The 49,834-nt window shown below is 73.2% G+C and carries 43 protein-coding genes and 1 pseudogene; 25 read left to right on the forward strand and 19 right to left on the reverse strand.

Annotated elements, in window-relative coordinates; translation table 11 throughout:
• From BAW75_RS20605 to eccE, 4 genes and pseudogenes are all read right to left on the reverse strand, one after another.
• Positions 1-283: pseudogene (locus BAW75_RS20605) on the reverse strand (EamA family transporter RarD); the annotation flags it as partial.
• The gene (locus tag BAW75_RS20610) at positions 280-768 is read right to left on the reverse strand and encodes a GNAT family N-acetyltransferase (protein ID WP_043327286.1); all 489 of its coding nucleotides are present in this window, start codon (positions 766-768) and stop codon (positions 280-282) included. The pseudogene BAW75_RS20605 and the gene BAW75_RS20610, both read right to left, overlap by 4 nt.
• Positions 769-865: 97 nt before the next feature.
• The gene (locus BAW75_RS20615; RefSeq protein WP_030503717.1) at positions 866-1,252 is read right to left on the reverse strand and encodes a phage holin family protein; all 387 of its coding nucleotides are present in this window, start codon (positions 1,250-1,252) and stop codon (positions 866-868) included.
• Between the two features lie 60 nt (positions 1,253-1,312).
• The gene (eccE, locus tag BAW75_RS20620) at positions 1,313-3,097 is read right to left on the reverse strand and encodes a type VII secretion protein EccE (protein WP_104114586.1); all 1,785 of its coding nucleotides are present in this window, start codon (positions 3,095-3,097) and stop codon (positions 1,313-1,315) included.
• 246 nt (positions 3,098-3,343) lie between these two features.
• Here eccE and BAW75_RS20625 point away from each other — a divergent pair, with 246 nt between their 5' ends.
• Both BAW75_RS20625 and BAW75_RS20630 read left to right on the forward strand, forming a co-directional pair.
• The gene (locus BAW75_RS20625) at positions 3,344-3,661 is read left to right on the forward strand and encodes a WXG100 family type VII secretion target (RefSeq protein ID WP_030503719.1); all 318 of its coding nucleotides are present in this window, start codon (positions 3,344-3,346) and stop codon (positions 3,659-3,661) included.
• A gap of 20 nt (positions 3,662-3,681) precedes the next feature.
• Positions 3,682-3,975 carry a WXG100 family type VII secretion target gene (locus BAW75_RS20630; protein ID WP_043327280.1) on the forward strand — a complete coding sequence of 98 codons (294 nt, stop codon included), beginning with the start codon at positions 3,682-3,684 and terminating at the stop codon, positions 3,973-3,975.
• Positions 3,976-4,021: 46 nt separating this feature from the next.
• Here the strand turns inward: BAW75_RS20630 and mycP are convergent, their stop codons facing one another.
• A complete protein-coding gene (gene mycP, locus BAW75_RS20635) occupies positions 4,022-5,227 on the reverse strand; it encodes a type VII secretion-associated serine protease mycosin (RefSeq protein WP_043327278.1) in 1,206 nt (401 codons plus the stop codon).
• A gap of 152 nt (positions 5,228-5,379) precedes the next feature.
• Between mycP and BAW75_RS20640 the strand changes: the two genes are divergently transcribed.
• Together BAW75_RS20640 and BAW75_RS20645 are read left to right on the forward strand one after the other, a co-directional pair.
• Positions 5,380-8,313, forward strand: coding sequence for an SseB family protein (locus BAW75_RS20640; protein WP_104114602.1), 2,934 nt, complete (start codon positions 5,380-5,382; stop codon positions 8,311-8,313).
• Positions 8,310-8,675: a hypothetical protein gene (locus BAW75_RS20645; RefSeq protein WP_043327276.1), complete on the forward strand. Its 366-nt coding sequence runs from the start codon at positions 8,310-8,312 to the stop codon at positions 8,673-8,675. The genes BAW75_RS20640 and BAW75_RS20645 overlap by 4 nt, the downstream gene beginning before the upstream one ends.
• Position 8,676: 1 nt before the next feature.
• Here the strand turns inward: BAW75_RS20645 and BAW75_RS20650 are convergent, their stop codons facing one another.
• The 5 genes from BAW75_RS20650 to acs form a co-directional block, all read right to left on the reverse strand.
• The gene (locus BAW75_RS20650; protein WP_104114587.1) at positions 8,677-9,609 is read right to left on the reverse strand and encodes an alpha/beta fold hydrolase; all 933 of its coding nucleotides are present in this window, start codon (positions 9,607-9,609) and stop codon (positions 8,677-8,679) included.
• Positions 9,610-9,713: 104 nt separating this feature from the next.
• Positions 9,714-10,052: a hypothetical protein gene (locus BAW75_RS20655; RefSeq protein WP_104114588.1), complete on the reverse strand. Its 339-nt coding sequence runs from the start codon at positions 10,050-10,052 to the stop codon at positions 9,714-9,716.
• Positions 10,053-10,221: 169 nt separating this feature from the next.
• Positions 10,222-12,624 carry an immune inhibitor A domain-containing protein gene (locus BAW75_RS20660; protein WP_043327268.1) on the reverse strand — a complete coding sequence of 801 codons (2,403 nt, stop codon included), beginning with the start codon at positions 12,622-12,624 and terminating at the stop codon, positions 10,222-10,224.
• A gap of 357 nt (positions 12,625-12,981) precedes the next feature.
• Positions 12,982-15,765 carry an immune inhibitor A domain-containing protein gene (locus tag BAW75_RS20665; RefSeq protein WP_231915639.1) on the reverse strand — a complete coding sequence of 928 codons (2,784 nt, stop codon included), beginning with the start codon at positions 15,763-15,765 and terminating at the stop codon, positions 12,982-12,984.
• A 231-nt stretch (positions 15,766-15,996) separates the two neighbouring features.
• Positions 15,997-17,985, reverse strand: coding sequence for an acetate--CoA ligase (gene acs, locus BAW75_RS20670; protein WP_043327265.1), 1,989 nt, complete (start codon positions 17,983-17,985; stop codon positions 15,997-15,999).
• 222 nt (positions 17,986-18,207) lie between these two features.
• On the opposite strand from acs, the gene BAW75_RS20675 reads away from it, so the two are divergent.
• Complete coding sequence (locus BAW75_RS20675) at positions 18,208-18,954, forward strand: Fic family protein (protein WP_104114589.1); 747 nt, start codon at positions 18,208-18,210, stop codon at positions 18,952-18,954.
• Positions 18,955-18,965: 11 nt separating this feature from the next.
• Here the strand turns inward: BAW75_RS20675 and BAW75_RS20680 are convergent, their stop codons facing one another.
• The 3 genes from BAW75_RS20680 to BAW75_RS20690 all read right to left on the reverse strand — a co-directional run bounded on the left by BAW75_RS20680 (position 18,966) and on the right by BAW75_RS20690 (position 21,945).
• Positions 18,966-19,772, reverse strand: coding sequence for an HAD family hydrolase (locus tag BAW75_RS20680; RefSeq protein WP_064448445.1), 807 nt, complete (start codon positions 19,770-19,772; stop codon positions 18,966-18,968).
• A gap of 400 nt (positions 19,773-20,172) precedes the next feature.
• The gene (locus tag BAW75_RS20685) at positions 20,173-21,177 is read right to left on the reverse strand and encodes a phosphotransferase enzyme family protein (protein WP_104114590.1); all 1,005 of its coding nucleotides are present in this window, start codon (positions 21,175-21,177) and stop codon (positions 20,173-20,175) included.
• 51 nt (positions 21,178-21,228) lie between these two features.
• Positions 21,229-21,945 (reverse strand): VHL beta domain-containing protein, encoded by a 717-nt coding sequence (locus tag BAW75_RS20690; protein WP_104114591.1) that lies wholly within the window; start codon positions 21,943-21,945, stop codon positions 21,229-21,231.
• A gap of 257 nt (positions 21,946-22,202) precedes the next feature.
• Here BAW75_RS20690 and ssd point away from each other — a divergent pair, with 257 nt between their 5' ends.
• From ssd to BAW75_RS20725, 7 genes are all read left to right on the forward strand, one after another.
• A complete protein-coding gene (gene ssd, locus BAW75_RS20695; protein ID WP_104114592.1) occupies positions 22,203-23,306 on the forward strand; it encodes a septum site-determining protein Ssd in 1,104 nt (367 codons plus the stop codon).
• The gene (locus BAW75_RS20700) at positions 23,303-24,505 is read left to right on the forward strand and encodes a TadA family conjugal transfer-associated ATPase (protein ID WP_104114593.1); all 1,203 of its coding nucleotides are present in this window, start codon (positions 23,303-23,305) and stop codon (positions 24,503-24,505) included. Before ssd ends, BAW75_RS20700 begins: the two co-directional genes overlap by 4 nt.
• The gene (locus BAW75_RS33010; protein WP_167435595.1) at positions 24,502-25,515 is read left to right on the forward strand and encodes a hypothetical protein; all 1,014 of its coding nucleotides are present in this window, start codon (positions 24,502-24,504) and stop codon (positions 25,513-25,515) included. The genes BAW75_RS20700 and BAW75_RS33010 overlap by 4 nt, the downstream gene beginning before the upstream one ends.
• A complete protein-coding gene (locus BAW75_RS20710) occupies positions 25,515-26,243 on the forward strand; it encodes a type II secretion system F family protein (protein WP_104114595.1) in 729 nt (242 codons plus the stop codon). The genes BAW75_RS33010 and BAW75_RS20710 overlap by 1 nt, the downstream gene beginning before the upstream one ends.
• Positions 26,244-26,266: 23 nt before the next feature.
• The gene (locus tag BAW75_RS20715; RefSeq protein ID WP_013283643.1) at positions 26,267-26,434 is read left to right on the forward strand and encodes a DUF4244 domain-containing protein; all 168 of its coding nucleotides are present in this window, start codon (positions 26,267-26,269) and stop codon (positions 26,432-26,434) included.
• Positions 26,435-26,526: 92 nt separating this feature from the next.
• Positions 26,527-26,937, forward strand: coding sequence for a TadE family type IV pilus minor pilin (locus BAW75_RS20720; RefSeq protein ID WP_369830107.1), 411 nt, complete (start codon positions 26,527-26,529; stop codon positions 26,935-26,937).
• Entirely contained in the window at positions 26,934-27,317 is a 384-nt protein-coding gene (locus BAW75_RS20725; protein WP_104114596.1) for an Rv3654c family TadE-like protein, read from the forward strand. The genes BAW75_RS20720 and BAW75_RS20725 overlap by 4 nt, the downstream gene beginning before the upstream one ends.
• A 71-nt stretch (positions 27,318-27,388) precedes the next feature.
• Here the strand turns inward: BAW75_RS20725 and BAW75_RS20730 are convergent, their stop codons facing one another.
• The 3 genes from BAW75_RS20730 to BAW75_RS20740 all read right to left on the reverse strand — a co-directional run bounded on the left by BAW75_RS20730 (position 27,389) and on the right by BAW75_RS20740 (position 31,151).
• Positions 27,389-27,967: an LURP-one-related family protein gene (locus BAW75_RS20730; protein WP_030503750.1), complete on the reverse strand. Its 579-nt coding sequence runs from the start codon at positions 27,965-27,967 to the stop codon at positions 27,389-27,391.
• A gap of 141 nt (positions 27,968-28,108) precedes the next feature.
• Positions 28,109-28,315, reverse strand: a complete 207-nt coding sequence (locus BAW75_RS20735) for a hypothetical protein (protein WP_043327245.1) — start codon at positions 28,313-28,315, stop codon at positions 28,109-28,111.
• 409 nt (positions 28,316-28,724) lie between these two features.
• On the reverse strand, positions 28,725-31,151 hold the full coding sequence (locus tag BAW75_RS20740) for a DEAD/DEAH box helicase (RefSeq protein ID WP_104114603.1): 2,427 nt from the start codon (positions 31,149-31,151) through the stop codon (positions 28,725-28,727).
• Positions 31,152-31,284: 133 nt separating this feature from the next.
• On the opposite strand from BAW75_RS20740, the gene BAW75_RS20745 reads away from it, so the two are divergent.
• The 6 genes from BAW75_RS20745 (at position 31,285) to topA (ending at position 39,066) form a co-directional block, all read left to right on the forward strand.
• Positions 31,285-31,635, forward strand: a complete 351-nt coding sequence (locus BAW75_RS20745) for an STAS domain-containing protein (protein WP_013283649.1) — start codon at positions 31,285-31,287, stop codon at positions 31,633-31,635.
• The gene (locus tag BAW75_RS20750; RefSeq protein ID WP_043327241.1) at positions 31,635-32,072 is read left to right on the forward strand and encodes an ATP-binding protein; all 438 of its coding nucleotides are present in this window, start codon (positions 31,635-31,637) and stop codon (positions 32,070-32,072) included. The genes BAW75_RS20745 and BAW75_RS20750 overlap by 1 nt, the downstream gene beginning before the upstream one ends.
• Positions 32,073-32,378: 306 nt before the next feature.
• Complete coding sequence (locus tag BAW75_RS20755) at positions 32,379-34,727, forward strand: sodium-translocating pyrophosphatase (protein WP_043327240.1); 2,349 nt, start codon at positions 32,379-32,381, stop codon at positions 34,725-34,727.
• A gap of 102 nt (positions 34,728-34,829) precedes the next feature.
• Positions 34,830-35,372, forward strand: coding sequence for a hypothetical protein (locus tag BAW75_RS20760; RefSeq protein WP_043327238.1), 543 nt, complete (start codon positions 34,830-34,832; stop codon positions 35,370-35,372).
• A complete protein-coding gene (locus BAW75_RS20765; protein ID WP_104114597.1) occupies positions 35,363-35,971 on the forward strand; it encodes a hypothetical protein in 609 nt (202 codons plus the stop codon). Before BAW75_RS20760 ends, BAW75_RS20765 begins: the two co-directional genes overlap by 10 nt.
• Positions 35,972-36,240: 269 nt before the next feature.
• The gene (topA, locus tag BAW75_RS20770; protein ID WP_104114598.1) at positions 36,241-39,066 is read left to right on the forward strand and encodes a type I DNA topoisomerase; all 2,826 of its coding nucleotides are present in this window, start codon (positions 36,241-36,243) and stop codon (positions 39,064-39,066) included.
• Positions 39,067-39,112: 46 nt separating this feature from the next.
• Here topA and BAW75_RS20775 read toward each other — a convergent pair whose 3' ends face one another.
• Together BAW75_RS20775 and BAW75_RS20780 are read right to left on the reverse strand one after the other, a co-directional pair.
• On the reverse strand, positions 39,113-40,033 hold the full coding sequence (locus BAW75_RS20775; protein ID WP_104114604.1) for a DUF559 domain-containing protein: 921 nt from the start codon (positions 40,031-40,033) through the stop codon (positions 39,113-39,115).
• A 111-nt stretch (positions 40,034-40,144) separates the two neighbouring features.
• A complete protein-coding gene (locus BAW75_RS20780; protein ID WP_208635283.1) occupies positions 40,145-41,461 on the reverse strand; it encodes a D-arabinono-1,4-lactone oxidase in 1,317 nt (438 codons plus the stop codon).
• A 219-nt stretch (positions 41,462-41,680) separates the two neighbouring features.
• Here BAW75_RS20780 and BAW75_RS20785 point away from each other — a divergent pair, with 219 nt between their 5' ends.
• Positions 41,681-42,256 carry a TetR/AcrR family transcriptional regulator gene (locus BAW75_RS20785; RefSeq protein WP_030503760.1) on the forward strand — a complete coding sequence of 192 codons (576 nt, stop codon included), beginning with the start codon at positions 41,681-41,683 and terminating at the stop codon, positions 42,254-42,256.
• Between the two features lie 64 nt (positions 42,257-42,320).
• Here the strand turns inward: BAW75_RS20785 and BAW75_RS20790 are convergent, their stop codons facing one another.
• Positions 42,321-43,529, reverse strand: coding sequence for an amino acid deaminase/aldolase (locus BAW75_RS20790; protein WP_104114599.1), 1,209 nt, complete (start codon positions 43,527-43,529; stop codon positions 42,321-42,323).
• A gap of 217 nt (positions 43,530-43,746) precedes the next feature.
• Here BAW75_RS20790 and tmk point away from each other — a divergent pair, with 217 nt between their 5' ends.
• From tmk to BAW75_RS20820, 6 genes are all read left to right on the forward strand, one after another.
• Positions 43,747-45,903 (forward strand): dTMP kinase, encoded by a 2,157-nt coding sequence (gene tmk, locus BAW75_RS20795; protein WP_244206191.1) that lies wholly within the window; start codon positions 43,747-43,749, stop codon positions 45,901-45,903.
• On the forward strand, positions 45,900-47,198 hold the full coding sequence (locus BAW75_RS20800) for a DNA polymerase III subunit delta' (protein WP_104114600.1): 1,299 nt from the start codon (positions 45,900-45,902) through the stop codon (positions 47,196-47,198). Before tmk ends, BAW75_RS20800 begins: the two co-directional genes overlap by 4 nt.
• A gap of 135 nt (positions 47,199-47,333) precedes the next feature.
• Positions 47,334-47,663, forward strand: a complete 330-nt coding sequence (locus BAW75_RS20805) for a YbaB/EbfC family nucleoid-associated protein (protein ID WP_104114601.1) — start codon at positions 47,334-47,336, stop codon at positions 47,661-47,663.
• A gap of 1 nt (position 47,664) precedes the next feature.
• Positions 47,665-47,970 (forward strand): hypothetical protein, encoded by a 306-nt coding sequence (locus BAW75_RS20810; protein ID WP_030503764.1) that lies wholly within the window; start codon positions 47,665-47,667, stop codon positions 47,968-47,970.
• Complete coding sequence (locus tag BAW75_RS20815; protein WP_064448457.1) at positions 47,970-48,638, forward strand: hypothetical protein; 669 nt, start codon at positions 47,970-47,972, stop codon at positions 48,636-48,638. The genes BAW75_RS20810 and BAW75_RS20815 overlap by 1 nt, the downstream gene beginning before the upstream one ends.
• Before the next feature lie 259 nt (positions 48,639-48,897).
• Positions 48,898-49,740 (forward strand): PSP1 domain-containing protein, encoded by an 843-nt coding sequence (locus BAW75_RS20820; RefSeq protein WP_043327224.1) that lies wholly within the window; start codon positions 48,898-48,900, stop codon positions 49,738-49,740.
• Positions 49,741-49,834: the final 94 nt, after the last annotated feature.

A 49,834-nucleotide genomic window follows, 5' to 3' on the forward strand; every position in this document is an offset into this window, starting at 1 on the left:
CGGAGTTCACGCCGTAGATGTACGTGCCCCAGTTGACGGCGATCAGCGCGGCGGCGAGCCCGATGCCGGCGAGCGCCCGCGGCCGCCCGGCCAGCCTGCGCAGAAAACCGGCGTGCCGCGTGGCGGCCAGCAGCAACGCCACGAACGCCACCGACCAGAGGATCCGGTGCGCGAGGATCTCCATCGGCCCGGCCGGGCGCAGCAGCTTCAGGTAGATCGGGAAGAAACCCCAGATCAGGTACGCGCCGACGCCGTACAGGTAGCCGAGCCGGAGCTGGTTCACCGCTCCACCGTAAGTGGTGGATCTGTCTGCTGATCCTTATCGGTGACCGGCGTCACCCGCTGATCCAGCTCCATCCACCGATCCGGCGCGACCGGGCGGAAGCCGAGCTTCGCGTAGACCCCGTGCGCGTCGAGCGTCGCCAGCAGGATCCGGCGTACGCCCAGCTCGGCCAGGTGGTCGCGGACCGCGCCGGCCAGCCAGGTGCCCAGCCCGCGACCGCGCTCGGCCGGGTCGACGTAGACGTCGCAGAGCCAGGCGAACGTGGCCCGGTCGGTGACCACCCGGGCGACAGCGACCTGCCGGCCGTCACCGGCCCGGTAGACGCCGAAGCCGATCGAGCCGGCGAACGAGCGCGCGACCGTCTCCCGCTCCCGCCCCCGCGCCCAGTAGGCGTCGCCGGCGAGCCAGGCGTGCACCCGGTCCAGGTCGATCCGGTCCGGGTCGGTGCTGATCTGGTAGCCGTCCGCGCGGGTCACAGTGAACACCCGCCGACGCTAGCGCCGACACCCGGGCCGCTCGCCAGCCAATTCCCTCCTGGTGGCCCCGGCCGGTCGCCGTCGCGCCCGGCCGGGGCCGGGGGTGTCAGTCGCGGTCGAGGACGGCGCCCAGGATCCAGGTGACGATGCCGACGAACAGCGCGCCCAGCACCGCCTCCGGCCAGAACCCGTCCACGTGGAAGGGCAACCCGGCCTCACCGGCGATCCAACTGGTGAGCAGGAAGAGCAGGCCGTTCACCACGAGCGCGATCAAACCGAGGGTGAGCAGGTAGAAGCCGCAACCCACGGTCTTGATGATCGGCTGGAGCACCGCGTTGACCACTCCGAAGATCACCGCGACGAGAACCAGCGTGATCACCGTCTCGGTGGCCGACCCGGAGTCCAGCGAGATGCCGGGGATGAGCAGCGTGGCGAGCCAGAACGCCACTGCCGTCGAGCCCACACGAATCAGAAGACCCTTCAGGAAATCCATGGCCGGGATCGTGCCACGGACGTACCACCAGGGAAAGCAGCGTGACGCCCCCCGCGCGCCTCAGCGTCGCGCCGGGCGACCGACCAGTTGCGACTCCACAGGCGTCGGTGAGAGCAGCGCCCACCGCAGGGCCCGCCGGTTGACCACCGCCACCATGTCGTCGCGGATGCGGGTCAACCAGTCGGCGGATCCGCCGAGCCCGAGCGCCGCCCCGGCCAGCGCCGCCTCGTCCGGGTCGAGTGGCTGAAGGATCGCCAGGTCGGTGCGGGCCAGCGTCGCCGTGTCGGCCGCGGTCAGCTCGTCGCGGACCACGAGCACGGACTGCCAGGCCGCGTCCGGCCCGGCCTCCGGCGGCACCGGGCCGACGTCGACCACCACCAGCAGCGGGCACAGCGGTGAGGCGGGCGCGCCGCCGGGCGGACGCCCCGGCGGAAGCAGCGGTACGCCGCCACCGAGCGTCCCGACGCCGCGGACGAACGGCTCCCAGGCCCGGGGACGGCCGGTCTGCACCGCCACCCGGGCGCCCAGCGCCAGCGCCCGCAGCACGAGCAGTTGAGCGGCCGGCACACCGCCGATCAGCAGCACCCGTGTCGGGGCGGGCCGGAACAGGCGCACGGTGAGCGCGGCGCCGTGGCGGTTGGCGCCCACCATCAGGCCGGCGGTGGCCGGGGGCAGTTCCAGCGCGGGCGGCGGCGACCCGGACCCACCGGTCACCCCGAGCGGCAGCGTGGCGGCGAGCCCGGCCAGGTGCTCCCCGTCGAGCCGGCGCAGCTCCCCGCCGACGTCACCGGCGACGCGCCGAAGCGTCCGATCCACCGCCGACAACTCGTCCGCGCTGCCGGCGGCGACCCGCACCGCCAGCTCGGCCGGGGCCGGATTCGTCCCGGTGCGGGGTCCGACCGTCAGCGCGACGGTGGTGGCGGTGGCGGGCACCGCGAGCAGCCGGGTGACCAGCCCCGGGGAGGCCTCGCCCCGCGGATCGGGCCACCGGCGCAGTCGCCAGGTGGCCTGCGCCAGCCCGCCCACGGTGAGCAGCGGCCACGTCTCCCGGACCGGGGCGCCGGGCTCGTGATGGGCCAGCTCGGCGATCACCCGCAGCGCCGCGTCGCCGCCGAGCGGCCGGGCGGTGAGCGGCCCGAGCCGGCGGACGATCCGCCGCAGCGTGCCGGAGAGCGCCCGCAGCAACTCCTCGTCCGGCCAGCCGTCCGCCCGCAACACCTGGACGGCCAGGACCGCGCGCGTCCGCCCCGGCACCCGGCCGTCGGTGAGCTGCCGGTAGGACGTCCCGGCGGGACCGCCCGCGACGGCCGGCACGGGCGCGGGGGAGGACGAGAAGACGAGCTGCAACCGGACCGCTGGGGCGTCCGGGCCGCTCGGCGGGAGCAGGTCGGACGGTACGGGCAGCCGGCGCGCGTGGTCACCGAGCAGGTCGTCCGGGTCGCCGAGTTCCAGCAGCGCGGTCAGGCCGGCGGCGTCGTGCAGCACCGCGGCCGGACCGCCGGCCAGCTCGGTGGAGCCGGCCACCGCCCCCGGCCGGACCAGTTCCAGCAGCGCCGCCGGATCGGCGGCCGACGGCAGGGCGCGGCGCCGGGTCAGGTACGCGACGGCGGTGACGAGCCATTCGTGCAGCCAGCGGCCGCGTACCCGGATCCACGCGGCCGGCAGCATCAGCGCGGCGGTGAGCAGCGCGGCGGCGGTCGCCACGAAGCCCCGCCCGGCGGCGGCCACCAGCACGGCCGCCGCGACCTGTGTCGCCACGACCTGACCGGCCCGCTGCCGCGCGCCCGGCCGCCGTGTCCACAGTGGGGCGGACGCGGCCGGCCGGGTCGTTGTCGTCGCGGCCACCGCACCTCCTCGCCCGGGCCCCGCTGTGACGTCACCGTGGCACATCGTAATGGCCGAGTTGTCCACAGGGGAGCCCGAGGGGGTAGCAGAACCGGAGTGGGGCGGCTACCGTCAGCGACGAAATCGTCGAGTCGCGTGTCCGCCGCCGCCTGGTCTTCCCCTCCACCGGCCCCGGGCGCCCCCGGCGAGTCCACGGTGGTCACCGGGGTGACCAGCCACGACCGAGGAGACGAGGTGACGTCCGGGATGTCCCAGACCCAGGCAGAAGCCGCGGTGATGCAGCAGACCGCCGCGAAGTTCGAGCAGGTCGACCAGTCGCTGCAGACGATGCTCAGCGGCCTGATGGCCGAGCTGGAGGTGCTGCAGCAGGCCTGGCGGGGCGCCGGAGGGCGCTCGTTCGCGCAGGTCAAGCAGCAGTGGGCGCAGGACCAGGCGGCCCTGCAGCGGGCGCTGCGGGAGACCGCCACCGCGATCCGCACCGCCGGCCGGCAGTACGACCTGTCCGACACCGAGGCCGCCGGCCGGGTGGCGGGCACCAACCGCGGCATCCAGCTGCCGCTCTGACAACCGGAAGGATCGAACTCATGGAGCACGGTGTGCTGGTCGTCAACTTCGCCGCCCTGCAACAGGCCGGCGCCGACATCCAACGGGCGCTGTCCACCCTGGAGAGCCAGCTCGGCCAGTTGGAACGCGACGCCGCCCCGCTGGTGGCGAGCTGGAACGGCGCCGCCCGCGAGGCGTACGAGGTGCGGCAGTCCCGGTGGCGGGCCGCCTCGCAGGACCTGCAGGCGATGCTGCGCGACATCAAGCTCGCGGTGGAGGATTCCGCGGCCGACTACCTCGACACCGAGAAGCGCAACACCAACCTGTTCCAGTGAAGCGTCCCGTGCGGCCCGGGTCTGCCGATCCGGGCCGCACGGCGGTTCAGGCCGGGTCGGCCGCCCGCCAGCGGCGCCGTGCTCCGCGCGGCAGCACCAGGGCGAGCGCCGCCACGAGTGCCACGGTCCCGCCCACGACGGCGGCGGTCAGCAGCGCCCGGTCCCGGGCCGTCCCGCGGCGAGCCTCGCGGGCCAGCGCGGCCGGATCCGGCCGGTCGGCGGGCAGCGCGGCGCCCGGCCGGGGCCGGGAGTCCACCACGCCCGCCGACTCGGTCACCGCCCGGTACGGGTTGAGCACCCCCGCTCCGTAGCCGGTCTCCCGTCCCGGGGCCGGGTCGGCGGCGGCCACGATCCGGGCGGCCACCTCGTCCGCGCTCAGCCGGGGCCGGTACTGACGCAGCAGCGCCGCGGTGCCGGCCACGAACGGAGTGGCGTAGCTGGTGCCCTCCGCCCGGTGGTGTCCCTGGCGGGGCGCCGCCATCAGCACCTCGCTGCCCGGGGCGACCACGTCGACGTACGGGCCGGTCTGGGAGAACGCCGAGCGGGTGCCGTCCGGGCCGATCGCGCCCACCCCCAGCACGCCGTCGTACGCGGCCGGGTAGGGCCGGGGATCGCCGTTGTCGTGCAGGTTCCCGGCGGCGGCCACCACCACCACGTCCTGTCGCAGCGCGTACGCGACGGCGGCGCGCACGTCGGGGTCGTCCGCGTACAGCACGACCGACAGGTTGAGCACGTCGGCGTCGTGGTCCACCGCCCACCGGATCGCCCGGGCGAACCCGGCCGCGTCGACGGTACGCCCCGACTCCCGCCCCTCGACCACCTGCTGCTCGCTCACCCGTACCGGGAGGATGCGCGCGTCCGGCGCGAGGCCGCGGAACGCGACGCCGGGCTGCGGGGCGGCGGCGACGATGCTCGCGACACCGGTGCCGTGCCCGGCGCAGTCCCGGGTGCCGTCCCCGCCCGGGTCGAGGAAGTCGGCGCCGGACAGGACGCGCCCGGCGAGCTGCGGATGGGACCGGTCCACGCCCGAGTCGATCACCGCGACCACGACTCCGGCGCCGGTGGCGAGCGGGGCGAGCCGGTCCGGGGCGTACCGTTGCTGCGGCCACGGCTGTTGCGCGACCGGCCGCGCCGGGGCGGGTGGCGAGGCGCAGCCGGCCGGCGCGCGAGCCGCCGCGGGGGCGACCGGAGACCCGACGGCGAGGAGCGTCGCCAGGGCGGCCACGGCCGGGTGCGCGACAGGCCGATACATCGACGACCTCCGTAACGTGTCGGCTCCGGGACGGGATGTTATCGCCTCGTGGACATCGGGGCGGACCGTCGATGGCCAGAAGTCCTGATCTTGCTGCCACCTTGTAGGTTGTAGGCGATGCCTGTGGCCTGTTCGCGGAAGGAGAGGTGGCCGTGACCGGATGGGAGCCGGCCACCGAGGCCGAGGTGGCGATGCGGGACGCGCTGCGCGCCCAGGACCAGCAGCAGTACTTTCGGGTGCTGACGCGCGTCGATCTGTTCCTGCCGGTCACGGGCGGCCCGGCCGGCGGATGGGGCACCTGGACCTCCGGCGGCCGCACGCACGTGCTCGCCTTCACCTCCGCCGCCGCGTTGCGGGCCAGCCTGGGGGAGAACGCCGGCACGGCCCGCCGTGTGCCCTACCCGGAACTGGCGGACGGCTGGCCCAACCCGGAGTGGTGGCTGGCGGTCAACCCCGGGCTGCCGATCGAGGGCTACCTGCCCGCCTGGTACGTCGCCCAGCTCTCCCGGGGCGACGTCCGGCTGCCGGGGCGGACCATGGGCGCTCGGGCCCGGCTGGAGCGGGTGGAGGGCGCGGCCCGGAGCGCGCGCAACGGCGTACCCGATTCCGCGCCCCGCCCGTCCGCCGTACCCGTCCCGCCGGCCGCCGTCCCGCCCCCTGTCGTTCCGGCTCCCGCGGTTCCGCCCGCAGCCGTTCCGCCTCCCGTGGTGCCGCCTCCGGCGGTGCCGCCTCCCGCGGTGCCGCCTCCGGCGGTGCCGGGCGACCGGGGCGGACGGCGGACTGCGGACGACGAGCCGCCGACGGTGCCGGTACGCGGCGGTTCGGTGCTGGGGCGGCGGCTGCCGACCGTGCCGCCCCGCCGCCGGGAGCCGGAGCGGGACAGCCCGGGCCGCGCCGACCCGGGCGACGAACCGGGTACGGACGCCCTGGACGGCTGGCTCACCGACCTGCGCCGCCGCCCCGACGAGCCGGACCCCTTCGCCGCCGAGCCCGCGTCGACCGACGAGCCGCCGCCGACCCCCACGCCACCGCCACCGTCGCGGTCCTTCTTCGAGCCCGCCTCCGGTCGCTCGGCCCGGCGCCCGTCACCGCTGGACGCGCCACGGCGGGCCGCCGACCGGGCCACCCCGCCGACCCGGTTCGCCGGTGGCCAGCCGTTTCCGCGTCGCCGTCCGCTGAACGAGCCGGTACGGGAGGACCCCACCCAGGCGTTCGCGGCGCAGGCGGACGAGCCGCCTCCGGCGCTCCGGACCGACGAGGCGACCCAGGCGTTCCGGCCGAGCCGCCCACCCGAGGACGCCATCGGGACGCTGCCCCGGCGTCACTCCGGCCCTGCCACCCCCGCGACGGACACGTGGGCCGACCCGGTCGGCCCCGACCGGGAGGCCCCGCCCTGGAACGCTGCCGAGGACCCGACGGAGGCGCTGTCGCCCTCGATCGCCGAGCCGGTGTCGAGCCCGCCCGCGCCGCGCCGGGACTTCACCCCCGTCGTCATCGAAGGCACGGTCATCGAGGCCCGCGACCTGACCGAGCCCGATCAGCCCTGGTCCGCGCAGTACGCCGACCCGGTGCGTGCCGCGCCGGCCGATCACGCGGCGGCACCCTGGGCCGGTGACCCGACCGCGCCGCTCCCGGCCGACCCGCTGCTGACGACCGGCGACGAGACGATGAACCTCACCGAGGCCGCCCACACCGTTGCGCCGGCCGAGACGGCGCCGTTCGACCGGGCCGGGAGGCTCGACGATCCGACGGTGTCGTTCACCTCGACGGCCGAACCCACGGTTTCCCTGTTCGAGGCGCACACGCCGGCTGCCGAGCCGACCACCTCGCTGTTCGCGCCGACGCCGCCCGAGCAGACGGCGGCCCTGTTCGCGCCGGCCACCGCCGGGGAACAGGCCACCGTGTCGCTCTTCGAGCCGGCCGCCGACGCCGAGCCGGCCACGCAGCCGGCCACCGAGGCCGAACCGGCGGCCTTCGACGACTCCGTCACCACGTCGCTGTTCGCGCCGGGTGAGCCGACCGTCGCGCTGTCCACCCCGCACGAGACGCCGGACACCTCGGCGCCGCCCGCGCCCCTGGCGGAGCCGGCGCCGACCGACGGCGACCCGGTGAGCGCCGCCGCTCCGGCCGACTTCGTGCCGGCGAACAACGTGGAGGAGGAGTTGCTGGCCGCCGCGGGCAGCGGGAGCACCGACGGCTTCCTCACCACCCTGCTGCTGGCCCGGGTGCTGCTGCCGGCCGCGCCCGACTCGGCCGCGGGCAGCCGGCCGGGTGAGCCGGGGTTCGTCTGGCACACCGAGCCGGTGGACGGCGAGACGTCCGTCTCGGTCTACACCTCCCCGGAACGCCTCGCCGAGCACGCCGGAGACGCGGTCGAGACGGTACGGGTCAAGTTCGTCCAGCTCATTCGCAAGTGGCCGGACGTGTCCTGGTCGTTCCGGGTGAACCCGGGCAGCCCGGTCGGCGCGACGTACCCGGGGGAGCAGGTTCTCGCGCTCGCCAACTGGGCGGCCGAGGTGGGCCTCGGCGACGACCCGGAGCCGGCCGCGGCGCCGCAGCCGGCGGAACGACAGCGCCCGGAGGCGCCGACGATCGCCGCGAACCAGCCGGTGACCATGCAGAAGGCGATCGCGGCGAGCCAGCTCGCGTACTACCTGGAGCGTGGCTACGACCGGGTCTCCGGCTTCGTGCACCGGGCCGGGGAACTGGCGCACCTGAACAGCCCGGCGGAGCTGTACCGGGCGCTCGGGCTCGGCCACCCGGGTTCGCCGTTCTCCCCGGACGACGAGGAGATCTACCTGCTGCGCTGGCCGGCCTACCGGCCGAGCCTCTACCGGATCCCCTACGGCGGGCCGAACGAGGCCGCGATGCGGGCGATGGAGGGCTGGGTGATCGAGCGACCGCCGTTCCGCGGCAACGGCTTCGCCCCCGGGGAGAGCAGCGACGTGATCGCCGAGTTCAAGGTGGACAGCGCCCGCCTGCCGCACGGCGCCGAGCTGTGGCGGCTCGGCGCGGACGGCGCCACGCGGCTGGTCGCGGTCCTGGACACCGATGCGCTGGTCTGGCGGAAGGCGGACGAGGCGTGACCCGCGACGGCTACGTGGCCCGCTGGCGGGGGCGGGAGTACCAGGCCAGCCCCGCCGGGGACGAGGTCCGCCTCTACCAGCCCGGCCCGGAGGAGGGGTTCACCGAGGTACGCCCCGGCCGGTACGTCCGGGTGGTGCCGGCGGCCGAGGTCGACGATCTCGCGTACGTGCGGACCACCTGCACCTGGCAGGGACAGCCGTTCATCGTGCTGGCCGAGCACGAGGGCTGGCTGCGGCTGGAGTACACGGGTGGGCGCTGGCCGGTGGCCGAGGCGATGGGGCTGGAGGCGTTCGACTTCGGTGTCTACCAGGGCTGGGCGCCCGCGACCGAGGTGGCCGACCTGGGCGAGCAGCGGGTCTGAGTCAGGACTTCGCCCAGCGCAGGACCTCGCCGAGCACCAGGTCGCGGGCCTCCACGTGGGGGAAGTGCCCCACGTCGTCGAGCAGCCGCCACTCGTACGGCGCGCTGACGTAGCGGCCGGAGCCCTGGGCGGTACGGGGAAGCGACGCGCGGTCCAGCGCGCCGTGCAGTTGCAGGGTCGGCGTGACGAGCGGCTTCTGCATCAGCTTCACGAAGCGGTAGCCGTGCAGCCGCAGCACCGAGCGGAACGCCCAGCGGTAGCCCTCCATCGCGCAGAACGCGGCCTGCGGGATCTGCATCGCGACCCGGCAGCAGTGGGCGTAGGCGGCGAAGTCGGGGCTGTCCGCCCAACGTGGGCCGCCCCACCGGCGCAGGATCTCCTCCACCTCGGCGGCGTCGTCCCGGGTCAGGACGTGCTCGTAGCGGGGGAGCTGGAACTTGAGCGTCGCGGTGGCCGAGGCGAACTGGCCGCGCGGGTCGGCGAAGATGGCGGCCCGCAGCCGCAGCGGGTGCGGCGCGCCGAGCACCACGAGCCGCCGGACCAGGGTCGGGTGGAAGGAGGCGGCGGTCCAGCCGATGAGCCCGCCCGCGCCGGTGCCGACCACCGTGGCCGATCGCTCGCCGAGTGCGCGGATCAGGCCGGCGACGTCGGCGGCGAGCGTGTAGCCGTCGTACCCCCGGGGTGGTTTGTCGCTCGCGCCGTAGCCGCGCAGGTCGACGGCGACCGCCCGGAAGCCCGCGTCCGCGACCGCCGGCAGCATCTCGTGCCAGGCGTACCAGTACTCGGGGAAGCCGTGGAGGAAGAGCACCATCGGACCGGCGCCCGCCTCGACGACGTGGAACCGGCTGCCGTTGGCGCCGACGAACCGGTGCGTCCACGGCCCCTCGGGCAGGACGCAGGACTCGTCGACGGGTCCGCCGCGCTGGTCGGTCATGGGGCACAGCCTAGGGCCGCCGAGCGCGCATCGGGCTCGCAGGTGACCAGGATCAGGGATTTCTCCGGGAGGTGACCCATGTGGCCCGGCGACCGCTTGCGGGGTCAGGATTCGGCGACGCGCATGGGGATGCCGGGCCCGCAGTCCACCGAGCGGTCCCGCGCGGTGAGCCGCAGTGAGACGAAGTCGCCCTTGCGCAACTCCCCGGCGTTCGGGCCGTACACGGCGTACTCCGTGCCGTTCTCGTCCATCAGGCCGTAGCAGGGTCCGGCGCCGCCCCGGGTGATCCATCCGGCGACGACGCCGGCCGGGCGGTTGTCGGTCGGCTTCCTCGGCGGGCCGGCGGGACGCCGCAGCGTCGGCAGTTCGGTGGCGGACAGTGGCGTGGGCCGGTCGGCGGGCGTGCCGGCGCCGCTCGCGGCCGGCTGGTGGTCGTCGGACACGGATCCTCCGTCTCGGCCGCGCCGTCGATCAGCGCCGTCGTGGGGCGGCCGGCAGCGTGGGGCGGGTGTCGAACGGATGGGACGCGGGCGGGGTACGCCGGGTTCCCGGAAAGGGCGATGCCCGGGCGGTGAGCCCGCCCGGGCATCGCGTGGCGCGTCGATCAGTGGATCAGGAGAAGCGGACCTTCAGCGAGGTGCCGTTCTGCTCCAGGACCTTGATCTTGGTGCCGGTGGCCGGGAGCTTGACGCCGTGGTTCGGCAGCTCCGGGTACCAGTACTGCTTGGTGTCGTCGAACAGCGGCTGCGCGTCCTGACCGCGGATGTACTGCGGCTGGCTGTTGATGTGCAGCGTGAACGAGTCGGCCTTCTTCAGGCTGAACGGCGCGTCGTAGACCTGGACACGGGCCCGCCAGGGCTGGCCGGTCAGGTTGTAGATCGGCCGCGGGTGCGCGTCGATGATCATGTTCCGACCCTCACCCGGGTGCGCGAACGTGTCGTTGTCCGCGAACCGCAGGTTCCAGTAGGAGATCAGCAGACCCTCCTGGTACGCGTAGTGGTCCACGTAGTCCGGGCGGGTGTTCGCGTAGCCGAAGAAGTACGGGCCGGTCTTGAGGTACTTGTCGTACGAGACGTACGACCGGTGACCGGCGATGTAGTAGTTGTCGAACTTACGGGTGTAGGTCTCCTCGACGATGCTGAAGCCGCTGAGGGTCCAGCCGTTGGCACCGGCCTCGGCGCCGTCGGTGAGGAGGGTCTGACCGTCGGCGGTCACGGTGATCGCGTCACCGTAGAAGCCGCCCTCGGACACGCCGCCGTCCGTCTGGTAGCGGAGCCGGAACTGCACGACCTTGCCGGCGACCGCGTCCATCGGGATGTTGACGTCGACCCACTGGTCGTTGCTGGAGCCGTCCAGGGCGTAGCGCCCGGGGGAGATCTCCTTCAGCGGGGTGCCGTTGGCCGTACCGGGCAGCGAGGTCCAGGTCTGGCCACCGTCGGTGGACGCCTCGAAGAACAGGTAGTCGTAGTCCGCCTCGATGCTGTAGCGACCCTTCATCGACAGCGCGGCGCTGGTCTTCCCGGTGAGGTCGACAGTGCGCGTCATCGTGTTGTTCAGGTCGTCGTCGTTGCCCGAGAAGAACTGCTTCGTACCCTCGAACGGCTTGCCGTTCTGGAACGTGTACTCCCGCTGCGGCAGCACCACCACGGCGCCCTGGGCCTTGTTGGAGTTGTACTCCTGCGGCCCGAGTTCCAGGGTGCGCTTCTGGCCGGCCACGATCACCTCGTAGTCGAGCCAGCCGAGCTGGAGCTTGTTCCAGGCGCCGAGGTCGCCACCGCGCTCGCCGATGCCGCCGTCGTTCTTGGCGCCGAGCCGGCTCTGGGCCATCAGGGTCCAGTGCTCGTTGTTGTTGTCCCCACCGCTGACCACGTTGTAGTCGTCCGGCAGACCGAGGTCGTGGCCGTACTCGTGGTAGAAGACGCTCCGGCCACCGTTCTCCGGCTGGATCGTGTAGTCACCGATCCAGACGCCGGTGTTGCCGATCTGGGTGCCGCCGGCCGGGAAGTTCTCCGGGCCGGTGTTGCCCTGGTCGCTGGCGAAGGCGTACCACCGGTGGCTCCAGATGGCGTCCTCACCCTGGTACGGGTCACCGTCGGCCTCGTCGCCGCCGGCGTGGACGATCTGGAAGTGGTCGATGTAGCCGTCCGGCTCGTTGAAGTCGCCGTCGCCGTCGAAGTCGTACCGGTCCCACTGGTCCATCGCCTTGACGTCCGCGGCGATCTCCGCGTCGGAGCGGCCCTGCGCCTTCTGGTCGGCGACCCACTGGTTGGCGGCGTCGCGGACCAGGGCCCAGGTGTTGGTGCAGACGTTCGAGGCACACGGGTAGCCGCCGGAGCGGCCGTAGCGAGCCTCGTTGTACCGCACCTTCACCCAGTTGGTGACCTCGCCGTCGACGCTGTACCGACCCGAGGACTGGGCCTCGTAGTACTGCTTCAGCGACTCGTCGCCCGGGTTGGTGCCGAAGTACAGCTGCCGGTAGTAGTCGGCGCTGTAGTCCGCCTGCCAGACCGTGGAGTTGTCCACCGCGCGGTTGGGCTGGGGGATCTGGTTGCGGAGCGGACCGTCGAACCGGGTCGGGCCCGGGGTGTCCGGGTCGGTGTCCTGGTCCGGGTAGTTCGGGTGCCGCTCGTCGCCGAACTCCGCGAGGATGACGAAGATCCTGTCGGTCCGCTCGCGGGAGAGTTCGACGTACTGGTCCTTGGTCGGACCCTTGCCGGCCTTGGTGCTCTTGGCTGCCTTGCCCGCCGCGGGACCGGCGGCGGCCCGCTCGCCGACCTTGACGACCGTGCTGCCGTTGATCTTCTGGGCCTTCGCCCTGCCGGACAGGACCTCGCTGAGGCCTTCCTGGCGCAGCGCGCGCCGCTTCTCCTCGAGCGGGTTGGGCAGGTCGTGCTCAGCCTGCGCAGGCTCGGCCACCGACGGAGCGGCGGCCGGCAGCTTCGGCGTCGGCGCGGCGCTGGCGGCCGTGCCTGCCACCAGCCCCGTCGCGGTCAGCGAAAGCCCGAGCAGACCCACTGCGACTTTGCGCACGTGGTACCTCCGGTGTGAGGGAACCGGCCCAACTGGGGGTACGGGCCGGTGGAACGGTCCACTGGTGGGACCAAGGGTGAACATAGACACTGCTGCGACTGGTGGGAAGACGCGTGCGTCGATTTGTTGCAACTTTTTGTTGAGAACGCTTTTCACCGTCACACACCTGCCCGTCACCGAGCCGTTGACCAGCGACGATGCGCGGAGCGGCGATTGCAGAGACATGCATGGATTAATGGGTTACGCGGAAGGGCCGGGAGCGCTCACGCTCCCGGCCCTTCCCCATCGAGCTAGATCAGATCATTTTTCGGTCATTCCGGTTCCGCTTTGACCGCGCCCGTTTCAGGGACGCGGCGGGACCACGTACACCTGGGCGTACGAGTTGTCCTTGGCGGCCCGCTTGATGATGATCGAGACGCCGTACTGGACGCCCGCGTCACCCGGGTTGCCGGTGCCGAGCACGATCGCCCCGCCACCCAGCGTCGAACCGTAGTAGTCGGTCGCCGGAGTGCCGTCCGGGTTCACCACCCGGGTCGTGTACTGCTGGTTGCCCCGCGACGGGACGACCACCGAGGCGTCGTTGTCCCGCGCGTACGCGGCGCCGTCACGGATCTCGATGCCCGGGTACCAGCCCTTGGCGTCGGTGAAGCCCTTCACCGGCGCCTGCGGGCCGAACTTCGTGCAGTACTCGCTGTACGGCTCGTCCGCCGCCTCCAGGCACTCCTTGAACGGGTACGTGGGCTTGAGGCCGAACGCGGCGTTGGAGGACTGCGGCCGGCTGGGCAGGTTCTTCAGCACCGACGGGTCCTTCTCGGCCGCGGTGCCCTTGCGGCGCAGCGGGTCGTTGTGCGAGTCGACGATCAGCAGACCGCCCTTGGCGCCGTAGCTGGGCAGCGCGGTCATCTGCGCGGTGACGTGGTTGACGTCGCCGAGCTGGGTGTCCCGGTACCAGACCAGCATGCCCGGCGCGTTGTACGCGATCCGGTCGACCTTCCACGCCTCGTGCGAGTAGACGGTGTCGTAGGTGTACTTCAGGCCGTTGTCGAAGCCGTCGAAGTTGCGCCACTCGGCCAGGTAGTAGTGCGACTTGACCTGGGTGCCCGAGTCGATGTACCAACCCGCGCCGCTGGTGTCGGTGAAGGTGCCGCCGGTCTGGGTCCAGCCCGCCGCGCCGCTCTCCACGTCGTCGCTCCAGGTGGTGGCGCCGCCGCCGGTCACCGAGAAGTCGTCGGCGAACCAGCCGCGCTCGACGAACGCCTCGTCGGTGGCGTACCGCAGCCGCACCTGCACGGTCTGCCCGGCGAACGACGACAGGTCGACGTAGTCGTGCCGCCAGCCGCCGGTGCTGCCGCTCAGGCCGTACTTCTTGTTGCCGAAGTCGACCATCCGGCCGTTCGGGTCGGCGTAGCCGTCGTTTGTGGAGACGAGCGCGCCGCCCTCGGCGTACACCTTCTGCTCGTTCCAGGTGGCGCCGCCGTCGGTGGAGACCTCGACGAAGCCGAAGTCCCAGTCCGCCTCGATGACGTAGTTGTTCCACATCCAGAACTTCGCGTCGGCGGCGTTCGGGACGGTCACCGTGCGGCTGAGCTTGACGTCGGCCCAGTTCTGGTCCGCGCCGGAGTACCACATGTTGCCGCCGCTGTGCGGCGTCGCCAGTGAGATCACCTTGTCCGGCAGGTCGATCTTGATGCCGTCCTCGGTGCCGACCGGCGTACGCGACGTCTGCCCGAGCTTGACCAGTTTGGACCGGTCACCCGGCCCGAACGTCTTCGGCTCGGCCCAGCCCAGCACCCACTTGTCCCACAGACCCATGTGGGTGGGCAGCGCCTGGAAGATCTCGCCGGAGTGCGAGCCGGACGCCATCAGGTCCCAGAAGTCCACGTCCGAGTCGGCGTTGCCGGAGGTGTCGTAGAGGTCCGGCAGGCCCAGGTCGTGGCCGAACTCGTGGGCGAAGACGCCGACGCCGGCGTCCTCCGGCTGCACGATGTAGTTCGACACCTTCAGGTTGGTGCCGGGGATCGTGTAGCCGCCGGCCACCGTCGAGGAGTGCGCCCAGACCGAGTAGATGCCGATGTCGCCGCCGCCACGGGACTTGCCCTGGTTGGCGTGCACCAGCACCAGGTGGTCGATCACGCCGTCCGGCTCGTGGTAGTTGCCGTCGCCGTCGCGGTCGCTCTGGTCCTCGATGTCGTAGTCGGCCCACGGGAAGTTCGGGTCGGCCGCGGCCAGCGCGTCGATCGCGTCGGTGGCGAGGCGGCCGGCGCCCTGCGGGTTGTCCGGGTGGCCGTTCATCGACTGCTCACGCCCGGCGACCCAGTTGCCGTTCTCGTCCTGGAAACAGCGCGACGCGGCGTACCAGCCCTCCGAGTGCGGCACCGTGATCCACGGGGTGGCCTGCCCGTCCACCGTGTACGCGCCCTTGGACATCTCCAGGTACATGTTGTGCATGGTCCGCCCGGCGAGGCTGATGCCCGGCTTGCCGTCCGGCCCCTTGAGGTCCTTGCGGACCCGCTCGGTGATGCCCTTCTTGCTGTAGAGCATCTTGTCGTAGTGGGCCGGCGAGAAGTCCGGCACCCACATCGAGTTGTTGTCCTTGTGCGGCAGCGTGGCCGGGTTCGGGATGGTGTTGTGCCGCGGCCCGTTCTGCACCGTGCCGGGAACGCAGGTGCGGTCCTCGAACACCGTCTTCGGGACCATCACGCCTGTGAAGTCGTCGTTGGCGTTGTCGTTGAACTCGACGAGCAGCGTCAGCAGCTTGGCGGTCTGCGTACTCTTGGCCTGCTTGATCTTGCGAGGGCTCTTGCCGGTCCGGATGGACTTGGCCTCCAGCTTGGCCAGCTCACGGGCCGCGATCGGGTTGCCCCCGGCGTACTTGCGGTCGTAGGCGCGGGCCTCGTCCGCGGGCGAGGTGAAGACGCCGTCACGGCCCTTGATCTCCTTGCCGCCGGTGTCCGGCTGCACCTCGGGCTCGGCGTAGTTGATGTAGTGCTCGTCCGCCCCGATCGTGACCGGTGCGGACCGGGACGGCTGGGCCGCCGCGCTGCCCGTCACGGTCAGCGACGTGGCCGCGAGCGCGATGACGGGCAGCGCGACGAGTAAGCGTCGCCGTGCCCTGTGCTGCGACATGGGGAGCATGCCACTCCGTTCGTAGGGAATGGTGGGGAACCGGCCGTCTCACTGACGCTCGTCGAAATCCGCCGGTGCGGCTGAACGTAACCGACAACAAGCGACATCGACAGTGGTGGAAAAGTGCTCTGGCCGATCAGGTCAGATCGGGTCCCCCGATCGACCGGCGCGGATCCCGGATACGACGAAGGGGGCGGACCGCGCCGCGGTCCGCCCCCTGGTCGGCTGTCGTCAGTCCTCGTCGGACTTGCCGCCACTCATCCCCGACGAGATCAACTCCATCACCGAGGAGTCCTGGAGCGTGGTCACGTCGCCGAGCGACCGGTTCTCCGCCACGTCCCGCAGCAACCGGCGCATGATCTTGCCGGAGCGGGTCTTCGGCAGCTCCGGCACCAGCATGATCTGCCGCGGCTTCGCGATCGGGCCGAGCGTCTTCGCCACGTGGTTGCGCAGCTCGGCGATGAGCTGCTCGCCCGCGTCGCCGGCGGTCTCCGCGGTGCCGCGCGGGATGGCGAACGCGACGATCGCCTGCCCGGTGGTCGGGTCGGTCGCGCCGACCACCGCCGCCTCCGCCACCGACGGGTGGCTGACCAGCGCCGACTCCACCTCCGTGGTGGAGATGTTGTGGCCGGACACCAGCATCACGTCGTCCACCCGGCCGAGCAGCCAGATGTGCCCGTCGTCGTCCTTCTTCGCGCCGTCACCGGCGAAGTAGACCCACTCGTCGCCGATGTTGGCGCCCGCGCCGAACCGCGACCAGTACGTCTCCAGGAAGCGGTTGTCGTCGCCCCACACCGTCCGCAGCATCGACGGCCACGGCTCCTTCAGCACCAGGTAACCGCCGCCGCCGTTCGGCACCGACTCACCCTGGTCGTCCACCACGTCGGCGACGATGCCGGGCAGCGGGCCCATCGCCGAGCCGGGCTTCGCCTCGGTCACACCGGGCAGCGGCGAGATCATGATGGCGCCGGTCTCGGTCTGCCACCAGGTGTCCACCACCGGCAGCTCACCGCGGCCGACGTGCTGCCGGTACCAGATCCACGCCTCCGGGTTGATCGGCTCACCGACGCTGCCGAGCAGACGCAGCGACGACAGGTCGTAGCCGGCCGGGATGTCCTCGCCCCACTTCATCATGGTGCGGATCAGCGTCGGCGCCGTGTACAGGATGGTCACCTTGTACTTGTCGACGATCTCCCAGAACCGGCCCTTGTGCGGGGTGTCCGGCGTGCCCTCGTACATGACCTGGGTGGCGCCGTTGGAGAGCGGGCCGTACACGATGTAGGAGTGCCCGGTCACCCAGCCGATGTCGGCCGTGCACCAGTAGACGTCCGACTCCGGCTTCAGGTCGAACACCGCGTGCGTGGTGTACGACGCCTGGGTCAGGTAGCCGCCGGTGGTGTGCAGGATGCCCTTCGGCCGGGCCGTCGTGCCGCTGGTGTAGAGGATGAACAGCGGGTGCTCGGCGTCGAACGGCTGCGCCTCGTGCTCCGGCGCCGCCGTCTCCACCGTCTCGTGCCACCAGTGGTCCCTGCCCGACCAGGCGACCTCCTCACCGGTACGCCGCACCACCAGCACGTGCTCCACCGACGGGCACTTCGCCACCGCCTCGTCCACGGTCGGCTTGAGCGCCGACGGCTTGCCCCGCCGGTACCCGCCGTCCGCGGTGATCACCACCTTGGCGCTGGCGTCCTGAATCCGGTTGGTGAGCGCGTCGGCGGAGAAGCCGCCGAACACCACGCTGTGCGTGGCGCCGATCCGGGCGCAGGCGAGCATCGCCACCGCGGCCTCCGGGATCATCGGCATGTAGATCGCCACCCGGTCACCGGCGGTCACGCCCAGCTCGGTCAGCGCGTTCGCCGCCTGGCAGGTGAGCCGGTGCAGGTCGGCGTAGGTGACGGTGCGGGTGTCGCCCGGCTCGCCCTCCCAGTGGATCGCCACCTTGTCGCCGAGGCCCGCCTCGACGTGCCGGTCCAGGCAGTTGTACGCCACGTTCAGCGTGCCCCCGGTGAACCACTTCGCGAACGGGGCGTTCGACCAGTCGAGCACCTGCTCCCACGGCTGGGCCCAGGCCAGCCGGCCGGCCTGACGCGCCCAGAAGGCCAGCCGGTCACCGGCCGCCTCCTCGTACGCCTCGGCGGTCACGTTGGCGTTCGCGGCGAGTTCAGCCGGCGGCGGGAACTGGCGCGTCTCGTTCAGCAAGTTGGCCAATGCCTCGCTCATGCGGTGACTCCTTCGTCGCGTGACCTGCGTCTCCTACTCCGGGGAAGGTTAGTCCCGCCGTACCCCGGTCGCGACCGCCCGGCCCCGCACCGCGCGCCCAGCGGCCCTCCCCTCGCGCCGAGGTGTAAGGAAGGGCCCCTTGTTAACGCCTCCGGTAGAGGAAGGGACCCTTATTAACAACCCCGGGCATGGGGGGAGCCCGGCGGTCGCTAGCGTGACGGGGTGACCACCGATCCGCTCGCCCCGCTGCTCGCGCTCGCCGACGTCGCCCCCGCCGTCGAGCAGGCCCGCGAGCGGGTCGACCTGGCCCACCGGCACCGCGCGCTGCGCCGCCAGGGCGGCCAGGTCGCCGCCGAGGTCAGCCTCCGCTCCGCCGTGGCCAGCGCCGCGCTGGAGGGCCGCGTCCACGACCGCGAGGAGGTACGCGCCGGCACCGTCACCGACCCGGTGATGCAGGGCGCGCTACGGGTGGCCGGAGCGCTGCCCGGGCTCAGCGACCTCTGGCCCAAGGCGCCCCGGCAGGTGCTGGCCCGGCTGCACGTGCTCGCCGCCCGCGACGTGGTGACCGAGGAGGAGTTGGGCCGGCCGGTCGCCGACCCGGTGGTCGCGGCCCGCCTCGACGGCCTGGCCGCCCTGGTCGCCGGCGGCACCAAGGTGCCACCGCTGGTGGTGGCCGCCGTCGTACACGGCGAGCTGCTGAACCTGCGCCCCTTCCCGGGCCCGTCCGGGGTGGTGGCCCGCGCCGCCGCCCGGCTGGTGCTGATCTCCACCGGGTTCGACCCCCGCGGGCTGGTCGCTGTCGACGTCGGTCACCGCGAGCGCGAACCGGAGTACGTGGGCGCGGCCGGCGCGTTCGCCACCGGCACGCCCGACGGCCTGCGCTCCTGGCTGCGGCACTACATGTCGGCTGTCGAGGTCGGCGCCGACCAGATCACGGTGATCGGCGACGAGATCCTCGCCGCGTCCTGAGGTCGCGGGTGTCAGGCGGTCGGCGCGGCGGTGCGGGTGCGGCGGTGCCGGCCGTACCAGGCGATGCCGATGGCCACGCCGACTCCGACACCGAGCGCCGCGGCCGCGACCGGCACGGCCGGCCGCTCACGCAGGCGGCGGCCCAGCGGAATCGGGTGCCGGAACTCCAGCACCGGCCACGAGTTCTCCACCGCCAGCTTGCGCAGCGCCCGGTCCGGGTTGACCACCGTCGGGTGCCCCACGCACTCCAGCAGCGGCCGATCCGAGTACGAGTCTGAGTACGCGTACGAGTCGCTGAGGTCGTAGTCGCGTTCCAGGGCCAGCTCGCTGACCGCCTCGACCTTGCTCGGACCGGCGGCGTAGAACTCGACCTCACCGCTGTAGCGGCCGTCCACCACACCCATCCGGGTGGCGATCACGTCGGTGATCCCGAGCAGCTCACCGATCGGCCGGACCATCTCGTCACCCGACGCGGAAACCAGCACCACGTCCCGGCCGGCGGCCTGGTGCTCCTCGATGAGGGCGGCCGCCTCGGCGTACACATAGGGGTTGATCAGTTCGTGCAGCGTCTCCGCGACGATCTGGCGGACCTGTTCCACCGGCCAGCCCTTGCAGAGGGTGGCCAGGTAGTCCCGCGTGCGGGCCATGGTCTGCTCGTCGGTGCCGCCCAGCCGGAACATCAACTGCGCGTACGCCGACTTGACCACGTCACGCCGAGTGATCAGCCCGTCCCGGTAGAACGGCCGACCGAATGCCAGTGCGCTTGACTTGGCGATGACGGTCTTGTCGAGATCGAAGAAAGCGGCGCTGCGGCCCACGGCGCGAAAGTCTAGCCCGACAGCGGCGCGGAGGCGTCCGCCCAGGGTCATGGAAGTGGATGAGCACCCGCAGGAGTGACGGCGGTCACATCTGATGTGCAAGAAATTAGCTTTGCGTGGACTGAACACCACTCGACGTATAAGGGTCGGCTGCGGCATGCTTGTCCTCGCGACGGGAGTTCACATTCCCGACGCCGCAGGCCTCGGCGGTTGCACCCCCCGTAACCGCTGAGTCGGTTCGGCTCGACCCCCCCGGAGCCGAACCACAAGACGACCCCCGTCTCCCCCCGACGGGGGTCGTCCCTTTGCGCTGCGAGCGCTCCGCCGCAGGTCACAGCCCCTCCTGGCGTCATCGAGCGCGCTTTCTCCCGGGTATGCCGTAGCCGAAGTCAGCAGATCGTCAGCAGGCACCACGAAGGCAGCCAGGACGCGGGCTGCGTAGTCGTCCTGAGGCGGGTTCGGCGACGGCCTCGGCGATGCGGGTGAGCCAATGCAGGTCGTTGGCCCGGGACTCCGGACTGGCCCCGGGCCTCAGGATGCTGCGAAGGAACTCGGCGGCATCGTCGAGGTGCCGCTCGCCGCGGTAGTAACTCAGCAACCTTTGATCCGGCTCGACCGGGCCGTAGCCCCGCCGGAAGAGCTCGGCCCGGCGCGCGTCGGCCGGGTGGTCGCCGAAGTCCCGGCTGTAGACGAACATCAGGTCCCGCTCGCGCGGCGCGAACATCGGCGCGTCCCAGTCCACGACGTGTAGCGGACCGTCGCCGTCGGCGATCAGGTTGCCCGGGTGGATGTCGGCGTGGGCGATGACGTGCCGAGCGCGCGTGACACCGGACGCAAGCTCATCCACCGTGTCCGCCAATCGGTGCAGCGCGGTGCCGTACCGTTTCCAGAACGCGCCGAGGGCGTCGCTCGCCGCGGCCTGATCGCCGAGCGTTCGCAGCCGCTCGCCCGCGGTCGACCGGTAGGTCTCCACCGGCAGGACGGCGGCGAGTTCGGCGCTCGGCGTGACCTGGTGCAGCCGGCCCAGGAACTCGCCGTACCCGATCCACTGGCGGTCGGTGAGACCGCGAGCCCACAGACTGCCGCCCTCATGGAACGGGTAGAGCAGCAGCCGGTAGCCCTCGAAGCCGTGTACGGCGCCGCCGTCCGGCAGGTCGATCGGCGCGACGACCTGCCGGAGGCCCTGCGCGCGAAGGAAACCGGGAAGCGCGACAGCAGCCCGGGTGAACTCGCCGCGGCGCAACTTCAGGAAGTACCGCGCACCGCCGGTCGTGTCCACCCGGTACGCCCAGGCGTTCCCGTCGAGCCCCACCGGCAGGAACACGAGGTCGGCGACGCTCAGGGCCCAGGCGGCGGCCACCTCGGCGGCCAGCAGCGGCTCGTCGACGCCAGGTCTGTCGATCACGGCCGGAGCGTCGCAGCCGGGGTCCCGGCCGGCAAGCGAGTTGTGGTCGGGTCAGCGAATCACCGCGCGCGAGGTGTGCCTGGCCGGCTCGAAACACACCAGCGCTCCGCCGCGCTCGTCGGTGACCACCCAGGGATGACCGACGTACGTCTGCTGCCGGTAGGACTGCCCAGGCTCGAGCAGCGCGTACCGCTGGCGCCGGCCCTCGTAGTTGAGCCAGTAGACGGCGACGCGCTCCCGCCGGGTGTTGACGAAGTCGATGAACGTCTCCGGCCCGCCGCCGTGTGAACGCAGCCTCCGTTCGTGTGTCGGCGACAGCGGTCTGAGCTCGTCGGGCCCGGCGACAGGCGGTTTCGAAGACCTGGAACGGGAGGGCTTCGGCGACGCCGGCTGACTGGTCGGAGCGGCGGCCCGGCTCGGAGCGGCCGCCCGGCTCGGCTCGGCCGTCCGGGTGGGCAGGACGGAGCGGCTGGAGAGCGACACCGGCGGCGGCGACCAGGACGCCTCCGGTGGTTCCGCGGCCCCCTTGGACAGCGCCGGGGATGCCAGGATCGCCTGCCCCTCGATCGGCGGTGGAAGGTCGGGGCGGCGGGGCGTCGCGAAGGCGCTGACGATGCTGGCGAGCACCACTACCACGAGTCCGACCGCGATCGCGGCGAGCGCTGCCGGTGACGGATCGCGCAGCCAGGCCTCGCCGCCGGTCGGTCCGTCGGGCAGCGCGTGGCGCGGAGGTGGGGGAATCGCGAGGGGGTGCGATGAATCGGTCATGGCCTCGAATCCGCAAAGCCGGTGCCGTCCATGGAGCGGCGAGGGGTCCCCGATTATCCGTTACTGATCATCCCCGTAGTCAATGGCTGACCGTGCGTTCGCTGCTCAACCCTCGCGCCACATAGCAGATCCACTCCTCCGCCGAGGTCTGTCCACATCGCGTTCCGCCGTCCACAGGGGAGTCCACATCTCCCATATTCGGCTCATCGGCCGGGCAGGCTGCCGGGCACGTCCGAGTCCGACCGAGGGAGACAGCCATGCCGCCCCGCACTCCGCTCCCGCCGTACCGTCGCCTGCCTCTGCTCGTCACCTCCGACGGCGACCTTCTCGACGAGCTGTTGCGACTCGCGGCCGCCGGTGGCACCGAGGTCGAACTGGCCGCCGACCCGGCGGCCGCCCGGGCCCGCTGGGCGCCGGCGCCGCTGGTCCTCATCGGCGCCGACCAGGCGGCGGCCTGCCTGCGGGCACGCCTTCCCCGCCGCGCCCGCACGGTCCTGGTCGGTCGCTCCGGAGAACTCGATCCGGGTACGGAGTTGGCCGAGCTGATCGGCGCGGAGCACGTCGCGACACTGCCGGCGGCCGAGCCCTGGCTGATCGACCGGTTCGCCGAATGCGGGGCCGGCCCGGCGGGTCCGCCGTCGGGGCGGGTGGTGGCGGTGCTCGGCGGGCGGGGCGGCGCCGGGGCCAGCGTGCTCGCCGGCGGGCTCGCCGTCACCGCGGCCCGGTCACGCCTGCGCACGCTGCTTGTGGACGCCGACCCGCTCGGCGGAGGCCTCGATCTCGTACTCGGGTGGGAGCAGCTCGACGGGTTGCGCTGGCCCGAGTTGGCCGGTACGGACGGGCGCGTCGACCCGCCGTCGCTGGTCCGCGCGCTGCCCAGCCGAGGCGACCTGGTGGTGCTCTCCTGGGATCGCGGGGACCTGCGGCACCTGCCGGCCGAGGCGATGGCCGCCACTGTCGACGCCGGCCGTCGCGGGCGGGACCTGGGGGTGCTCGACCTGCCCCGGCACCTCGACGACGCGGCGGTGATCGCGCTCCAGGCCGCCGACCGCGCGCTGCTCGTCGTACCGGCCGAGCTGCGGGCGGCAGCCGCGGCGGCCCGGGTCGCCGCCCTCGCCGCGCCACACTGCGTCGACCTGTCGGTGATCGTGCGCGGCCCAGCGCCCGGCCGGCTCCGCGCGGCCGAGGTGTCCCGGGCGCTGGGCCTGCCGCTCGCCGGCACGCTGCGGCCCGAGCCGGGGCTGTGCCGAGGACTGGAGCGGGGCGAGGCGCCGGGCGCGAGCGGCAAGGGCCCACTCGCCGTACTGTGCCAGCGGCTCGTGGACGAGCTGGTCGGGTCGTCGGCGGCGGGTGCGGCATGACCGGGCCGGCCGACCCCGGGGAACTGGCCGTCCGGGTCCGGCACCGGTTCGCCGCCGAGGCGACGCCGGTCACCCCGGCGGCGATCGTCTCGGCCGTACGCGCCGAACCGGCGACCGCGGTGCTCGGCGACACCACGTTGCTGCGGATCGCCGACCGGGTCCACGACGACCTGATCGGCGCCGGTCCGCTCGCGCCGCTGCTCGCCGACCCGCAGGTCACCGACGTGCTGGTGAACGGGGTACGGGTCTGGGTCGACAGGGGGCAGGGGCTGCGTCAGGTGGCGGTGCCGCTGGGCACGCTCGACGACGTACGCCGGTTGGCGCAGCGCCTCACCGCCGCTGCCGGACGCAGGCTGGACGACGCCGCGCCGTACGCCGACGCGCGGCTGCCCGACGGCACCCGGTTGCACGCCGTGCTGCCGCCGGTGGCGACCGACGGGCCGTACCTGTCGCTGCGTACCTTCCGGCAGCGGCCGTTCACCCTCGACGAGCTGGTGGATCGGGGCACGGTTGCCCGGCCGGTCGCGCCGCTGCTCGCCGCAGTGGTGGCCGGCCGCCTCGCGTACCTGGTCAGCGGCGGCACCGGCTCCGGCAAGACGACGCTGCTCAACACGCTGCTCGGGCTGGTGCCCGGCACCGAGCGGATCGTGCTGGTGGAGGACGCCGCCGAGCTGCGGCCGGTGCACCCGCACGTGATCGGGTTGCAGGCGCGTACCGCGAACGTCGAGGGCGCCGGTGCCGTCGGGCTCGGTGACCTGGTCCGGCAGGCACTGCGGATGCGGCCGGACCGGCTGGTCGTGGGCGAGTGCCGGGGCGCCGAGGTGGTGGACCTGCTCGCCGCGTTGAACACCGGCCACGACGGCGGGGCGGGGACGCTGCACGCGAACGCTCCGGCCGACGTCCCGGCCCGGCTGGAAGCGCTCGGGATGCTCGGCGGTCTGCCGCGCCTCGCACTGCACGCGCAGGTCGCCGCCGCGCTGCAGGTCGTCCTCCAGCTCCGCCGGACCGGCGAGGGGCGGGTGCTGGACTCCATCGGCCTGCTGCTGCCCGACGGCCCCGACCGCGTGGTGACAGTGGTTCCGGCCTGGGTACGAGGACGGGGTCCCGGTCCGGCGGCCCGTGCGCTCGGCGCCCTGCTGCGGCAGCGGGGTGTGCCGGTGCCGCCGATCCTCCAGGTGCCCGGGGCGGAACCGTCGTGACCGCGCAGCTCGGGCTGGTGGCGCTGCTTCTCGCGGTCGCGGCAGCGGCCGTCGCCTGGCCGGTACGCGCGGGTCGCGCCCGGCGACTGGCGGTCCTGGGCGGCGGTCCGGCCCAGCGGGCAGGCGGTTCGCGCCGTCCGCTCGACGCCGGGCCGCAGTCGTCCGGCCAGCCACCGGGCCGCGCTCGGGAACCACGTCGGCCCGGAGCCGGGCACCCGGCACATCAGTGGATCAGCCCCGGCCCTGCCGCCGACCGGGCAGGGCAGTGGACCGGCGTCGGGCCTGCTCCCGAGCCGGCGCAACGGGCAGGGAAGCGGGCCGGCCTCGGGCCTGCGTCCGCGCTGGCGCATCGGGCACGGCGGTGGGTCGGCCTCGGCCCGGGGACGCTCGCGGCGGACGGCGACCGGGCCGCCGGTCCGCCGGTCCTGTTCACGCCTCGACGCGCGCTACCCGTGGCGGCGCTGCTCGGCGCCGTGTCCGGGGCGCTGCTCGGCGGTCCGGTGGCGGCCCTGGCGCTGGCCACCTACGGCGTCCTCGCGGCCCGGGCGGTGCTGCGTCGGCGTACCCGAAGGGCGGCCGCGCTCGCGCACCGCCGCGACCTCGACCGGCTGGCCGCCGTCGCCGCCGACCTGCGGGCCGGGCTGCCGGCCGACCTGGACGACGGGCCGGGCCGGGTCGCGCGCCTGGCCCGGGCCGCCGGGAAGCTGGCCGACCGCACCGGAGCGCCCCTGGCCGACCTGCTGGAACGGATCGAGGCCGACGCCCGTGCCGCCGACCGGGGGCTCGCCGCTGCCGCCGCCCAGGCCGCCGGGGCCCGGGCGACCGCCTGGCTGCTCGCCGCGCTGCCCCTGGGCGGGATCGGCCTGGGCTACGGCATCGGGGTGGACCCGGTGGCGGTGCTTCTGCACACGCCGGTAGGTGGCGGCAGCGCGCTGGCGGCCGTCGCGTTGCAGGTCGGCGGGCTGCTCTGGGCGGAGCGGCTCGGCGTCACACCCGGGCGGGCCGTCTGATGTCCCGCCAGGTGCTGGCCGCCGTGTGCCTCGGTGGCGCCGCGTCGCTCCTGCTCGTCGCCGTTCCGGCGGCCCGCCCGGCCCGGCGGTTGCGCCGGCTCGCCCCGGCGCCCCGGCGGCCCCGCCCGGCGTGGTGGCCGGATCGGGTACGGCTGGGCGCGGCGCTGGCCGGGCTGGCCGTGCCGGTGGTGGTCGGCGGCTGGACCGGTCTGTTCCTCGGGCTGCTGGCCGGTGTCGCCGCCGATCGCCTGCTCCGGCGGATCGAGCCGCGCGCCGTCCGGGACCGACGGCTGCGGGAGACGGCCGATCTGCCGCTGGCCGCGGACCTGCTGGCCGCCGCGCTGCGGGCGGGCGCCCCGGTCGACCGTTCGGCGCTGGCGGTCGCCGAGGCGCTCGGCGGCCCGCTCGCTGACCGGCTCGGCCGGGTGGGCCGCACGCTGGGCCTGGGCGGTACGGCAACCGAGGCATGGGCGCACCTGAGCTGCGTGGCCGGGGCCGAACCCGTGGTCACGGCGGCGGTCCGGTCGTCGAACAGTGGTGCCGCGTTGGCTCGCGCGTTGACCCGGCTCGCCGACGATCTCCGTGCCGAGCGGTCAATCGCCGCCGAGGCGGCCGCCCGGCGCGCGGGCGTGCTCATCGTGCTGCCGCTCGGGCTCTGTTTCCTGCCCGCCTTCATTCTCGCCGGTCTGGTGCCGGTGATCGTCGCTGTTCTCGGCGACGTGCTGTGAACCATCGAGAAGGGACGAACGACATGCGCAAACTCCTCACCCGCCTGCGGGGTGACGCCGGCATGAACACCGCCGAGTACGCCGTGGGCACGCTCGCCGCGGTCGCCTTCGCCGGGATCCTGTTGAAGGTGCTGACCTCCGGCAACGTGCAGTCCGCGCTGACCGCCGTCATCGACCGGGCCCTGAAGTGATCCGGCGCCGGTGGGCCGACCGCTGGTTTCCCGCTCCGGCGCACCCGCTGGGCGTCCCGGCCGAGGCGGGCCCGATCCGCGGCGCTGCCGGCATCCGGGCCGGGGCGGTCGGGCGTGCCCTCGTCCGCCTGCTCCGCCGGGGACGTTCGTGGGCAGCGTGCGAGCGGGGCTCCTTCACCGCCGAACTGGCGGCCGGCCTGCCGGCGCTCATGCTGCTGCTCGTCGCGGGGCTGACGGCGGTGAACGCGGTCGGTACCCGGGTCGGCTGCGTCGACGCAGCCCGGGAGGCGGCGCTCGCTGCGGCCCGGGGCGAGTCCGGCGAGGTCGCCGGCCAGCGGTACGCCCCCGACGGTGCCGAGGTGTCGGTGACTGTGGCAGGCGACCGGGTCACGGCGACGGTTCGGGCGCCGGTCCGGACGTTCGGCGCGCTGCTGCCGCGACTGAGCGTGTCGGGGCAGGCGGCAGCGGCTGTGGAACCCGGCGCGCCGGGGCCGGTGCCGTGACGGCCGTCCGGGCGTCGTGCCGAACCGCCGCCGAGCGGGGCGGAGCCACTGTGTGCCTGCTCGCGATCGGGCTGGTGTTCGTGCTGGTCGGGATGTTCGGCGCGGCGCTCGGGGCCGCCCGCTGTGCTCGGCACCAGGCCCGCAACGCGGCGGACTTCGGGGCGCTCGCCGGTGCCGGGCGGGTGCTCGACGGCGTCGAGGGCGCGTGCGCTCGCGCGGCCGAGCTGGTGGCGGCCAACGGCGGCCGGATGACCGGCTGCCGGATCGACGGGCTCGATCTGATCGTCACGGCGCGGGTACGTGTCGAGCCGCTGCCCGGGCTGACCCGGGACGCCACCGCGACGTCCCGGGCCGGGCGGGCCCGGGACACCGACGGTTGAGGCGGCCGAGCCGGGGGCGTCGATCGCTGGCGCTCCGGGCTCGGCCGGCGGGTGGAAAAGGTGGCGCGGGGTCAGCGGGACTGGAGCGCGTCCAACCCGACGGCCATCGCGATGACCAGGCGACGGTCGATCTGCGGGTGGTGGATGTCGACGACGTACCGGTCGCGCAGGCCCCACTTCTTGTCGACCGAGAACACCGGCTGGCCACCGGCCACGAAGTCGAAGTGGTACGGCAGCCAGGAGAGCGAGTCGACGAACCGGCGCAGCAGCGCGACCGGCAGGCTGCGCTCCTGCCCGGTGGCCGGCGGCAGCCCGGGCTGCTCGACGTGCCACGTCGAGCGCAGCAGCGACTGCGCGAAGTCCTTGCGGAACAGCCCGATCGGGTTGCCGGCGTGGTCGGTCACGTCGTATGTGGCGCCGAGGTCGAGCCGCTGCCGGGCCTTGAACCCGAGAAGGGGGTACTGCTTGGAGTCGTCGGTGTAGATGGTCACCTGCTCCTTGAAGGCGAGCCGCTTCTGCTGCGCGAACGCGAGCAGCCCGGCCTCGGAGCCGTCGGGTGCCGCGGCGTGCACCTCGTACTGGTTGACCATCATCCGGATCCGCTGTCGGACGATGAACCGGTTATGGGCCTGCAGGTTGTCGAGCGACATCAGATCTCCTTCGAGGGGTCGCCGGAGTCTCGCACAGCAGGCCCGCCGCCGCTTGCCCCCGCTCGCGCCAGGATCACCGCTCGCGAGGGCCTCCGGCTTCCGGGCACCCACCCACCCCACAAGGCGAACGACGACGAAAGGTCAACGACCGCCGTCGACCGTGGCCTTCATCGCCCAACTGTTCAGCACCTGGTGAATGCCGCGCAGGCGCTCGTTGATCTGCTCCAGCCGCTCCGCCTGGGCGAGCGTGGCCAGCGCGGTGCCCAGCGCGATCTGCTGGTCGGGGGTTAGGTTTTCCTGGTCGATGGTGTAGAGCAATTCGACGGTCTCGGCGATCGTGTCGGCCACGGCGGCACCTCCGGCGGGACGGGTCTGGGGTCACCTGCGCTACCGGAAATGATGCATGGAAGCGCTCCCATACATCAATGCCCCGAGGGCCCTACCCTCATGCACCCGTCCCACCAACCAGACCCCCGGGGCACGGCTCACCTTGATCGACACCAGTTCGGCGAAGTGGCGGGGTCTGCCACCTGTGGATGCCGCAACCTCCCCGAGCTGGCGGCCGGGCACGAGCCTGAGCGCCCGCCCGATGCGGTCCGGCCGGTCTGACACTCGGGCCCGTGAAGTGGCCGGAACCTGCTTGATCGACACCAGTTCGGGGAGGTGGTGGGGTCCGGCACCTGTCGATGCCGCAACCTCCCCGGAGTGGCGCGCGGGCAGCAGTCCGAGCGCCGCCCGCCCGGCCCGGACTGGCCGGTCAGGCGGGTGGGCCGCCGGCCGTCTGAGCTGGGCGGGCCACCCGGTCGCCCTGCCGGGGCAACGCCTCGCCGCGCCCCGGGCCGGCCACCGCGTCCGGGCCGCCGACCGTGGCGAGATTCGCCAGCACCACGTCGAGGACCTTCACCGCCTCTGCCTTCGCCAGCGGGTTGTTGCCGTTTCCGCACTTCGGGGACTGGACGCAGGACGGGCACCCGGTCTCGCACCCGCACTCGGCGATCGCGTCCCGGGTGGCGCGCAGCCAGGCGGCGGCGGTGCCGTACGCCCGCTCGGCGAAACCCGCCCCGCCGGGATGCCCGTCGTAGACGAAGACCGTGGGCGCCTCGGTGTCCGGGTGCAGGGCGGTGGACAGCCCACCGATGTCCCAGCGATCGCAGGTCGCCATCAGCGGCAGCAGGCCGATGGCGGCGTGCTCGGCGGCGTGCAGCGCGCCCGGCACGTCGGCCGCCTCGACACCGGCGGCGGTCAGCGACTCGGGGGAGAGCGTGAACCACACCGCGACGGTGCGCAGCTCCCGGGCCGGCAGGTCGAGCGGGCGGGTGTCGATCACCTCGCCGGTGGCGATGCGCCGCCGCTGGTACGACACCACCTGGCTGGTCACGTCCACCTCGCCGAGGAAGAGACCGACCGGGCCGGCGTCCACGTACGAGCGGACCGACACCACCGACAGTGAGGTGACGTCGCGGGCGTGGGTGGACCAGTCCGGCTCCTCGGCGTGCACGAGCGCGCACCCGTCGGCCAGGTCGAGTGAGTCGACCACGTACGAGACGCCCTGGTGCAGGTAGACCGCGCCGGTGTGCAGCAGGAAGTGCGACGATCCGCCGTCGACGGTGCCGAGCAGCCGGCCGGTGGACTCCTCCACCACGCAGACCGGGGCGCCGCCCTCGCCGCGCAGGTCGACCTCGGGGCGTTCCCGGTGCCGCCAGTACCAGCCGGTGGGCCGCTGCCGCAGCGCCCCCGCCTCGACCAGAGAGTCCACCGCCTCCTTCGCGCCCTCACCGAACAGGTCAAGGTCGGCGGGGGTGAGCGGGGACTCGTGGGCGGCGCAGGCGAGCTGCGGCGCGAGGACGTACGGGTTGGCGGGGTCGAGCACCGTCGCCTCGACCGGCCGCCCGAACAGCGCCTCCGGGTGGTGCACCAGGTAGGTGTCGAGCGGGTCGTCCCGGGCCACCAGCACGGCGAGCGCCTCGTCGCCGGAGCGCCCGGCCCGCCCGGCCTGCTGCCACAGCGACGCGCGGGTGCCGGGCCAGCCGCAGATCAGCACCGCGTCCAGCCCGACCAGGTCGACGCCGAGTTCGAGCGCGTTCGTGGAGGCGAGCCCGAGCAGGTCGCCGTGCAGCAGCGCCCGTTCCAGCTCGCGGCGTTCCTCGCGCAGGTAGCCGGCCCGGTAGGCGGCCACCCGCTCGCCGAGGCCGGGCACCGCCTCGTCCAGCGACCGCCGGGCGTTCGCGGCGACCACCTCGGCGCCCCGGCGGGACCGCACGAACGCGAGCGTGCGTGCCCCCTCGACCACGCTGTCGGCGAGCAGGTCGGCGGTCTCCCGCAGCGCCGAGCGCCGGACCTGGACGAGGTCGGCGTCGACGGACGAGTCGGTGGGCGGCAGCAGCGGCGGCTCCCAGAGCGCGAACGTCACGCCGCCGCGCGGCGACGTGTCCTCGGTGACGGCGGTGACTGTTAGGCCGGTGAGCCGCCCGGCCGCCGTCGCCGGGTCACCCGACGTGGCCGAGGCCAGCAGAAACACGGGGGTACGCCCGAAGCGGGCGCACTGCCGCCGCAACCGCCGCAGGACGTGCGCGACGTGTGAGCCGAAGACGCCCCGGTAGGTGTGGCACTCGTCGACCACCACGTACGCGAGGCGGCGCAGGAACCCGGACCAGTGGGCGTGGCCGGGCAGGATGCCGTGGTGCAGCATGTCCGGGTTGGTCAGCACGAACCGGGAGTGCCGGCGGATCCACTCCCGTTCGGCGCGTGGCGTGTCCCCGTCGTAGGTGGCGGGGCGTACCCCGTCGAGGTCGAGACCGGCGACGGCGCGGAGCTGGTCGGCGGCGAGCGCCTTGGTCGGTGCCAGGTAGAGCACAGTGGCGCGCGGGTCGACGAGCAGCGTGCTCAGCGCGGGCAGCTGGTACGCCAGGGACTTGCCGGACGCCGTGCCGGTGGCCACCACGACGTGATTGCCGGCGTACGCCAGCTCGGCGGCCTCGGCCTGGTGCCGCCACGGGGCGGTGACGCCGCGCCGCGCGAACGCCGCCCGCAGTTCCTCCGGCGCCCAGCCGGGCCACCCGACCGGCTCGCCGGTTCGGGCCGGGACGCGCTCGACGTGGGTGACCGGGTCGGTGGGGTGCCGCAGCCGCAGCCGGCGCAGCAGCTCACCCGGAGCACGCCGCGGGCCTGGGCTGTGGTCGGTCACGTCCTGCACTCTCGCACTGGTGTTCGGAATTGGGAACCGCAGGGTGGGGGTAAGGGAGGGGCGTGGCCGGTGATCCGAGAGGGCCGCACGGGGGATGGTTAGATGCCCTGGAGAGTTTACCGAGGAGGGGCCGATGGAGCTGTCGCTGGCGACCCGCGCCGTGGGGGAGCACACGGTGCTCGAGGTCGGTGGTGAGGTGGACGTCTACACCGCCCCCCGCCTGCGGGAACGGCTTCTTGAGCTGATCGACGGCGGGGCCCGCCACGTGGTGGTCGACCTGGGCCGGGTGGACTTCCTCGACTCGACCGGACTGGGCGTGCTGGTCGGCGCGCTCAAGCGGCTGCGCTCGGCCGGCGGCTCGTTCGCCCTGGTCTGCGACAAGGAGCCGCTGCTCAAGATTTTCCGGATCACCGCCCTGGACCAGGTCTTCCCGCTGCATCCGACGGTCGACGCGGCCATCGCCGCCGACTCCACCGGCGCGTGATGGCCACCGTCAAGCTTTCCTTCTCTCCGGCCCCGGTGCACGTGCGCACCGCACGCCTGGTCGGCGTCGCGGTGGCCCGGCGGGCCGGCGTACGCGAGGACCTGCTGGACGAGGTGCGCCTGGCCATCGGTGAGGCGTGCACGCGGGCGGTCGCGCTGCACCGGCAGTACGGCCTGGCGGATCCGGTGTACGTGGAGATGTCCGACACCGGTGGCTACACGGTCCGGGTGGTGGACCGGGCGCCGATCGAGGCGGGCCTCGGCCTGGCCGCGCTCGGGCCGGACGAGCTGGCCAAGGAGTCGCTGAGCGAGGACGCGCTCACCACCGGGGTGGGCTTCGCGCTGCTCGCCGGTTTCGTGGAGGACCTCCAGGTCCGCCCGGTCGACGAGGGCGTCGGCACCGAGGTCCGGATGACCTGGCCGGCCGGACGCGCCTGACCTTCCCGTTCACGTAGGCCGCGTTCCCCGCACGGGGAGCGCGGCCTCGTCGTGTTGACCGGGCCATATATCAGATTTCTTCGTATAACACAGTTACGAAGATCATCGAGACACGGTGCCCCCTGCCTGTGACCCTCGCCACGCCGGAGGGCTACAGTACCCGGGTTGTCAGCAAGTGATCCCGTCCCGTAGCCAGCGGGAACGGTCCGCCGGAGTGGGTTGGCGCGCGCTTGCGAGTCCGCATCCAGGCGTCGGCCCGTGCGTCTCCACCGGCCGGCGCGAGTTGTTCGGTACAGGAGGACATAGATGTCCGGGACCTTGGCCGCTGACGGCGGCGCACTGTCCCTTACCGGAGCCAACGTGACGTACGTCGTCATCGCCGCGGTCATCGCGCTGGTGGCGCTCGTCTTCGCGGCCGCCCTCACCAGGGCGGTCCTGGCGGCCGGTAAGGGAACCACAAACATGCAGGAGATCTCCGGCGCGGTGCAGGAGGGCGCGTCGGCGTACCTGCTGCGGCAGTTCCGCACGCTGGCGATCTTCGTCGTGATCGCCGTCGTGCTGCTGTTCCTGCTGCCGGTGCACGACACCGACGGCAACGAAACGCTGGTGAAGCTCGGCCGCTCGGCGTTCTTCGTGGTGGGTGCGCTGTTCAGCGCGTTCATCGGCGGCGCCGGCATGTGGCTGGCCACCCGCGCCAACCTGCGGGTGGCAGCGGCCGCGCGGGAGCGCGAAGGCGGACGCGAAGGCGCCATGAAGATCGCCTTCCGCACCGGCGGCGTGGTCGGCTTCCTCACCGTCGGCCTCGGTCTGTTCGGCGCGGCGCTCGTCGTGCTGATCTACCGGGGTGACGCCCCGACCGTGCTGGAGGGCTTCGGTTTCGGCGCCGCGCTGCTCGCCATGTTCATGCGGGTCGGCGGCGGCATCTTCACCAAGGCCGCCGACGTCGGCGCCGACCTGGTCGGCAAGGTCGAGCAGGGCATCCCGGAGGACGACCCGCGCAACGCCGCCACCATCGCCGACAACGTGGGCGACAACGTCGGCGACTGCGCCGGCATGGCCGCCGACCTGTTCGAGTCGTACGCGGTCACGCTCGTCGCGGCGCTGATCCTGGGCCGGGCCGCGTTCGGTGAGACCGGCCTGGTCTTCCCGCTGATCATCTCCACCATCGGCGTGCTCGTCGCGATCGTCGGTGTCTTCATCACCCGGCTGCGCGCCAGCGACCGCAACGGCCTGACCGCCATCAACCGGGCCTTCTACCTCTCCGCGCTCATCGCCGCGGTGCTCGTCGCGATCGCCGCGTTCGCGTACCTGCCGGCCACGTTCGCCGAGCTGGAGGGCGGGCTGACCGACGTCGACCGCAACCCGCGGCTGGTGGCCATCGGCGCGGTCGTGATCGGTATCGTGCTGGCCGCCGCGATCCAGGCGCTGACCGGCTACTTCACCGAGACCAACAGGCGCCCGGTGCAGGACATCGGCAAGAGCTCGCAGACCGGCCCGGCCACCGTCATCCTCGCCGGCATCAGCGTCGGCCTGGAGTCGGCCGTCTACTCGGCGCTGCTGATCGGCGCCGGCGTGTTCGGCGCGTTCCTGCTCGGCGGCAGCTCGATCACGCTGTCCCTGTTCGCCGTCGCGCTGGCCGGCACCGGCCTGCTCACCACCGTCGGCGTCATCGTCGCCATGGACACGTTCGGCCCGATCTCCGACAACGCGCAGGGCGTGGCCGAGATGTCCGGCGACATCGACGAGCACGGCGCGCGGACGCTCACCGAGCTGGACGCCGTCGGCAACACCACCAAGGCGATCACCAAGGGCATCGCGATCGCCACCGCCGTGCTGGCCGCGACCGCGCTGTTCGGCTCGTACACCGACACGCTGCGCTCCTCGTACGAGGACGCGGGCGTGAACGACGTCGGCAACGAGATCCTCAACTCGCTCAACGTCGCCAACCCCCGCAACCTGGTCGGCCTCATCATCGGCGCCGCGGTGGTCTTCCTCTTCTCCGGCCTGGCCATCAACGCGGTGTCCCGCTCGGCCGGCGCCGTGGTGATGGAGGTACGCCGCCAGTTCCGTGAGCTGCCCGGCATCATGGACCGCACCCAGCGGCCCGAGTACGGCAAGGTCGTGGACATCTGCACCCGGGACGCCCAGCGCGAGCTGCTGACCCCCGGCCTGCTGGCCATCCTGGCCCCGATCGCTGTCGGCTTCGGCCTCGGCCCGGGCGCGCTGGCCGCGTACCTGGCCGGCGCGATCGGCGCGGGCACGCTGATGGCGGTGTTCCTGGCCAACTCCGGTGGCGCCTGGGACAACGCCAAGAAGCTGGTGGAGGACGGCGCGTACGGCGGCAAGGGCTCCGACGCGCACGCCGCCACCGTCATCGGCGACACCGTCGGCGACCCGTTCAAGGACACCGCCGGCCCGGCGATCAACCCGCTGATCAAGGTGATGAACCTGGTCTCGCTGCTGATCGCGCCGGCCGTGGTGGCCTGGAGCGTGGGCAACGACCAGAACAACCCGCTGCGCATCACGATCGCCGTGGTCGCCGCGCTGATCATCGCGGGGGCCGTGGTGTTCAGCAAGCGCAAGGGCGTGGCGATGACCGACTCGGACAGCGACGCCGGCAAGCCGGACCAGCGCCCGGAGACGGTCAACGCCTGAGGTCCACGCGACGGCTCCCGGCCGGTCCCGGCCGGCCGGGAGCCTCGTACCCGGCAAACCTGAGCGGTGGCGGTTCCGCCCGGAGGTCGTACGCTGCAACGCATGCGTACGCGCCGGGCGGCAACCGCCGGAAAGCTCACGGTGGTCCTGGCCACGCTGGTCCTCGTCGTCGCCGGGTGCGGCGGCGGCCCGAGCCCCCGGGTCTGGGCCGCGTCGGTGTGCCAGGCGCTCACCCCGTGGCGCGCGGAGATCTCCAAGCTGACCAGCAGCACCCAGCAGCAGATGACCGCGCAGACCACTCCGGCGCAGGCCAAGGAGAACCTGGTCCGGCTCTTCGCCGGCGCCGAGCAGGCCAGCGAGACGGCCCGGCGCAAGGTCGAGGAGGCGGGCGTGCCCGAGGCCGAGCGCGGCGCCGAGGTGTCCGCCGGGTTCCTGGGGTCGCTGAGCAAGATGCGCGACGCGTACGGCCGGGCCCGGTCCGCCATCGACGGGCTCGACACCGCCCAGGCCGGTCCGTTCTACGACGGCGTGCGCGCCGCCGTGGACACGCTCAACAAGGAGTACGACGCGAGCGCGCTGGACACCAGCAAGCTCAACTCGACCGAGCTGAAAGAGGCCTTCGACGAGGTCCCGGAGTGTCGCTGACCCCTCCCACCCCGAACCCGGCCCGCCAGCCCTCGCTGTTCTCCACCGAGGCGGCCGATCCCGTGCTGGCGGATCTCGCCGGCCTGCTCGCCGGGCCGGGTGAGGTGGGGCGGATGGGCGGCACGGCCCGGATCTCCGTGGTGGTGGACGCCGCCTGGCGGGTGCACGTGCTGGTGGCGGAGCTGGGTGCCCGGGGCGTGCCGGCGAGCTGGGAGCCGACCGAGGACGGGCGGCACCGGGTGCGTACCGCGTACACGAGCATGCTGGCGCCGCTCGCGCGGGCCTGGCTGCGCGGGGCGGTGAAACGGCCACCGGCTCGCTTCCACCTGGACGGGCGGCGGCTGCGGCTCTGGGCGGCCGCGGCCGGGACGGCCGAGCCGGCCGGGTTCCGGCTGCGGCTCGGACCGGCCGACGAGCCGTGCTGGCCGGTGGTGCGCGCCGCGCTGGCGGCGGTCGGCCTGCCGGCCGCGTTCGTGGAGCCGGACGAGGGCGGGCCCGCGTTCCGGATCGGCGGGCGGCGCATGTCGCGGCTGGCCGAGTTGGTGGGGGAACGGCCGGTCACGGCGCCGGCGGCGGGGTCGCCGGGCGCGCCCGGCTGACCGTCCGGTGTCCGAACCCGGACACCCGGCGACGGCTCCGCCGGGTGTACGCGATCGTCACAGTGACACGCCTGCCGCCCTACCCACGGTGTACCGTGACGCCGTCCGGCAGGGTGCGGCCGGCGGTCGCCGGGAGAGCGGCCCGTTTGCCGCCCACGAAACCCGGAACGCGGACGGCGCGTTACGTTGGACATCCGGACCGCCCGTGGTCCGGGTGGCGCAACACGGCCCGAAGCGGGCATGGCGTAGGAGTGAGGTCGGGGAGAGACGTGCCGAGCAACGCTGGAACCACCCGTCTGGTCATCGTCGAGTCTCCGGCGAAGGCCAAGACGATCTCGGGCTACCTCGGCCCGGGGTACGTCGTGGAGGCCAGCTTCGGCCACGTCCGGGACCTGCCCCGCAACGCCGCCGACGTCCCGGCGAAGTACAAGGGTGAGCCCTGGGCGCGCCTCGGCGTCGACGTCGACAACGGCTTCCACGCGCTCTACGTGGTCTCGCCCGACCGTAAGCAGCAGATCAGCAAGCTGGTGAAGCTGGCCAAGGAGGTCGACGAGATCTTCCTGGCGACGGATGAGGACCGCGAGGGCGAGGCCATCGCCTGGCACCTGGTGGAGACGCTCAAGCCCAAGGTGCCGGTCAAGCGGATGGTCTTCCACGAGATCACCAAGCCGGCCATCCAGGCCGCGGTGGCCAACCCCCGGGAGATCGACCGCGACCTGGTCGACGCCCAGGAGGCGCGGCGCATCCTCGACCGGCTCTACGGGTACGAGGTCTCGCCGGTGCTGTGGAAGAAGGTCATGCCGAAGCTGTCGGCGGGCCGGGTGCAGTCAGTGGCGACCCGGATCGTGGTCGAGCGGGAGCGCCAGCGGATGGCGTTCCGCACCGCCGAGTACTGGGACATCCTGGCCACGCTCGCGGTGGCGAAGCCGGGCGAGGGCCCGCGTACGTTCAACGCCACGCTGGTCGCGCTGAACGGTGACCGGATCGCCACCGGCAAGGACTTCGAGCCGACCACGGGTCGTGTTCGCGCCGGAGCGGGTGTCGTCCACCTCGACGAGGGCGGGGCCCGGGGACTGGCCGCCCGCCTGGCCGACCGGCCGTTCACCGTCACCCGGGTCGAGGAGAAGCCCTACCGCCGCCGCCCGTACGCGCCGTTCATCACCTCCACGCTCCAGCAGGAGGCGGCCCGCAAGCTGCGGTTCTCGTCGCAGCAGACGATGCGCACCGCGCAGCGCCTGTACGAGAACGGCTACATCACCTACATGCGTACCGACTCGGTGAACCTGTCCGAGACGGCCATCGCGGCGGCCCGCCGGCAGATCGTCGAGCTGTACGGCGAGCGCAGCGTGCCGCCGGAGCCGCGCCGCTACACCGGCAAGGTGAAGAACGCGCAGGAGGCGCACGAGGCGATCCGCCCCGCGGGCGACAACTTCCGCACCCCCGGCGAGGTGGTCAAGGAGCTGTCCGCCGAGGAGTACAAGCTCTACGAGCTGATCTGGCGGCGCACCATCGCCTCGCAGATGACCGACGCGGTCGGCTCCAGCGTGTCGGTGCGCATCCGTGCCGTCTCCTCCGCGCAGGAGGAGGCCGACTTCGGCGCGACCGGCAAGACCATCACCGACCCGGGCTTCCTGCGCGCGTACGTCGAGTCCAGCGACGACGAGAACGCCGAGGCCGAGGACGCCGAGCGGCGGCTGCCCACGCTCGTCAAGGACCAGCCGCTGACCGCCGACGAGCTGGCCGCGCAGGGCCACCACACCCAGCCGCCGTCGCGCTACACCGAGGCGTCGCTGGTGAAGGCCCTGGAGGAGCTGGGCATCGGCCGCCCCTCCACGTACGCGTCGATCATGCAGACGATCCAGGACCGCGGGTACGTGACCAAGCGCGGCCAGGCCATGATCCCCACATTCCTGGCGTTCGCGGTGATCGGGCTGATGGAGCGGCACTACCCGCGCCTGATCGACTACGACTTCACGGCCAGCATGGAGAACGAGCTGGACGAGATCGCCGGTGGCGACCACGCCGCCGTCGACTTCCTCACCTCCTTCTACTTCGGCAGCACCAACGGCACCGGCGACCAGGCCATCGCGCACGCCGGTGGCCTGAAGAAGCTGGTCACCGAGAACCTCAGCGAGATCGACGCGCGCAGCGTCAACTCCATCCCGCTGTTCACCGACGACGAGGGCCGCGAGGTCGTCGTCCGGGTCGGCCGGTACGGGCCGTACCTGCAGCGGGCGCTCCCCGGCTCGGTTTCGGGCACGGCCTCGGTTTCGGGCACGGCCTCGGGTGAAGGCGAGGGCGAGGAGGGCGGCTCGCAGGGCGACCGGGCGCCGATCCCGGAGGGCCTCGCGCCGGACGAGCTGACCCCGGAGAAGGTGCACGAGCTGTTCCTCGGCGGCGGCGGTGAGCGCAAGCTCGGCGACGACCCGTCGACCGGCGAGCCGATCCTGCTCAAGTCCGGCCGGTTCGGCCCGTACGTGGCCAGCGGTGAGCGCAAGTCGTCGCTGCTGCGCTCGCAGTCGCCGGACAGCCTCACCCTGGAGCAGGCGTTGCAGCTGCTGCGCCTGCCCCGGCTCATCGGCGTGGCCCCGGACGGCACCGAGGTGTTCGCCAACAACGGCCGCTACGGCCCGTACGTCAAGCGCGGTGACGAGTTCCGCTCGCTGGACTCGGAAGACAAGATGTTCACCGTCACGCTGGACGAGGCGCTGGCGTTGCTGGCCGCCCCGAAGACGCGCCAGCGCCGGGCCGCCGCGCCACCGCTGCGGGAGATGGGCAACGACCCGCTCACCGAGAAGCCGCTGGTGATCAAGGACGGGCGCTTCGGGCCGTACGTCACGGACGGCGAGTTCAACGCGTCGCTGCGGCGCGGGCAGACGCCGGAGGAGCTGACGCTGGAGCAGGCGTCGGAGATGCTCGCCGAGAAACGCGCGAAGGGCCCGGCGCCGAAGAAGAAGGCCGCGAAGAAGGCCGCCCCGGCCAAGAAGGCGACGGCGGCCAAGAAGACAACGGCCGCCAAGAAGACGACCGCGGCGAAGAAGGCTCCCGCGAAGAAGGCGGCCCCCAAGAAGGCGACCTCAACCCCGAACGAGTGATCTTGGTACGGAGTCGCCCCTGGAAGGGCGTTTCCGTACCAAGATCTCAGCCGGGCCAGCCTGCGGATCGCAGGGCGGCACGCAACTGGGTGATCACACGGGTGGGGTCGTTGCGGACGGCCCAGGCGGGGAAGCGGAGCACCCGGTCACCGGTGGACCAGACGTCGTTCTGCCGCTGCATGTCCGCCCAGGCGGTCCTCGGGTCGAAGTGCTGCCCGCCGTCGATCTCGACGTGCACACGCCACCGCTCGAACCAGACGTCGAGGTAGCGCCGCCGCCCGGTGGCGTCTCGCCGCACGACCTGGAGAGACGGTTCGGGTAGCCCGGCCCGCCGGACTAGATCGAGGAAGTCGAGTTCGGCGAGGGAGTGGGCGCCGCCCGCCGCGTCGGTGGCGGTCGTCAGGATCAGGCGGTGGCGACGCGCCCGGGGAAGCCGTTCCAGCACCCGGTGCAGGTCGTCGCCCCAGACCAGGCGTTGCTGGAAGCCCGCCGCGATGACGGCCCGTGCCTCCTCGTCGGTCGCTGCCCACTGCGCCGCGTCGACGAGCGAGCGGGCCGGCATGGTCCGGCGGGGCCGGCCGATCGCGAGCACGTCCTCCGGCGGTAGCACTGTGGTGCGGTGGACCCGTACGCCAGGTGGTATCGCCCGGGTCTGGTGCCGGGCCGGCAGCAGCAGATGGATGAGTCGGCTCTCGTAGCGCCTGAGCCCCCAGCACTGGGCTGCGGTGAGTCCGCCCAATGTCGCGGCCGGTCCAGCCGCCAGCACCGCGATCCAGCGCCGCTCATCCGGGCCGATGGGACCGTCGTGCGTGACGTAGACCCGGGGGTGCACCTGCCGCCAGCGCCCGCTGGCGATGCGGTGCCGGATCGTCTTCTCGGACAGGAACCGCCGAGCCTGCACCGCACCCAGCACTCGCGCCTGACGGAAGAGCAACCAGCTCAGTTCCCCCGCGTCGTCCCCCGGCATCTCCACACCGGCAACCCCACCCGAACAGCACCCGTCACGCTGCCCCTGTGGACAACCGCCGAGATCTTGGTACGAAGACGCCCCTCGATGGGCGTCTTCGTACCAAGATCTTCAGGAGCCCAGGACCTGGGTCAAGTACGGGTTCTGGAAAAGGTTGTGGGGGTCCAGGCGGGTGCGGACGGATTGGAAGTCCGTGAATCTCGGGTAGGCGGTGGCCAGCGACTCCGCATCGCGCCAGTGCAGCTTGCCCCAGTGCGGGCGACCACCCAGCTCCGTCGCCACCTGCTCGAACGCGCGAAAATAAGGCTCGTACGGCATGCCCACGTACTGGTGCACGGCGATGTACGCCGAGTCCCGCCCGTACGAATGGGACAGCCAGATGTCGTCGGCGGCGGTGAACCGCACCTCGACCGGGAACAGCACCTTGAAGGGCAGCCGGTCCACGATCCGGCGCAGCTCGGCGAGCGCCGTGGGCAGCGCCTCGCGCGGCAGGCCGTACTCCATCTCCACGAAGCGGACCCGGCGCGGTGTGCAGAAGACCTGGTCGGAGCGGCCGGTGTAGGTGCGTTCGGTGAGCGCGCGGGCGGAGACGGCACTGATCGTGGGGGCGAGGGCGGGTACGGCGCGGCCGAGGCGGCAGGCGCCGGCGAAGACGGTGTTGGAGAGGAACTCGTCGTCGAGCCAGCCGCGCCAGCCGGGCAGCGGCTGGTCGTCGGCGGGTACCCGGTCGTTGGTCTTGACCTGCACCCGGTCGGTGTACGGGAACCAGTAGAACTCGGCGTGGTCGTGCGCCTCGTACAGGCCGGGCAGGTCGCCGAGCACCTCGGCGAGCGGGGCGGGGCGTTCGTGCGCGCGCAGCACGAAGGCGTCGACGCAGCGCAGCGTGACCTCGACCAGTACGCCGACCGCGCCGAGCCCGACCCGGGCGGCGTCGAAGACGTCGCGGTTCTCCTCGGCCGAGCAGCGCAGCACCTCGCCGGTGCCGGTGACGAGCGTCAGCCCAGCCACGAAGGTGGACAGGCAGCCCAGTTTCGCCCCGGTGCCGTGGGTGCCGGTGGAGAGCGCGCCGGCGATGGTCTGGGCGTCGATGTCGCCGAGATTCGGCATCGCCAGGCCGTGCCCGGCGAGCAGTTCGTTGAGCGTGTGCAACGTCATTCCAGCCGGTACGGTGACCAGGCGGCGCGCCACATCGACGGTGACGTCTGTCTCCAGTTCGGCGAGGTCGATGCGGTGCCCGTCGGCCACAGCCGTGGCGGTGAAGGAGTGGCCGCTGCCGGTGGCCCGGACGGTCCGGCCGGCCGCGGCGGCCTGACGGACCGCCTCGACGACGTCGGAGACGCTACGCGGGCGCACGGTGAGGAGCGCGGAGCTGTGCTGGTTGCCGGCCCAGTTGGACCAGGTGGCGGTGGTACCGGTCATCGCGGCCACTCCTCGACATGAATATGAACTGAATTCATATCAGGAACGTTGTGCCTGGTAAATACCGCAATCGAGCCCGGCTCGTTGTACCGGTAGTCACAGACTCGTGACGTGCAGATATGTTCATCCGTCGAAGGGGGGTGGCGCCGAGTGTCCACACCAGCCGCCACGACCGGGCCGCTGCGTCGGGTACCGGTGCAGGGTCGAAGTGTCGCGCGGGTCCAGCGGATGCTGGACGCCTGCGCCGAGCTCGTCGACGAGGTGGGGTACGAAGGGCTGACCACGACCCTGCTCGCCGAGCGCGCCGAGGTGGCGATCGGGTCGGTGTACCAGTTCTTTCCGGACAAGCGGGCCATCGTGCAGGCGCTGACGCTGCGGACCATGGAGTCCTACCTCCAGCGGCTCGACGAGCGGTTCGCGTCGGACGATCTGACGCACTGGTGGGACGGCGTCGACGCGGCGATCGACGAGTACATCTCGATGCACCGCACCGTCCCCGGTTTCCGTACCCTGCACTTCGGCGACGTGGTCGACCTGCATCTGCTGGACGACCAGCGGGACAACAACGGGGTCATCGCGGAGCAGCTCGCCCGCGTACTCACCGAGCGTTTCGGCCTGGCCGGGGTGCCCGACCTGCGGTTCCACCTGGAGGTCGCGGTCGAGGCGGCCGACGCCCTGATCAAGCTGGCCTTCCGCCGCCGCACCGACGGCGACGAGCGGGTGCTGGTCGAGGCGAAGGCCCTCATCCGGGAGTACCTGCACCGGCAGGTCAACGCTCCCACGGAGGCCGTGTCCCAGGGCTGAGCGGCACGCCGAGCGGCGGGTTCCCGGGTGCGCCGGGGCCCGCCGTCGTCACGCCGGCGGCGGGTCAGAGGAAGGCGTGGCCCTCGCCCCGGTAGGTGGGCACCGTCGCGACCACCGCGTCCCCGTCGACCAGGTGCACCTCGTTGACGTGCTCGCACATCTCGCCGGCCTTGGCGTGGCGGAACCACACCCGGTCACCGACCCGCAGGCCGTCCGCGGCGTCCCCGGCGAGCGGCGTCTGCACCTCACCGGCGCCCTCCGCGCCGAGCAGCTTCAGGCCGTCCGGCAGCCAGGGCCGGGGCAGCCGGCTGCTCGCCGCCTGGCCGGAGGCGATCCAGCCGCCGCCGAGCACCGTCGCCAGCCCGGGCGCCGGGCGGCGGACCACCGCGCAGGCGAAGAACGCCGCCGGGGTCGGCCGCCAGGCACGGTACGCGTCGAACAGCGTCGGCCCGTACAGGCCGGAGCCCGCGGTGACCTCGGTGACCGCGGGGTCGGCGCTGGTGGCGGCCACGCTGCCGGTGCCGCCGCCGTTGACGAACTCCAGGTCGGCGTGTTCGCGTACCGCGGCGACCGCGTCCGAGCGGCGGGCCAGCAGTTCCCGGTACGACCCGCGCTGCGCGACCCGGATCGCCGAGCCGAGCACCGCCTGCCCGGGTGGCGCGTCGCCCAGACCGGCGATCTGCGCCTCGTACGACATCAGGCCGACCAGCCGGAAGCCCGGCCGGGCGGCGACGGCGGCGGCGAGCGCGCCGGCCGCCGTGGCGCTGTGCACCGGGGAGCGGCGCACGCCGACGTGCACCCGGCCCCGCAGCGGCCGCCAGGAGGCGTCCAGGTCGAGGCAGATCCGCAGCGCGGGGCGGCGCGCGGGCGGGCAGACCTGGTCGATCAGGTCGAGCTGGGCGGGGTCGTCGACCATCAGCGTCACCGCGTCGGTGAGCGCCGGGTCGGCGGCCAGTTCGGCGAGGCCGGCCCGGTGCGCCGTCGGGTACGCCACCAGCACGTCGTCGCTGACGCCGGAGCGGGCGAGCCAGACCGCCTCGGGCAGGGTGAAGGCCATCACGCCCTGCCAGCCGGGGCGGCCGAGCACGCGGGTCAGCAGTTCGCGGACCCGTACCGACTTGCTCGCCACGCGCAGCGGCTTGCCGTCGGCCCGGCCGGTCAGCGCGCCGGCGTTGGCGTCGAACGCGGAGAGGTCGACCACCGCGTACGGCGGGTCGAGGTGAGCGGTCGCCCGGTCGAGACGCTCGCGAAGTTTGTCACGGTCGATGGCCACGTCTGCACGCTAACTGTCTGGGCGAGAATGCGAAATACCCTCGCGTCTGTCCGGGCTGCGGGCGGTGGTCCCGGCGGCCTAGGCTCAGCGAGCAGGTGAATGTCGCGCAGGCCTGCTCCTCCCGCGCGACTAGAGTGTTCCACCGGGGATGCCCAGACCTGGGCCGGCACGTGGAGGTACGGCCATCGAAAGCCAGAACAACGGCGAGTCGCCCGGCGTGTCGTCGCCCGGGACAGCCGCCGACCACTCCGGCGTCGCCGCCATCCGCTCGGTGCTGCGCATCCGGCCGTTCCGCAGGCTGTGGATCGTCCTCAGCGCCGCCTCCTTCGGCGACTGGCTCGGTCTGCTCGCCACCGCGCTGTTCGCCGCGTCCCAGGTCTCCGGCAGCACCGCCCAGGGCGCCGCGTTCGGCGGTGTGACAGCGATCCGGCTGCTCCCGGCGCTGGTGCTCGGGCCGGTGGCGGGCGTGTTCGCCGACCGGTTCGACCGCCGGTGGACGATGGTCATCTGCGACCTGCTGCGCTTCGTGCTGTTCGCCTCGATCCCGCTCTACGCGCTGACCGGCGCCGCCGGCGGGCTGGTGGTCGGCTGGGCGCTGATCGCCACGTTCCTGATCGAGTCGATCACGCTGATGTGGATCCCGGCCAAGGAAGCGGCGGTTCCCAACCTCATCCCGCGTACCCGGCTGGAAGCGGCGAACCAGCTCACGCTGATCACCACGTACGGCCTCACGCCGGTGGCCGCGGCCATCGCGCTGGCCGTGCTGGACCGCGGCGTCCGCGGCGCGGTCGGCGGCGACCTGCCGAACTGGGCCGAGCCGGCCCAGCTCGCGCTCTGGTTCAACGCGTTCTCCCGGCTGGCCACCGCGCTCGTGGTGGCGTTCGGGATCAAGGAGATCAGCCACGCCCAGCGCGGCGAGGCCGAGCGCTCCGAGCAGAGCATGTTCCGGCAGTTCTCCGAGGGCTGGAAGTACATCGGCCAGACCCCGCTCGTCCGCGGCCTGGTGCTGGGCATCTTCGGCGCGTTCGCCGGCGGCGGCATCGTGGTCGGCACGGCCAAGTTCTTCGCCAACTCGCTCGGCGCCGGTGACGCCGCGTTCTCGCTGCTCTTCGGCGCGATCTTCGTCGGCCTGGCGCTCGGCATCGGCCTCGGCCCGATGATCGTGCGGGACATGTCCCGCCGCCGCTGGTTCGGCATGAGCATCGTGCTCGCCAGCGCCTCGGTGCTGGTGCTCGCGTTCGCCATCCACCTGTCGATGGCCATCCTCGGCGCGATCCTGGTCGGCGCGGGCGCCGGCATGGCGTTCCTGGCCGGCACCACGCTGCTCGGCGGCGAGGTCGCCGACGAGGTACGCGGGCGCGTCTTCGCGGTGGTGCAGATCGGCACCCGGCTGGTGCTGATCCTCGCCATCGCGCTCAGCAGCCTCCTGGTCGGCGTCGGCGGCTCCCGCCAGCTCACCATCGCCGACCTGGGCATCTCCATCTCCTCGACCCGCCTGCTGCTGCTCGCCGCCGGCGCGGCCGGCATCATCGCCGGCATCAGCGCGTTCGGCCAGATGGACGACAAGAAGGGCGTGCCGGTCCTCGCCGACCTGTGGGGCTCGATCCGGGGCCGCCCGCTGATGCCGGCCGAGCCGTTCGTCTCCAGCGGTCTCTTCGTGGTCTTCGAGGGCGGCGAGGGCGCCGGCAAGTCCACCCAGCTCGCCGTGCTCGCCGAGCGCCTGCGCGCGCAGGGGCGGGACGTGGTGGTCACCCGCGAGCCGGGCGCCACACCGGTCGGTGAGCGGATCCGCTCGCTGGTGCTTGACACCGGCACGGACGAGGCGCCGTCGCCACGCGCCGAGGCGCTGCTCTACGCCGCCGACCGGGCGCACCACGTCGCGACTGTCGTCCGCCCGGCGCTCGTGCGCGGCGCGGTGGTGATCAGTGACCGGTACGTCGACTCGTCGCTCGCCTACCAGGGCGCCGGCCGGACGCTGCCGGTGGACGAGGTCTCCTGGCTCTCGTCCTGGGCCACCGGCGGGCTCAAGCCCGATCTGGTGGTGCTGCTCGACGTCGAGCCGCGTACCGGCCTGAGCCGGGTGGAGACGCGCAACGAGGGGGCCGACCGGCTGGAGGCCGAGTCGCTGACGTTCCACGAGCGCGTCCGGTACGCCTTCCTCGACCTGGCCGCCGGTGACCCGAAGCGTTACCTCGTGCTCGACGCGTCCCGGCCGGTGGACGAGATCGCCGACGCGGTGGCCCGCCGGGTGGGTGAGTTCCTCGCCGACCCGGGCGGGATCGTGCACCCGCGTCCGGCGCAGGGTCCGGACACCTCGGTCCAGCCCGAGTTATCCGACGCGGAGCTGGTGACGATGGAGCAACCCCGAAGATGACCGACGTCTTCGGCGATCTGGTCGGGCAGGACGAGGCGGTGGACACGCTGCGGCGGGCCGCCGCCTCGGCCGCCGCGCTGCTGCGCGCCGCCGTGCCCGTCGCGGCCGGCGCGCCGGCGGGCGGGTACGACGACCTCGACGCGCTCGCCGAGGAGTTCGACGGCACCGACGCCGACTCAGGTCCGGCACCCGCCGCTGAAGCCGATCCCGGCGCCGGGATGACCCACGCCTGGATCTTCACCGGGCCGCCCGGATCCGGCCGGTCGGTGGCCGCCCGCGCGTTCGCCGCCGCCCTGCAGTGCGTGCACGGCACCGGATGCGGCAGCTGCCCCGGCTGTCACACCACGCTCACCGGCACGCACGCCGACGTGCGCCTCGTCGTCCCGGACGGGCTCTCCATCGGTGTCGGCGAGATGCGCGCGCTGGTGCTCAGGGCGGCGAGCACGCCGTCCGGTGGCCGGTGGCAGGTAGTGATCATCGAGGACGCCGACCGGCTCACCGAGGCCGCCGGCAACGCGCTGCTCAAGGCGATCGAGGAGCCGCCGCCGCGTACCGTCTTCCTGCTCTGCGCCCCGTCCACCCACCCGGACGACATCTCCGTGACCATCCGGTCGCGCTGCCGCGTCGTACCGTTGCGCCAGCCGCCGCCGGCCGCGGTGGCCGAGGTGCTGGTCCGCCGGGACGGCATCGCGCCGGACGTGGCCGAGTGGGCCGCGGCGGCCGCGCAGGGGCACGTGGGCCGGGCCCGGCGGCTGGCCCGCGACCCGGAGGCCCGGCAGCGGCGCGACGCGGTGCTGGCCGTGCCGCGCCGGCTGACCGGCGTGGGCGCGGCGTTCGACGCCGCCTCGGCGCTGATCGAGGCCGCCGAGGCGGAGGCCGCCGCCTCGGTCGTCGAGATCGACGAGGCGGAGCGTACGGCGTTGCAGACCGCGCTCGGTGCGGGCGGCACCGGCCGGGGCGCGGCCGGCGCCATGCGCGGCGCGGCCGGCCAGCTCAAGGATCTGGAGAAGCGGCAGAAGTCGCGGGCCACCCGTGCCCAGCGGGACGCGCTCGACCGGGCGCTTGTCGACCTGGCCGGGTTCTACCGGGACGCGCTCACCATGGCGTTGCGGGCGCCGGTCGCCCCGGTGCACACCGACACCGCGGCGCTGGCCGGCGCGGGCGCGCAGAAGTGGGACGCCGAGGGCTCGCTGCGCCGTCTGGAGGCGGTGCTGGAGTGCCGGGCGGCGATCGAGGCGAACGTCAAGCCGCGGATCGCGGTGGAGGCGATGATGCTCGCCCTCTGGCGCGGCTGACCCACGCCCGCTCCACGCTGTCCACAGGGCATCGACACGCGCGATTGGCGTGCGGTACGGTCCCCGGTGATGCCGCCGTGATCGAGGCGGCACGCTCAGTGATGTTGGGGCCGACCGGCCGGGAGGAGTCCGCCGATGCCGCGGGGCGAGATCGACGAGGCCTGGATCGAGGAGGCGTTGCGGCGCTACCGCCGCATCGAGAACCTGCAGGCCGAGTTCGACCAGGCGGTGGCCACTGTCGAGGTCACCGTCCGCTCGCCCGACGGCCTTGTCGAGGTGGTGGTGACAGCCGGTGGGCGCATCACCGACGTGCGTTTCCTCGGGCCGCTGCACCACCGCAGCCCACGTGACGTGGCCGGGTCGGTGCAGGCGGCGGTCACCGCCGCCGCCGACGCGGCGCAGTGGGCGCGGGAGAAGCTGCACAACGAGACGTTCGCGGCCTACCGGCCGCTGGCGGGAGCCTGACATGGAGACGCTGCGCGCCCTGGCCGCCCGCCTCGACGAGGCCGGCGCGACCCTCGCCACGCTGGCCCGCACGGTCACCGCCACCGACCCGCCGCACCCCGCGTTCGGCGCGCACGCCGCCGGCCGGCCCGGTGAGGTGGGCCGCGCGCTGCACCGGCAGTGGACCGCCGCCACCGCCGACCGGGCGCGCGAGGCACAGGCTGCCGCCGTCCGGCTGGCCGCCGCCGCGGCCGCGCTGCGCAGCGCCGCCGACCGCTATGCCGCCGCCGACGACGGCGTGGCCCGGCGGCTGGCCCGGGAGGCCTGATGGACGCGCTCGACCGCCTCGCGGAGCCGGGGCTCGACCTGCTCGCCCGCGTCGACACGCTGCTCGCCGCCGGCGCGCCCGAGGGCCACCGCCTCTGGCCGCTGCTGCGCCGCATGCAGGTGCTCCCCGGCGCGGCCGTGCGCGAGTTCCTCGACCTGCACCCCGCGCCGCTGACCGACGCCGGCCACGCCGTGCGCCGGCTCGTCCGGGGGTACGACGACACCTGCGCCCTGCTCGGCGACCAGGTCGCCTGGTCCGGCGCCGCCGCGTCGGCGTACGACGAGGCGCGCGCAACACTGCTCCGGCACCTGGACGAGGGGCCGGAGAGCCTGGTCGGGCGGCTGGAGTCGACGGCGAGTTACGCGGACGCGCTGGCCGGCTGGGTGGAGGGCAGCCGGGTCGCGCTGGCCCGCGCGCTGGCCGAGGTGCTGGGTTCGTCCGAGGCGGTCGCCGTGCACGCGGCGACCCGGCCCGGCGTCCACGCCGGACCGGCCGGGGCGTCGGCCGCGGCCGAGATCGCCACCCGGATCCTGGGCGTGCTCGGAGTCGCCTACGACGGCGCCGAGACGCTGCTGCGTCAGTGGGGGCCGAGCCTCGCCGAGACGGTCTGGCGGGATCGGCCGGCGGTCGCGCCGCACTACGGCGGCACCACCCGAATCGGCTACTGACGGTCCACGGCGCCGCGCGCCGGACCGGCCGTGGCCGGGCAACGGCGGCGACGCCGTGGACTTCCCCTGCACCCCCCGCAGGTATGTCTTCACTCAACGCTGTCGGCAGACGCTTGTCCCGGCGGCGGGCGAGGTTTCAGCCGTCCGGGCGAGGCGAAGGGGCGATTCGGCCGGGTCGACGGAGCCGATCGCCGCTGTCGGTGACCGTACGGCGACCGCCCGCCGTACGGCGGGCCCCGATCCGCGTAGGGTGGGGCGCATGGGCATGCTCTGCGCGGTCAGTTTCAACCGGTACGGGCGCCTCTACTACCTCGACCCGGGCGAGCTGCGCCCGCAGGTGGGCGACCGGGTGCTGGTGCCCACCGACGAGGGGCCCGAGGTGGCCGAGTGCGTCTGGGCGGCCCAGTGGGTCACCGAGGACACCGACGGATTCCCGAAACTCGCCGGGCTCGCCGAGGACGACGATCTGCGCCGCGACGAGATGCTGCGCCGGCGCAAGGCCGAGGCGAAGGTGGCCGCCAAGCGGCTGATCCGCGAACACGGCCTGCCGATGAAGGTGGTAGCCGTCGACCACGTCCTGGCCACGCCGGAGAACGGCAGCGACCGCACCACCATCTACTTCACCGCGCCGCACCGGGTCGACTTCCGTTCCCTGGTCCGTGACCTGGGCGCCACCCTGCACTGCCGGGTCGAGCTGCGGCAGCTGTCCGCCCGCGACTCGGCACGGGTGCAGGGCGGCATCGGCTCCTGCGGGCGTGACCTGTGCTGCGCCACGTTCCTGACCGACTTCGAGCCGGTGACCATCCGGATGGCGAAGGACCAGGACCTGCCGCTCAACCCCCTGCGCATCTCCGGCGCGTGCGGGCGGCTGATGTGCTGCCTGAAGTACGAGCACCCGCTGTACCAGAAGTTCCAGGAGACGGCCCCCGCGGTCGGCAGCCGGGTGTCCACGCCGCAGGGTGAGGGCAAGGTGGTCGGCCACAGCGTCCCGCGCGACGCGGTGACGGTCCGCCTGGACGCCGACGGCTCCCGCTCGATGTGCTCCCGCGCGTCGGTCTGCGGCCCCAGACAGGCCCACGACCAGCACTACCCCCAGCCCTGACCGCTGCCCGCCCCTTCGGCGGCGATCAGGGGTCAGCGGATGACGATCGGGGGTTCGGCCAGGCGGGTGGTCAGCGGGGCCTTCGGGGTCAGCC

Origin of the sequence: Micromonospora chalcea (genome assembly GCF_002926165.1) — a bacterium.
Lineage (GTDB): Bacteria > Actinomycetota > Actinomycetes > Mycobacteriales > Micromonosporaceae > Micromonospora > Micromonospora chalcea.

Excerpts from the sequence above, each read along its gene's own strand:
- BAW75_RS20615 (WP_030503717.1), bottom strand. The coding sequence starts at position 1,252 with ATGGATTTCCTGAAGGGTCTTCTGATTCGTGTGGGCTCGACGGCAGTG.
- BAW75_RS20625 (WP_030503719.1), top strand. The coding sequence starts at position 3,344 with ATGTCCCAGACCCAGGCAGAAGCCGCGGTGATGCAGCAGACCGCCGCG.
- BAW75_RS20630 (WP_043327280.1), top strand. The coding sequence starts at position 3,682 with ATGGAGCACGGTGTGCTGGTCGTCAACTTCGCCGCCCTGCAACAGGCC.
- mycP (WP_043327278.1), bottom strand. The coding sequence starts at position 5,227 with ATGTATCGGCCTGTCGCGCACCCGGCCGTGGCCGCCCTGGCGACGCTC.
- BAW75_RS20650 (WP_104114587.1), bottom strand. The coding sequence starts at position 9,609 with ATGACCGACCAGCGCGGCGGACCCGTCGACGAGTCCTGCGTCCTGCCC.
- BAW75_RS20665 (WP_231915639.1), bottom strand. The coding sequence starts at position 15,765 with ATGTCGCAGCACAGGGCACGGCGACGCTTACTCGTCGCGCTGCCCGTC.
- acs (WP_043327265.1), bottom strand. The coding sequence starts at position 17,985 with ATGAGCGAGGCATTGGCCAACTTGCTGAACGAGACGCGCCAGTTCCCG.
- BAW75_RS20690 (WP_104114591.1), bottom strand. The coding sequence starts at position 21,945 with ATGACCGATTCATCGCACCCCCTCGCGATTCCCCCACCTCCGCGCCAC.
- ssd (WP_104114592.1), top strand. The coding sequence starts at position 22,203 with ATGCCGCCCCGCACTCCGCTCCCGCCGTACCGTCGCCTGCCTCTGCTC.
- BAW75_RS20700 (WP_104114593.1), top strand. The coding sequence starts at position 23,303 with ATGACCGGGCCGGCCGACCCCGGGGAACTGGCCGTCCGGGTCCGGCAC.
- BAW75_RS20710 (WP_104114595.1), top strand. The coding sequence starts at position 25,515 with ATGTCCCGCCAGGTGCTGGCCGCCGTGTGCCTCGGTGGCGCCGCGTCG.
- BAW75_RS20715 (WP_013283643.1), top strand. The coding sequence starts at position 26,267 with ATGCGCAAACTCCTCACCCGCCTGCGGGGTGACGCCGGCATGAACACC.
- BAW75_RS20730 (WP_030503750.1), bottom strand. The coding sequence starts at position 27,967 with ATGTCGCTCGACAACCTGCAGGCCCATAACCGGTTCATCGTCCGACAG.
- BAW75_RS20745 (WP_013283649.1), top strand. The coding sequence starts at position 31,285 with ATGGAGCTGTCGCTGGCGACCCGCGCCGTGGGGGAGCACACGGTGCTC.
- BAW75_RS20750 (WP_043327241.1), top strand. The coding sequence starts at position 31,635 with ATGGCCACCGTCAAGCTTTCCTTCTCTCCGGCCCCGGTGCACGTGCGC.
- BAW75_RS20755 (WP_043327240.1), top strand. The coding sequence starts at position 32,379 with ATGTCCGGGACCTTGGCCGCTGACGGCGGCGCACTGTCCCTTACCGGA.
- BAW75_RS20760 (WP_043327238.1), top strand. The coding sequence starts at position 34,830 with ATGCGTACGCGCCGGGCGGCAACCGCCGGAAAGCTCACGGTGGTCCTG.
- BAW75_RS20775 (WP_104114604.1), bottom strand. The coding sequence starts at position 40,033 with ATGCCGGGGGACGACGCGGGGGAACTGAGCTGGTTGCTCTTCCGTCAG.
- BAW75_RS20785 (WP_030503760.1), top strand. The coding sequence starts at position 41,681 with ATGCTGGACGCCTGCGCCGAGCTCGTCGACGAGGTGGGGTACGAAGGG.
- BAW75_RS20800 (WP_104114600.1), top strand. The coding sequence starts at position 45,900 with ATGACCGACGTCTTCGGCGATCTGGTCGGGCAGGACGAGGCGGTGGAC.
- BAW75_RS20805 (WP_104114601.1), top strand. The coding sequence starts at position 47,334 with ATGCCGCGGGGCGAGATCGACGAGGCCTGGATCGAGGAGGCGTTGCGG.
- BAW75_RS20810 (WP_030503764.1), top strand. The coding sequence starts at position 47,665 with ATGGAGACGCTGCGCGCCCTGGCCGCCCGCCTCGACGAGGCCGGCGCG.
- BAW75_RS20815 (WP_064448457.1), top strand. The coding sequence starts at position 47,970 with ATGGACGCGCTCGACCGCCTCGCGGAGCCGGGGCTCGACCTGCTCGCC.
- BAW75_RS20820 (WP_043327224.1), top strand. The coding sequence starts at position 48,898 with ATGGGCATGCTCTGCGCGGTCAGTTTCAACCGGTACGGGCGCCTCTAC.